Source organism: Ideonella sp., assembly GCF_041918995.1.
Taxonomy (GTDB): Bacteria; Pseudomonadota; Gammaproteobacteria; order Burkholderiales; family Burkholderiaceae_C; genus Ideonella.
This window is the reverse complement of the sequence record NZ_JAYRUN010000003.1, coordinates 111587-168411: the sequence shown is the minus strand read 5'-3', so window position 1 is coordinate 168411 and position 56825 is coordinate 111587. Positions and strand designations below refer to the sequence as shown.

General features: G+C 70.4%; 51 protein-coding genes (2 of these 51 running past the window's edge). 24 read left to right on the top strand and 27 right to left on the bottom strand.

What is annotated here, in order from left to right; all coding sequences use genetic code 11:
- Positions 1-1454: the final stretch of a transcription-repair coupling factor gene (mfd, locus tag ACE3UN_RS03855; RefSeq protein ID WP_374673592.1), read on the top strand. The gene continues 1996 nt to the left of window position 1, outside the view; the window shows 1454 of its 3450 coding nt (coding positions 1997-3450); the start codon falls outside the window, past its left edge; it ends in the stop codon at positions 1452-1454.
- A gap of 140 nt (positions 1455-1594) precedes the next feature.
- Positions 1595-2371 (top strand): hemerythrin domain-containing protein, encoded by a 777-nt coding sequence (locus ACE3UN_RS03850; RefSeq protein ID WP_374673591.1) that lies wholly within the window; start codon positions 1595-1597, stop codon positions 2369-2371.
- A gap of 27 nt (positions 2372-2398) precedes the next feature.
- Here ACE3UN_RS03850 and ACE3UN_RS03845 read toward each other — a convergent pair whose 3' ends face one another.
- Complete coding sequence (locus ACE3UN_RS03845) at positions 2399-3751, bottom strand: GAF domain-containing protein (protein ID WP_374673590.1); 1353 nt, start codon at positions 3749-3751, stop codon at positions 2399-2401.
- Complete coding sequence (locus ACE3UN_RS03840) at positions 3742-4260, bottom strand: pyridoxamine 5'-phosphate oxidase family protein (RefSeq protein WP_374673589.1); 519 nt, start codon at positions 4258-4260, stop codon at positions 3742-3744. The genes ACE3UN_RS03845 and ACE3UN_RS03840 overlap by 10 nt, the downstream gene beginning before the upstream one ends.
- A 154-nt stretch (positions 4261-4414) precedes the next feature.
- Here ACE3UN_RS03840 and serB point away from each other — a divergent pair, with 154 nt between their 5' ends.
- From serB to ACE3UN_RS03810, 6 genes are all read left to right on the top strand, one after another.
- Complete coding sequence (gene serB, locus ACE3UN_RS03835) at positions 4415-5128, top strand: phosphoserine phosphatase SerB (RefSeq protein ID WP_374673588.1); 714 nt, start codon at positions 4415-4417, stop codon at positions 5126-5128.
- A gap of 126 nt (positions 5129-5254) precedes the next feature.
- A complete protein-coding gene (locus ACE3UN_RS03830; protein ID WP_374673587.1) occupies positions 5255-6421 on the top strand; it encodes a sensor histidine kinase in 1167 nt (388 codons plus the stop codon).
- Between the two features lie 7 nt (positions 6422-6428).
- Positions 6429-7565, top strand: coding sequence for a histidine kinase (locus ACE3UN_RS03825; RefSeq protein WP_374673586.1), 1137 nt, complete (start codon positions 6429-6431; stop codon positions 7563-7565).
- Positions 7562-8329: a LytR/AlgR family response regulator transcription factor gene (locus tag ACE3UN_RS03820; protein ID WP_374673585.1), complete on the top strand. Its 768-nt coding sequence runs from the start codon at positions 7562-7564 to the stop codon at positions 8327-8329. Before ACE3UN_RS03825 ends, ACE3UN_RS03820 begins: the two co-directional genes overlap by 4 nt.
- A 195-nt stretch (positions 8330-8524) precedes the next feature.
- Complete coding sequence (locus tag ACE3UN_RS03815) at positions 8525-9502, top strand: hypothetical protein (RefSeq protein WP_374673584.1); 978 nt, start codon at positions 8525-8527, stop codon at positions 9500-9502.
- On the top strand, positions 9499-10449 hold the full coding sequence (locus ACE3UN_RS03810; RefSeq protein WP_374673583.1) for a hypothetical protein: 951 nt from the start codon (positions 9499-9501) through the stop codon (positions 10447-10449). The genes ACE3UN_RS03815 and ACE3UN_RS03810 overlap by 4 nt, the downstream gene beginning before the upstream one ends.
- A 36-nt stretch (positions 10450-10485) precedes the next feature.
- On the opposite strand, the gene hrpA is transcribed toward ACE3UN_RS03810, so the two are convergent.
- Positions 10486-14472: an ATP-dependent RNA helicase HrpA gene (gene hrpA, locus ACE3UN_RS03805; protein WP_374673582.1), complete on the bottom strand. Its 3987-nt coding sequence runs from the start codon at positions 14470-14472 to the stop codon at positions 10486-10488.
- 26 nt (positions 14473-14498) lie between these two features.
- Between hrpA and argA the strand changes: the two genes are divergently transcribed.
- From argA to hemH, 8 genes are all read left to right on the top strand, one after another.
- Entirely contained in the window at positions 14499-15839 is a 1341-nt protein-coding gene (gene argA / locus ACE3UN_RS03800) for an amino-acid N-acetyltransferase (RefSeq protein ID WP_374673581.1), read from the top strand.
- A 46-nt stretch (positions 15840-15885) separates the two neighbouring features.
- Positions 15886-16161, top strand: coding sequence for an oxidative damage protection protein (locus ACE3UN_RS03795; RefSeq protein WP_374673580.1), 276 nt, complete (start codon positions 15886-15888; stop codon positions 16159-16161).
- Between the two features lie 138 nt (positions 16162-16299).
- The gene (locus ACE3UN_RS03790; protein WP_374673688.1) at positions 16300-17343 is read left to right on the top strand and encodes an extracellular solute-binding protein; all 1044 of its coding nucleotides are present in this window, start codon (positions 16300-16302) and stop codon (positions 17341-17343) included.
- Positions 17344-17435: 92 nt separating this feature from the next.
- The gene (locus ACE3UN_RS03785; RefSeq protein ID WP_374673579.1) at positions 17436-17741 is read left to right on the top strand and encodes an H-NS family nucleoid-associated regulatory protein; all 306 of its coding nucleotides are present in this window, start codon (positions 17436-17438) and stop codon (positions 17739-17741) included.
- A gap of 138 nt (positions 17742-17879) precedes the next feature.
- Positions 17880-19823 carry a DNA primase gene (dnaG, locus tag ACE3UN_RS03780; protein WP_374673578.1) on the top strand — a complete coding sequence of 648 codons (1944 nt, stop codon included), beginning with the start codon at positions 17880-17882 and terminating at the stop codon, positions 19821-19823.
- A gap of 330 nt (positions 19824-20153) precedes the next feature.
- Positions 20154-22394: an RNA polymerase sigma factor RpoD gene (gene rpoD, locus ACE3UN_RS03775; protein WP_374673577.1), complete on the top strand. Its 2241-nt coding sequence runs from the start codon at positions 20154-20156 to the stop codon at positions 22392-22394.
- Positions 22395-22491: 97 nt separating this feature from the next.
- Positions 22492-23448: an adenylate/guanylate cyclase domain-containing protein gene (locus tag ACE3UN_RS03770; RefSeq protein ID WP_374673576.1), complete on the top strand. Its 957-nt coding sequence runs from the start codon at positions 22492-22494 to the stop codon at positions 23446-23448.
- 5 nt (positions 23449-23453) lie between these two features.
- Positions 23454-24551, top strand: a complete 1098-nt coding sequence (gene hemH, locus ACE3UN_RS03765) for a ferrochelatase (RefSeq protein ID WP_374673575.1) — start codon at positions 23454-23456, stop codon at positions 24549-24551.
- Positions 24552-24591: 40 nt separating this feature from the next.
- Here the strand turns inward: hemH and ACE3UN_RS03760 are convergent, their stop codons facing one another.
- The 4 genes from ACE3UN_RS03760 to ACE3UN_RS03745 are packed head-to-tail and all read right to left on the bottom strand — an operon-like array spanning position 24592 to position 28550.
- A complete protein-coding gene (locus tag ACE3UN_RS03760; protein WP_374673574.1) occupies positions 24592-26103 on the bottom strand; it encodes a tripartite tricarboxylate transporter permease in 1512 nt (503 codons plus the stop codon).
- On the bottom strand, positions 26103-26603 hold the full coding sequence (locus ACE3UN_RS03755; RefSeq protein WP_374673573.1) for a tripartite tricarboxylate transporter TctB family protein: 501 nt from the start codon (positions 26601-26603) through the stop codon (positions 26103-26105). The genes ACE3UN_RS03760 and ACE3UN_RS03755 overlap by 1 nt, the downstream gene beginning before the upstream one ends.
- Positions 26604-26625: 22 nt before the next feature.
- The gene (locus ACE3UN_RS03750) at positions 26626-27588 is read right to left on the bottom strand and encodes a tripartite tricarboxylate transporter substrate binding protein (RefSeq protein ID WP_374673572.1); all 963 of its coding nucleotides are present in this window, start codon (positions 27586-27588) and stop codon (positions 26626-26628) included.
- A gap of 32 nt (positions 27589-27620) precedes the next feature.
- Entirely contained in the window at positions 27621-28550 is a 930-nt protein-coding gene (locus tag ACE3UN_RS03745; RefSeq protein ID WP_374673571.1) for a porin, read from the bottom strand.
- 121 nt (positions 28551-28671) lie between these two features.
- On the opposite strand from ACE3UN_RS03745, the gene ACE3UN_RS03740 reads away from it, so the two are divergent.
- From ACE3UN_RS03740 to ACE3UN_RS03710, 7 genes are all read left to right on the top strand, one after another.
- Positions 28672-29373 carry a response regulator transcription factor gene (locus ACE3UN_RS03740; protein WP_374673570.1) on the top strand — a complete coding sequence of 234 codons (702 nt, stop codon included), beginning with the start codon at positions 28672-28674 and terminating at the stop codon, positions 29371-29373.
- Positions 29370-30821: a sensor histidine kinase gene (locus ACE3UN_RS03735; RefSeq protein ID WP_374673569.1), complete on the top strand. Its 1452-nt coding sequence runs from the start codon at positions 29370-29372 to the stop codon at positions 30819-30821. The genes ACE3UN_RS03740 and ACE3UN_RS03735 overlap by 4 nt, the downstream gene beginning before the upstream one ends.
- A gap of 11 nt (positions 30822-30832) precedes the next feature.
- Positions 30833-31252, top strand: coding sequence for an RNA-binding S4 domain-containing protein (locus ACE3UN_RS03730; protein ID WP_374673687.1), 420 nt, complete (start codon positions 30833-30835; stop codon positions 31250-31252).
- An 81-nt stretch (positions 31253-31333) separates the two neighbouring features.
- Positions 31334-31867 (top strand): nucleotide exchange factor GrpE, encoded by a 534-nt coding sequence (grpE, locus tag ACE3UN_RS03725; protein ID WP_374673568.1) that lies wholly within the window; start codon positions 31334-31336, stop codon positions 31865-31867.
- Between the two features lie 97 nt (positions 31868-31964).
- The gene (dnaK, locus tag ACE3UN_RS03720; RefSeq protein ID WP_374673567.1) at positions 31965-33908 is read left to right on the top strand and encodes a molecular chaperone DnaK; all 1944 of its coding nucleotides are present in this window, start codon (positions 31965-31967) and stop codon (positions 33906-33908) included.
- 108 nt (positions 33909-34016) lie between these two features.
- The gene (gene dnaJ, locus ACE3UN_RS03715) at positions 34017-35180 is read left to right on the top strand and encodes a molecular chaperone DnaJ (RefSeq protein ID WP_374673566.1); all 1164 of its coding nucleotides are present in this window, start codon (positions 34017-34019) and stop codon (positions 35178-35180) included.
- Positions 35181-35207: 27 nt separating this feature from the next.
- Positions 35208-36923 carry a response regulator gene (locus tag ACE3UN_RS03710; protein ID WP_374673565.1) on the top strand — a complete coding sequence of 572 codons (1716 nt, stop codon included), beginning with the start codon at positions 35208-35210 and terminating at the stop codon, positions 36921-36923.
- Here the strand turns inward: ACE3UN_RS03710 and ACE3UN_RS03705 are convergent.
- The 7 genes from ACE3UN_RS03705 to ppsA all read right to left on the bottom strand — a co-directional run bounded on the left by ACE3UN_RS03705 (position 36920) and on the right by ppsA (position 43661).
- Positions 36920-38032 (bottom strand): PA0069 family radical SAM protein, encoded by a 1113-nt coding sequence (locus ACE3UN_RS03705; RefSeq protein ID WP_374673564.1) that lies wholly within the window; start codon positions 38030-38032, stop codon positions 36920-36922. The two genes, ACE3UN_RS03710 and ACE3UN_RS03705, sit on opposite strands and share 4 nt — an antisense overlap.
- A 77-nt stretch (positions 38033-38109) precedes the next feature.
- Entirely contained in the window at positions 38110-39525 is a 1416-nt protein-coding gene (gene dnaB / locus ACE3UN_RS03700; protein WP_374673563.1) for a replicative DNA helicase, read from the bottom strand.
- A 112-nt stretch (positions 39526-39637) separates the two neighbouring features.
- Positions 39638-40090 (bottom strand): 50S ribosomal protein L9, encoded by a 453-nt coding sequence (gene rplI / locus ACE3UN_RS03695; RefSeq protein ID WP_374673562.1) that lies wholly within the window; start codon positions 40088-40090, stop codon positions 39638-39640.
- Between the two features lie 15 nt (positions 40091-40105).
- Positions 40106-40390 (bottom strand): 30S ribosomal protein S18, encoded by a 285-nt coding sequence (rpsR, locus tag ACE3UN_RS03690; RefSeq protein WP_374673561.1) that lies wholly within the window; start codon positions 40388-40390, stop codon positions 40106-40108.
- Between the two features lie 30 nt (positions 40391-40420).
- The gene (gene priB, locus ACE3UN_RS03685; protein ID WP_374673560.1) at positions 40421-40729 is read right to left on the bottom strand and encodes a primosomal replication protein N; all 309 of its coding nucleotides are present in this window, start codon (positions 40727-40729) and stop codon (positions 40421-40423) included.
- Between the two features lie 37 nt (positions 40730-40766).
- A complete protein-coding gene (rpsF, locus tag ACE3UN_RS03680; protein WP_374673559.1) occupies positions 40767-41129 on the bottom strand; it encodes a 30S ribosomal protein S6 in 363 nt (120 codons plus the stop codon).
- Between the two features lie 132 nt (positions 41130-41261).
- Complete coding sequence (gene ppsA / locus ACE3UN_RS03675) at positions 41262-43661, bottom strand: phosphoenolpyruvate synthase (protein ID WP_374673558.1); 2400 nt, start codon at positions 43659-43661, stop codon at positions 41262-41264.
- Positions 43662-43887: 226 nt separating this feature from the next.
- Between ppsA and ACE3UN_RS03670 the strand changes: the two genes are divergently transcribed.
- Positions 43888-44712 (top strand): pyruvate, water dikinase regulatory protein, encoded by an 825-nt coding sequence (locus ACE3UN_RS03670; RefSeq protein ID WP_374673557.1) that lies wholly within the window; start codon positions 43888-43890, stop codon positions 44710-44712.
- Here the strand turns inward: ACE3UN_RS03670 and ACE3UN_RS03665 are convergent.
- The 13 genes from ACE3UN_RS03665 to frr all read right to left on the bottom strand — a co-directional run.
- On the bottom strand, positions 44706-45521 hold the full coding sequence (locus ACE3UN_RS03665; RefSeq protein WP_374673556.1) for a TrmH family RNA methyltransferase: 816 nt from the start codon (positions 45519-45521) through the stop codon (positions 44706-44708). The two genes, ACE3UN_RS03670 and ACE3UN_RS03665, sit on opposite strands and share 7 nt — an antisense overlap.
- On the bottom strand, positions 45518-46147 hold the full coding sequence (gene rnhB / locus ACE3UN_RS03660; protein WP_374673555.1) for a ribonuclease HII: 630 nt from the start codon (positions 46145-46147) through the stop codon (positions 45518-45520). Before rnhB ends, ACE3UN_RS03665 begins: the two co-directional genes overlap by 4 nt.
- Positions 46119-47267: a lipid-A-disaccharide synthase gene (gene lpxB / locus ACE3UN_RS03655; RefSeq protein WP_374673554.1), complete on the bottom strand. Its 1149-nt coding sequence runs from the start codon at positions 47265-47267 to the stop codon at positions 46119-46121. Before lpxB ends, rnhB begins: the two co-directional genes overlap by 29 nt.
- An 11-nt stretch (positions 47268-47278) precedes the next feature.
- Positions 47279-48067, bottom strand: a complete 789-nt coding sequence (lpxA, locus tag ACE3UN_RS03650; RefSeq protein ID WP_374673553.1) for an acyl-ACP--UDP-N-acetylglucosamine O-acyltransferase — start codon at positions 48065-48067, stop codon at positions 47279-47281.
- Positions 48068-48090: 23 nt separating this feature from the next.
- Positions 48091-48546, bottom strand: a complete 456-nt coding sequence (gene fabZ / locus ACE3UN_RS03645; protein ID WP_374673552.1) for a 3-hydroxyacyl-ACP dehydratase FabZ — start codon at positions 48544-48546, stop codon at positions 48091-48093.
- Complete coding sequence (gene lpxD / locus ACE3UN_RS03640; protein WP_374673551.1) at positions 48543-49580, bottom strand: UDP-3-O-(3-hydroxymyristoyl)glucosamine N-acyltransferase; 1038 nt, start codon at positions 49578-49580, stop codon at positions 48543-48545. Before lpxD ends, fabZ begins: the two co-directional genes overlap by 4 nt.
- Positions 49577-50083 (bottom strand): OmpH family outer membrane protein, encoded by a 507-nt coding sequence (locus ACE3UN_RS03635; protein ID WP_374673686.1) that lies wholly within the window; start codon positions 50081-50083, stop codon positions 49577-49579. The genes lpxD and ACE3UN_RS03635 overlap by 4 nt, the downstream gene beginning before the upstream one ends.
- 2 nt (positions 50084-50085) lie before the next feature.
- On the bottom strand, positions 50086-52380 hold the full coding sequence (bamA, locus tag ACE3UN_RS03630; RefSeq protein WP_374673550.1) for an outer membrane protein assembly factor BamA: 2295 nt from the start codon (positions 52378-52380) through the stop codon (positions 50086-50088).
- Positions 52381-52442: 62 nt separating this feature from the next.
- Positions 52443-53810, bottom strand: a complete 1368-nt coding sequence (gene rseP / locus ACE3UN_RS03625) for an RIP metalloprotease RseP (RefSeq protein WP_374673549.1) — start codon at positions 53808-53810, stop codon at positions 52443-52445.
- A 10-nt stretch (positions 53811-53820) separates the two neighbouring features.
- The gene (gene ispC, locus ACE3UN_RS03620; RefSeq protein ID WP_374673548.1) at positions 53821-55005 is read right to left on the bottom strand and encodes a 1-deoxy-D-xylulose-5-phosphate reductoisomerase; all 1185 of its coding nucleotides are present in this window, start codon (positions 55003-55005) and stop codon (positions 53821-53823) included.
- Positions 55006-55054: 49 nt separating this feature from the next.
- Positions 55055-55891 carry a phosphatidate cytidylyltransferase gene (locus tag ACE3UN_RS03615; protein WP_374673547.1) on the bottom strand — a complete coding sequence of 279 codons (837 nt, stop codon included), beginning with the start codon at positions 55889-55891 and terminating at the stop codon, positions 55055-55057.
- Positions 55892-55898: 7 nt separating this feature from the next.
- Positions 55899-56663 carry a polyprenyl diphosphate synthase gene (uppS, locus tag ACE3UN_RS03610; protein WP_374673546.1) on the bottom strand — a complete coding sequence of 255 codons (765 nt, stop codon included), beginning with the start codon at positions 56661-56663 and terminating at the stop codon, positions 55899-55901.
- Between the two features lie 5 nt (positions 56664-56668).
- On the bottom strand, positions 56669-56825 hold the 3' portion of the coding sequence (gene frr, locus ACE3UN_RS03605) for a ribosome recycling factor (RefSeq protein WP_374673545.1). The gene runs 404 nt beyond the window's last position; only the last 157 of its 561 coding nucleotides appear in the window; the start codon falls outside the window, past its right edge; the stop codon is at positions 56669-56671.

Here is a 56825-nt window from a genome sequence, read left to right as displayed (position 1 = left end):
CCATCGCCGACCGCTTCGGCAAGTGGCCGGTGAAGGTGGCCGAGCTCTCCCGCTTTCGCACCGCCAAGGAGGTGCAGGCGGCGCTGGACGGCATCGCGGCCGGCACGGTGGACATCGTGGTGGGCACGCACAAGCTGCTGTCCAAGGACGTGAAGTTCAAGCGCCTGGGCCTGCTCATCATCGACGAGGAGCACCGCTTCGGCGTGCGCCACAAGGAGGCCATCAAGGCCATGCGCGCCGAGGTGGACGTGCTGACCCTCACCGCCACGCCCATTCCGCGCACGCTGGGCATGGCGCTGGAAGGCCTGCGCGACCTGTCGGTCATCGCCACCGCGCCGCAGCGCCGCCTGGCGATCAAGACCTTCGTGCGCAACGAGGGCACGGGCGTGATCCGCGAGGCGGTGCTGCGCGAGCTCAAGCGCGGCGGCCAGGTCTACTTCCTGCACAACGAGGTGGAGACCATCGAGAACCGCCGCCAGAAACTGCAGGAGCTGCTGCCCGAGGCGCGCATCGTGGTGGCCCACGGCCAGATGCCCGAGCGCGAGCTGGAGCGCGTGATGCGCGACTTCGTGGCCCAGCGCCACAACGTGCTGCTGTGCTCGACCATCATCGAGACCGGCATCGACGTGCCCAGCGCCAACACCATCATCATGAGCCGGGCCGACAAGTTCGGCCTCGCGCAGCTGCACCAGCTGCGCGGCCGCGTGGGGCGCAGCCACCACCAGGCCTATGCCTACCTGCTGGTGCCGGACGTGGAGGGCCTCACCAAGCAGGCCGCGCAGCGCCTGCAGGCCATCCAGGACATGGAGGAGCTGGGCTCGGGCTTCTACCTGGCCATGCACGACCTGGAGATCCGCGGCGCCGGCGAGGTGCTGGGCGACAACCAGAGCGGCAACATGATGGAGGTGGGCTTCCAGCTCTACAACGACATGCTCAGCGAGGCCGTGCGCGCGCTGAAGAACGGCCAGGAGCCCGACCTGCTCTCGCCCACCAGCGGCATCTTCGGCGGCACCACCGAGATCAACCTGCACGCCCCGGCCCTGCTGCCCGACAGCTACTGCGGCGACGTGCACATGCGGCTGTCGTTCTACAAGCGCCTGGCCTCGGCCGAGAAGCTCGACCACCTGGACGCCCTGCTGGAGGAGGTGACCGACCGCTTCGGCAAGCTGCCGGCCCAGGGCCAGACGCTGTTCGACACCCACCGCCTGCGCATCCTGGCCAAGCCCTACGGCGTGCAGAAGGTGGACGCCGGCCCGCGCCTGATGAGCATCACCTTCCGGCCCAACCCGCCGATCGACGCGATGCGCATCATCGAGCTGGTGCAGAAGAACCGGCACATCAAGCTGGCGGGCAACGACAAGCTGCGCATCGAGCGCGAGATCGCCGAGCCGCGCGAGCGGGCGCAGTTCATCCGCGACACGCTGCGGGCGTTGGGGCAGCCAGTGGCGGCCTGAGCCCGCCCCCCCAGTTCAAGCGGGGTGAAGAAAACGGGAAGATGGCTGGAGGGAAAAGTGAAGAGCGCCCGCCGCGGCGGCTTCCTACAGTGGCGGCACGCCGGTGCATCGCGCCGGCCCGCCACCCCACAGGATTGCCCATGCAGCACATGCCCTTCGCTCCCGCCACGCCCTCCACCTCCACCTCCACCTCCACCTCCACCTCCACCTCCACCTCCACCTCCACCCCCACCCCCACCCCGGCCGCCGGGCGCCACGACCTCTACCAGGCCATCCATAAGGCGCTGCGCCGCCTGTACGCGGACACGCTGGTGCGGCTGGGGCAGGCGGACCCCGACGACGACGCCGCCCTGGCCCCCATGCTGGCCCAGGTGCGCATGCTGTGCGAGATCTGCGAGGTGCACTACGCCGACGAGGACCGCTTCCTGCACCCGGCACTCGAGCGGGTCGAACCGGGCTGCACCACGGCCATCGCCGCCGAGCACAAGGCGCACCGCGCCACCCTGGACGCCGTGCGCGAGCGCGCCGCCGTGGTCGAGGCCAGCCGCGGCGCCACCCGCCGCCAGGCCCTGAACCGCCTGTACCAGGACGTGGCCGTGCTGATGGCCGAAGACCTCATCCACATGCGCGTGGAGGACGAGGACTTCAACGCCGTGCTCTGGCGGCACCACGACGACGCCGCGCTGCAGGCCCTGGAGGGCGCCCTGGTCGCCACCATTCCGCCCGCTGTGATGATGGCGACGCTGCCGTGGATGATCGGGGCACTCAACGCACCGGAGCGGGCCGCCTTCCTCGGCGGCGCGCGCCAGGGCATGCCGCCGCCGGTGTTCGAGGCCGTCGTGGCCATCGCGCGGCAGGAGCTGCCGCCGGCCGAATGGCTCAAGCTGGCCGCCGCGCTGCAACTGCCGCCGCAGTGAGCGCCAGGCCGCCGGGGCGGTGCCGCCTCAGGCCTGCTGCGCCAGGCTCAGCGGCCGCAGCACGCACAGGCGGAAGCGCCCGCGCCCCGTGCGCACCAGCCGCAGACCGTCGCAGCGCTCTTCCAGCCGGCGCGTGAGCATCAGCAGCCGGGCCTCCAGGTTGTCGCCCACCTCGGGCAGGCGCAGGCTGGGCGCCAGGCGCAGCTCGCGGTTCGAGAACTCGGTGCGGCCTTCCTGCACGTGCGTCTGCAGCAGCAGCCACAGGATGGCCCCGGCCAGGCCGCGGATCAGGTACTGGTCGTCGAGGAAGACGCTGCCGTCGGCCGCGAAGTGGCGCACGCGCAGCGGCTCACCCAGCGGTTCGTGCCGCAGCGGGGGCCCGGCCGCCGCCACGGCGGGCTCGGCGGCTTCGGGCTCGTCCGCGCGCGACTGCAGGTGGCGCTGCAAGGCGCCCACGTGCGCGGCCAGCGCCAGCAGCGCGTCCTCGTCGTCGCTGGTGAAGCGCTGGTCCTGCGTGCTCTCGACGAACAGCACGCCCAGCAGCTCCCCGCCGTCGCAGATGGGTACCGCGAGCTGGCTGTGCGGCTGGGCCAGGCCCGGCCAGGGGATCTCACCTTCCAGCGGCTGCCCGCCTTCACGCACCAGCGCCTCGCGGATGGTCTGGTTGTAGGCGCGGTCCTGGGTGAGGTGGCCGATGCGGATGGGCGTGCGGGCGCGCGCCGCCACACCGATCACCCCCTGGCCCATGGGAATCTCGGCGCCCACGCCGGACGCGCCGTAGCCCCGGCTGGCCACGGTGGCCAGGCACTGGCGCTCGCCCTCGTGCATCAGCACCATGGCATGGTCGATGGCGAACTCGTGCCGCAGGGCGTCGAGCAGCCCGTCGAACAGCGCGTCGAGCGTCTGCAGGGGCATCAGCGCCTGCAGGGTGCGGCGCAGCGCGGCCAGGCGGTTCAGGCCGGGCGGCGGCTCGGGCAGCGTCGGGGCGCCCACCTGCTCGACCACGAGCACCTCGTACACGTCCGAGCCGCGCAGGCGAAAGACCTCCGCCATGCCGACATGGGACGCCACGCCCGCCAGCTTGGCCTTCATGCGCTCGAACAACGGGCCCTCGGATTCCGTGCGCAGGTAGCGGGCCCGCAACCGGTACATCGCCGCGGTGACCGGGTGCACCACCAGCAGCTCCACCAGCGGATTGGCCAGCACGTTGCGACGCGTCTTGTTGAAGAACTGGAACGACAGCGCCACGTGGCGTGCGTCCACGTACTCCACCTGCGACAGGTAGGCGACGTTGGGCTCGCCCTCGGCGCTGGCCGTGGCCATCACGCCGGGGATGCCGCCCTCCAGGCAGGGCCGCACGCTGTCCACCGTCAGGCGCATGCCGGCGCTCCGTCCAGCCGCGTGCCGGCGCGCGGGCCGGGCGTCTGCTCCCAGGCCTGCGTGGGCGTGAAGCGCACCGCCCACACACGCGCGGCCTGGGCGCTCTTGAGCGCGCGCGCCAGGTCGCGGCTGAAGCCGATGCCCTCGAGCTCGTCGGCGAAGTGCTCCACCCCACCCGCCACGCGGGCGAGCTCGTCGGGGGAGGCGGGCTCAACGCACGCATCGCGCCCCTTGAGCTGCACCGACGCATGGGTGGACGGCTCGCTCAGTACCACCGCCACCCAGCCACGCCGTCGCAGGTCCTCGATCACCGGCTCCTGGCCGCGCTCCGGCACGAAGACCGACATGCGACCGGCCGCGGCGTCCCAGCCGAAGCCCACCGCCCGGATGAGGTGCGGCTGCCGGTCCGCACTGCAGCTGCCGACGATCACGGAGACCGGTCGTGCCATCAGCGCGAGGATGGTGTCCCCCAGGATGACCGGCCGCGCCGGCGATGCGTGTTCTGTCATGTGCCCCTCCACGGGCCGCCTGGCACGTGCGCCGCGCCTGGCCGGGCGCAAGGGTGCCCCAGATCCGGCCGCACGCCAAGGGCCACGCGGGCCCGTAAGATCCGCAGCCTCGTTCCCGCCGCCCTGCCGGCGCCTCACCCGCCCGACCCACCCGATGCCTGCCACCGAAATCGCCCCCGGCCTGATCGCCCGGGGCTTCACCCCGCCGCTGCGCCTGGCCGACTACCGCCTGGCCGCCTTCGACATGGATTCCACGCTGATCAACCTGGAGTGCGTGGATGAGATCGCCTCGGCCGTGGGCAAGAAGGCCGAGGTGGCCGCCATCACCGAGGCCGCCATGCGCGGCGAGATCGCCGACTACAAGGAAAGCCTGCGCCAGCGCGTGGCGCTGCTGCGCGGCGTGCCCGTGTCGGCCATGCAGGCCATCTACGACGAGCGGCTGCAGCTCAACCCGGGCGTGGCCACGTTCGTGGCCGCCTGCCAGGCGGCGGGCCTGAAGACGCTGCTGGTGTCGGGCGGCTTCACCTTCTTCACCGACCGGGTGCGCGACCGGCTGAAGATCGACTTCGCCCGCTCCAACGTGCTGGAAGTCGAGCAGGGCCACCTGACCGGCCGCATGGTGGACCAGCCCTGGGGCGACATCGTGGACGGCGAGGAGAAGCGGCGCACCCTGCTGGCCACCTGCGAACAGATCGGCATCCCGCCGTCGCAGGCGATAGCGGTGGGCGACGGCGCCAACGACCTGCCCATGATGCGGGCCGCCGGCCTGTCCATCGCCTTCCATGCCAAGCCCGCGGTGCGCGAGCAGGCCATGCTGTCCATCGAATCCGGCGGCATGGACCGCGCGCTCGAGGTGCTGCGCGCCTGACTGGCCCGCCGGGGGCGGCCCGGTGCCCAGCCGGTGCCGCGCGCCCCAGGGCGGTTTCGCACCCCGCAGGGGCCGATTCGTCGCCCCCCCTCAGCCCGGGCGCCCGGAGCCGCCCACAATGGCGCCATGCCTGACGATCCCCTGCCCGTGCACCCCGGCGTCTCGGACCGCTGGGCCGCCTTCCGGCGGGTGGTGCGTCTGCCCACGGTGGCGGCGGTGTTCTGGTTCGCGCTCGTGTTCGCGCTGTCGCGGGTGGTGTCCTGGAAGGCGTCTGCAGCCGATCTCACCGGGTGGCTGAACCTGCTGGCGGTGTTCACCCGGCAATCGTTCATCAGTGCCCTGAGCATCCTGCTCTACGCGGGCCTGGCGGAAGCGCTGCTGGCCGGCGGCACGCGCAGCCTGCGCGCCGCCTGGGCCTGGCGCGTCCTGGCCGTGGTGGCTGGCAGCATGGTGGGGGGCGTGCTGCGCTACGTCGTCACCTATGCGCCGTCGTTCCATTCCCCGTTCTCATGGTCGTGGTTCGCCTACACCAGCGGCCTGTGGACGCTGCTGGGGGTGTGCGGCTACGCCCTGCTGCACCTGCTGCGCGCGGAGCGGGCCGGCCGCGAGCAGCTGGCCTGGGCGCGCCAGGCGCGCGAGGTGCTGGCCGCCCAGCAGATGGAGGCCGAGCTGTCCGCCCTGCAGGCGCAGATCGAGCCGCACTTCCTCTTCAACACGCTGGCCAATGTCAAGCGGCTGTACGACGTGGCGCCCGACCGGGGGCGGGACATGCTGGGCAGCCTGATCGCCTACCTGCAGACCGCGCTGCCCGGCATGCGCAGCCAGCGCGCCTGCCTGGGCGACGAGCTGGAGCGCGTGCGGCACTACCTGGCCATCCTCCACATGCGCATGGGCGACCGGCTGCATTTCGACATCGACGCCCCGGCCGAGCTGATGTCCGCCGAGATGCCTCCGATGGTCATCGCCACCCTGGTGGAGAACGCCATCCAGCACGGCCTCTCGCCCCTGCCCGAGGGCGGCCGCCTGCGCGTCACGGTGCGCCTGGCGGAGGACGGCCGACTGACCGTGGCGGTGCGCGACGACGGCCGCGGCTTCGTGGGCGCTGGCGGCAGCGGCGTGGGACTGGCCAACACCCGGGCGCGCCTGCAGGCGCTGTACGGGGCCAACGCGGCGCTCTCCCTGGAGGCGGCCGAGCCGCGCGGCGTGGTGGCGCGGCTGGTGCTGCCGTGCCGCCAGCTCGGCGGGGGCGAGCCGGCGCGACCGCCGGCCGCGCGCGACTGGCAGGCGGCCTGAGACCGGCATGACGGCGACGATTCCGGTGCTGCCCACGCGCACGCCCCTGGCCCGGCGGCTGACCGGCCTGCTCTGGCACGTGGGGCGGGCCTGGCGGTCGGTGCGTCCGGCGGAGGCCGGCGGCTTCCTCGTGCTCGGGCTGCTGTTCGGCATGGTGGACCTCACCGCCCTGGCCGACGCGCGGTCCTTCGACCAGCCGTGGCCGCTGTTCTGGCGCCTGCTGCTCACGCCGGTGGTGTGCACCGCCGTGCTGCTGCTCGTGTGGCTGCCGGCCGACCGCAGCGACCCCGCCAGCCCCTGGCGGCCCTGGCGCCTGGCCCTGGCCGCCGTGCTGGGCAGCCTGCTCACCGTGCCCACGCTGTGGGCGGTGTCCGACTCGCTGCATTGGCCGGGCGCGGAGGCCTTCTGCGCGCCCAAGTGCGACCCGCCACTGCCCACCTGGCAGCGCTTCGCCGGCGATTTCCTGGCCACGCTGCTGCCCGGTGCGCTGCTCGTGGCCCTTGTGGAGATGCTGCGCCGGCGCTGGCGTGCCGATGCCCAGTTGCAGGCGGTGCTGGACGAGCAGGCCGCCCTCGGCCGCCAGGCCATGGCCGCCCGCCTGGCGGCCATGCAGGCCCAGGTCGAGCCCACCTTCCTGTTCGAGGTGCTGGTGGATGTGCAGCACCAGTACGCCCGCGGCACGTCGGACGCCGCCGCCGCGCAGCTGGAGCGGCTGATCCACCACCTGCGGGTGGCCCTGCCCCGGCTGCGCGAGCACAACGCCACCACGCTGGACGCCGAGGCGGCCCTGCTGGGCAGCTACCTGGCGCTGCGCGAGGGCCTGGCGCGCCAGCCGGTGGCCTTCGTCGACGACCTGCCGCCGGCCCTGCGTGCCGCACGCCTGCCCGCCATGCTGCTGCTGCCGCTGCTGCAGCGCGCGCTGCGCGCCGTGTCCGGCCCGCCGCCGGCCGTGGCCCTGGCGGCGCACCGCACCCCCACCCGGCTGGTGGTGCGCCTGGCCGTCCATGCCGACGGGCTGTGCGGCGACGGCGACGAGCTGGCAGCCGAGCGCGAACGCCTGCGCGTGCTGGCGGGCGACGGCGCCCGCCTGGCCTGCACCAGCGGCGACGGCCGCACCGATTTCACGCTGGAGATCCCTGCATGAAGCACAGCGCCCACCCCACCGCCCTGGTGGCCGAGGACGAGGCCGCCCTGCGCGGCGAGCTCATCGAGCACATCGGCCGGCTGTGGCCCGAGCTCACCATCGTGGGCGAGGCGTCCGACGGCATCCAGGCCCTGCGGCTGCTGGACGAACTGCGCCCTGACGTGCTCTTCCTCGACATCCAGATGCCCGGCGCCACCGGCCTGGAGGTGGCGCGCCAGGCCAGCGGCCGCTCGCGCGTGGTGTTCGTCACGGCCTACGACGAGCATGCCGTGGCGGCCTTCGACCATGGCGCCGTCGACTACCTGCTCAAGCCGCTGCAGCCGGCCCGGCTGTTCACCGCCATCGGCCGCCTGAAGGAGCGCCTGGGCGACACGCCCTCGGACATCGGGGCCGTGCTGGACCGCCTGGCCGCCCTGCCCGCGGGCGCGCCCAGCCGCCCGCACCTGCGCTGGATCAACGCCTCCGTGGGGCAGACCCTCAAGCTCATCACGGTGGACGAGGTGGTGTACTTCGCGGCCGACAACAAGTACACCCGCGTGGCCACGCGCGACGGCGAAGCGCTCATCCGCAAGCCGTTGAAGGAGCTGGTCGAGGAACTCGATCCCCAGCAGTTCTGGCAGATCCACCGCTCCACCCTGGTCAATGCCACGGCCATCGCGGGCGCCACCCGCGACTTCCGCGGCCGCCTGCAGCTCAAGCTCAAGGACCGCAGCGACACCCTGCTCGTCGCGGAGAGCTACGCACACCTGTTCAAGCAGATGTAATGGTCTGAAAGACGGCGGGAGAAGGCCGGCCTTCTCCCCCGTTCGGCTCCTCACACGGCCCCGCGCCCGGACGATCAGTCGCCCATCTCGCGACTGACCGCGCCCGGATGCGCACCGGACCGACGGCCACGCGACGGACGACCGCGCCAGCGCGTGTCGGGCCCGCCGGGCCCGTCGCTGGCCACGAGGACCACCATGCACACCCTTCATTCGCTGCTGCGTGCGGCGACGGCCACGCTCGCCCTGGCGTTCCCCCTGCTGGCACCGATGGCGGCCAACGCCGCGGCCGGCACGCTGTCCACCGAGGCCATCGAGGCCGCCGGTACGCCCCCCGGCTACAACGCCACCTGCCGCTGCTACCGCAACGTGCCGTACGGCTCCGTGAGCTGGTTCGAGCCCACCACCCGCAAGTTCGCCCGGCAGGAGATGGACATCTGGATGCCCGATGCCGCCCTGCATCCGGGCCTGCGTCCGGTCGTGTACTACGGCCATGCCAACGCGGCCACGCACACGATCGCCTTCGACAAGGCCGTCGATTCCATGTACAGCCGCTTCGTCAAGCCGCTCACCGACGCGGGCTACATCGTGGTGTCCTACGAGTTCCGCCACCCGGTCGTGAACTACGTGTCCGGCATGAAGGCGCCTCGCCTGGACATCCAGAAGGCGATCAACTACTTCGTCGCCAACCACGGCGCGGCGCTCAAGGCGGACCCGACCAACACCTTCATCACGGGCCGCTCGCGTGGCGGTGGCCTGGGCCTGCTGACGGCCCTGACCGGCAAGTTCAGCGGCGGCACCACCGTGCGCGCCGTGCGCACCTTCCAGGCACAGACCACGTTCGACTGCCAGGAAAGCGCCCGCACCTTCGTGATCGAGTCCGACCGCGACGCCTTCCTGGCCGAGTGCACGGCCGTGCCGGGCGCGGGGTCCGCGCTGCAGTCCGTGACGGCCGCCGCGCCGCCGGTGTACGTGGGCTACGACCGCCCGTTCCGCCACCAGCTGGTGCCGGCCTCGGAAGTGGACGTGCACCACCCGGACTTCGGCCTGGCGCTGTGCGAGCGCTACAGCGCCACCGAGGCCGCCGCCCAGTGCGTGCCCGCCGAGGCGGTGCCGGCGCTCGACGAGTGGAAGGGCGTGGTCGACTACTTCAACGCCTACCGGGTGGCGCGATGAGGCCACGTTCGGCGGCCGATGCGCTGCGTTGGGCAGCGGCCCTGGCCCTGGCCACCTCGGCGGCCTGGTCGGTGTCGCCGGCCCGGGCGGCCAGCAGCCCCCCGGGCTATGACCCCGCCTGCCACTGCCACCGTGACGTGCCCTACGGCACGGTGACCTGGCTGGAGCCCACGACAGGGCAGATGGCGCGGCAGGTGATGGACATCTTCCTGCCCACGCCCGGCGCCTCGGGGCCGCACCCCGTCGTCTTCTACGGCCACCCCAACGGCGTGGACCATGTCATCGACGCGGACGGCCGGCCCGGTTCACGCTGGAGCCAGCTGGTGCAGCCGCTGGTGGACCGCGGCTACATCGTCGTCTCCTACGAGTTCCGCCATCCGGTCGTCAACTACACCGCCGGCCAGCCGGCACCGGGGCAGGACATCCGGCGCGCCATCGACAGCTTCGCCGCACGCTGGGCCGAGCCGCTCGGCGCGGATGTGCGCAACAGCTTCATCACCGGCCGCTCGCGCGGCGCCGGGCTGGGCCTGTTGACGGCCCTGCGCGGCGGCTTCCGACACGGCACGCGGGTGCGCGGCGTGTGGGCCTTCGAGGCGCAGACCACCTTCGAGTGCGAGGAGGCGGCCAATGCCCTGGTGATTCCCGCCGAGCGCCCCGCCTTCCTGGCCGAGTGCACCGCCGTCCCGGCGCCGGGGTCGTCGCTGCAGGCGGTGTCGAGCGAGTCGCCACCGGCCATGGTGTCGTACGACCGGCCGTTCCGGGGCGAGCTGGTGCCGGCCGCCGAGGTCGACGTCCACTTCCCCGATTTCGGCCTGCTGCTGTGCCAGCGCTATGCCGCACAGGGCGTGGGCCGGCGCTGCGACGCCCGCGCCTCGGTGGACAAGGACGCCGCCTGGCTGGGCCTGGCCGACCGGCTGGATGCCTGGCGGGCCCCGGCGCGGCGCTGACGCGGGCCGCGGTCGCCGGCACTGGGAGACGGCCGATCAGCTGCTCAGCTGGGCCCAGACCTTCTCGAGCCGCTTGACGGACACCGGCTGCGGCGTGCGCAGCTCCTGCGCGAACAGGCTGATGCGCAGTTCCTCCAGCAGCCAGCGGAACTCCTGCGTGCGGGCATCGGCCTGGCCCTTGAGCTCCGCCACCCGGCGCTGCCAGCGCTGCTCCAGCGGCCTCAGCTCGGCCAGGCGTTGCAGGTCGCGGGCGGGATCGGCTCGCCATTTGTCCAGCCGCATGACGATGCCCTTCAGGTAGCGCGGCAGGTGCTGCAGCGCCGCCCACGGCGTCTGGGCCACGAATCGCTTGGACACCAGGCGCTGCAGCTGCGTCTGGATGTCGTCGGCCACCTCCTTCGGCGGCCGGCTGTCCTTGAGCTTGCGCAGGGCCGCGGCGTACTCGGCGAGCACCACGCCGGCCTGCCGGGCCACTTCCTGCGCGATCAGGTTGAGCCGGGTGCGGCCCTCCTCGATGCGCCGCTGGAACGCCGCCGCGTCCTGCGGCAGCGGGTCGGCCAGGAAGGCGCGGTCCAGGGCGACGTCGACGATCTGGTCGCGCAGTTCCTCCTGCGTGCCCAGCGGCATGTACTGCACCGCCATCTTCTGCAGGTCGGGGATGTTCTTCTCCAGGTACTTCAGCGGCTCCTTGATCTGCAGCGCCACCAGGCGGCGCAGGCCGGTGCGGTGCTGTGCGGCCGCCAGCTCGGGCTCGTCGAAGACCTCGATCTCCACATGCGCGCCCTTGTCGATCAGGGCCGGGAAGCCGATCAGCGTCTGGCCCTTCTGGCGGATCTCCATCAGCTCCGGCAGCTCGCCGAAAGTCCAGGCGGTGTGGCGGGCAGGCGCCGTGTCCGCCGGGGGCGGCACCGGGGCCTTGACCACCGCCTGCACGCCGCGCGAGGCAGCGCCGGAACCGGCCGCCGCCCGCGCGGGTGCCGGTGCGGGCGCGGGGGCCGGCGCCACCACCTTGAGCGCGGCCAGCGCCTGGAAGGCGGAGCGCGCCTGGCCGCCCCACTCGGCCTTCAGGGTGGCCAGCTGCCGCCCCATGCCGAGCTGGCGACCGTGCTCGTCCACCACCCGGAAGTTCATGAACAGGTGGGGCGCGAGCTGCTCCAGCTTGAAATCGTTGCGTTGCACGGCCAGCTGGGTGCGCTCGCGCACGGCCTTGAGCAGGGCGTCGAGCAGCGCGCCTTGCGCGAACGACGTGGTGGCGCAGAACTCCGCCACGAACTCCGGCAGCGGCACCAGGCGCGAGCGCGGCCGCTGGTGCAGGCTCTTCACCAGCGCCAGCACCTTGGCCTCGAGCATGCCGGGCACCAGCCACTCGCAGCGTTCCTCGCTCACCTGGTTCAGCGCGTACAACGGCACCGTCACGGTGACGCCGTCCTTGGCGTCGCCCGGCTCGTGCAGGTAGGCGGCGGCGCAATCGACGCCGCCCAGGCGGATGGTCTTGGGGAAGGCGCTCGTCGTGATGCCGGCCGCCTCGTGGCGCATCAGCTCCTCGCGGCTGACCATGAGCAGCCTGGGATCCGACTTCGCCGCCTCGCGGTACCAGCGTTCGAAGCTGGCGCCACTGACGACGTCGGCCGGCAGCTGCTGGTCGTACCAGGCGAAGATCAGCTCGTCGTCCACCAGCACGTCCTGGCGCCGCGCCTTGTGCTCGAGCTCCTGCACCTGCGCCACCATGCGCCGGTTGTGCGCCAGGAAGGGCAGCTTCGTGTCCCACTCGCCGGCCACCAGGGCCTCGCGGATGAAGATCTCGCGCGCGGCGGCCCGGTCCACGTTGCCGTAGTTCACGCGCCGGTTGCTGTAGACGACGATGCCGTACAGCGTGGCACGCTCCAGGGCGATGACCTCGGCGGCCTTCTTCTCCCAGTGCGGCTCCAGCAGCTGGGTCTTGAGCAGGTGGCCGGCGATGGGCGGCAGCCACTGCGGCTCGATGGCCGCGATGCCGCGGCCGAACAGTCGCGTGGTGTCCACCAGCTCGGCGGCGACGATCCAGCGGCCCGGCTTCTTGGACAGGTGGGCGCCGGGGTGGCGCCAGAACTTGATGCCGCGCGCACCGAGGTACCAGTCGTCGTCATCGGCCTTCAGGCCGATGTTGCCCAGCAGGCCGGCCAGCATGGACTGGTGGACCTGCTCGTAGGTGGCCGGCGTGCCGTTCAGGCGCCAGCCGTGCTCGGCCACCACCGTGTGCAGCTGGGTGTGGATGTCGCGCCATTCGCGCACCCGCCGGGGGCTGACGAACTGGTCGCGCAGGCGCTGTTCCTGCTGGCGGTGGCTGAGCTTGTGGCTGTCGGTCTGCTGGGTCTTCTGCCCGGCATGGCCATGCACGCCACGGCCCTCCTCGATCCACTTCCACAGCTTCAGGTAGCCCATGAACTCCGACCTCTCGTCGTCGAAGAGCTTGTGCTTCTGGTCGGCCGCCTGCTGGTGCTCGAGCGGGCGGTCGCGCACGTCCTGCACGCTCAGGGCGCTGGCGATCACCAGCACCTCGCTGAGCGCCTGGCGGTCGCGCGCGGCCAGGATCATGCGGCCCACCCGCGGGTCCAGGGGCAGTCGCGAGAGCTCGCGGCCGATGGGCGTGAGCTCGTTGGCCTCGTCCACCGCGCCCAGCTCGGCGAGCAGCGCGTAGCCGTCGGCGATGGCCTTGCGCGGCGGCGGCTCGAGGAAGGGGAAATCCTCCACCGTGCCCAGGTGCAGCGCCTTCATCCGCAGGATCACGCCCGCCAGCGAGGAGCGCAGGATCTCCGGGTCGGTGAAACGCGGGCGGCCGGCGAAATCCTTCTCGTCGTACAGGCGGATGCAGATGCCGTTGGCCACACGCCCGCAGCGCCCGGCGCGCTGGTTGGCCGCGGCCTGGGAGACCGGCTCGATCTGCAGCTGCTCGACCTTGTTGCGGTAGCTGTAGCGCTTGACGCGCGCCAGGCCGGTGTCGACGACGTAGCGGATGCCCGGCACCGTGAGCGAGGTCTCGGCCACGTTGGTGGCCAGCACGATGCGCTGGCCCTGGCCGGTCTGGAACACCCGGTCCTGCTCGGCCTGCGACAGGCGCGCGAACAGCGGCAGCACCTCGGCATGGCGGTGCAGGGGCTGGTGCGCCAAGTGCTTGCGCAGGTGGTCGGCCGCCTCGCGGATCTCGCGCTCGCCGGGCAGGAACACCAGGATGTCGCCGCGGCCCTCGCGCCAGAGCTCGTCCACCGCGTCCGCGATGGCGTCATGCGTGTCGAACTCCCGGGACTCTTCAAAGGGCCGCCAACGCTGCTCCACGGGGAACGTGCGCCCGCTCACGTGGATCACCGGCGCCGGCCCCTTCGCCGAGGCGAAGTGCTGGGCAAAGCGCTCGGCGTCGATGGTGGCCGAGGTGACGATCACCTTCAGGTCCGGCCGGCGCGCCAGCACCTCCTTGAGGTAGCCGAGCAGGAAGTCGATGTTCAGCGACCGCTCGTGCGCCTCGTCGATGATGAGGGTGTCGTAGGCCTTGAGCAGCGGGTCGGTCTGCGTCTCGGCCAGCAGGATGCCGTCGGTCATCAGCTTGACCGAGGCGCCCGGCTGCAGCCGGTCCTGGAAGCGCACCTTGTAGCCCACCACGTCGCCCAGCGGGGTGTTCAGTTCCTCGGCGATGCGCTTGGCCACCGAGCTCGCGGCGATGCGCCGGGGCTGGGTGTGCCCGATCAGCCCCGTGCCGCCGGCCCCGCGCCCCCGGCCCAGCTCGAGCGCGATCTTGGGCAGCTGCGTGGTCTTGCCCGAGCCGGTCTCGCCGCTGACGATGACCACCGGATGCTCGCGGATGGCGCGGGCGATCTCCTCGCGCCGGGCGGACACCGGCAGCGATTCGGGGTAGGTGATAGGCGGGACCGGGTTCGGCACCACCGGCGGCCGGGTGGCCGGGCGGGCGTCGGTGCGGTCGGCCGGCGCGGGGCGCTCTCGGCGAGGGGTCGACATGGCAGGGCGCGGATTATCCGCGGCGCGACGGGCCATACCCCCTGCGGCACAATCAGGCCCACATGGACCTGGTCTTTCCCCACACCTTCGTGCCCTGGTTCCGGTCGGTGGCACCGCACATCCACGCCTACCGGGGCAAGACCTTCGTCGTCGGCATGACCGGCGAGCTGGTCGCCGCCGGCAAGCTCAACTTCTTCGCCCAGGACCTGGCGATCCTGCATGCCATGGGCGTGCGGCTGGTGCTGGTGCACGGCTTCCGCCCGCAGGTGAACGAGCAGCTCGCCGCCAAGGGCCACACCGCCCGCTTCTCGCACGGCATGCGCATCACCGACGGCGTGGCGCTCGATTGTGCGCAGGAGGCCGCAGGCCAGCTGCGCTTCGAGATCGAGGCGGCGTTCTCCCAGGGGCTGCCCAATACGCCGATGGCCAACTCCACCGTCCGCGTGGTGTCGGGCAACTTCCTCACCGCCCGCCCCGTGGGCATCGTCGACGGCATCGATTTCCAGCACAGCGGCGTCGTGCGCAAGGTCGACGGCGTGGCCATCCGGCGCATGCTGGACATCGGTGCCCTGGTGCTGCTGTCGCCCTTCGGCTTCTCACCCACCGGTGAGGCGTTCAACCTGTCCATGGAGGACGTGGCCACGCAGACCGCCGTCGCCTTGCAGGCCGACAAGCTGCTGTTCCTCACCGAGGTGCCCGGCATCCACGAGAACCCCGACGACGCCGACTCCCCCATCGACACCGAGCTCTCGCTGGCCGAGGCCGAACGCCTGCTGGCCAGCCGGCCCGCGCCCATGCAGCCCACCGATGTGGGCTTCTACCTGCAGCATTGCGTGCGGGCCTGCCACGGCGGCGTCGAGCGCTCGCACATCCTGCCGTTCGCCGCCGACGGGGCCCTGCTGATGGAGGTGTTCACCCACGACGGCATCGGCACCATGGTGGTCGACGAGAAGCTGGAGAGCCTGCGCGAGGCCACCTCCGACGACGTGGGCGGCATCCTGCAGCTGATCGAGCCCTTCGAGCGCGACGGCACGCTGGTCAAGCGCAGCCGCACGGAGATCGAGCGCGACATCGCCAACTACACGGTCATCGAGCACGACGGCGTGATCTTCGGCTGCGCGGCGCTCTACCCCTACCCCGAGGCACGCACCGGCGAAATGGCCGCGCTCACCGTGTCGCCGCAGGTGCAGGGCCAGGGCGACGGCGACAAGATCCTCAAGCGCGTGGAGCAGCGTGCGCGCATGAAGGGGCTCGAGTCCATCTTCGTGCTCACCACCCGCACCATGCACTGGTTCATCAAGCGCGGCTTCGTCCAGGTCGACCCCGACTGGCTGCCCGAGGCGCGCAAGCGCAAGTACAACTGGGACCGGCGCTCGCAGGTGCTGGTCAAGAAGCTGGGCTGATCCGATCCGCCCTTCCCCCATTTCCCTCAGATTCCACGGAGACCCCATGGCCCGCACCGTCCAATGCATCCACCTGAAGAAGGAAGCCGAAGGGCTGGACTTCGCGCCCTACCCAGGCGAACTCGGCAAGCGCATCTACGACAACGTCAGCAAGGAAGCCTTCGAGCTGTGGAAACGCCACCAGACCATGCTGGTGAATGAAAACCGCCTGAACCTCGCGGATGCCCGGGCGCGCCAGTACCTGGCGCGGCAGATGGAGCAGTTCTTCTTCGGTGGCGGCGTCGACCAGCCCACCGGCTACGTCCCGCCCAGCGGCGCCTGAGCCACGCGCCCGCACCGCGCGGGCCCCGCACCCAAGCCCCCGCCGCGGCCCCCCGCGCGGGGGCTTTCGCAATTGGGAAGCATTCTCACTCCGAATACAATCCGCCGCGTTGATCCCCTGCGAAACGGAGTGACCCGCATGCGTTCCATCCGCCGTGCCCTGCCGGCCCTCGTGGCCCTGGCCGCCGTCCTGGCCCCCGCCGCCCACGCCCAGGAGTCCGTGCTGAATCTGTATTCCGCCCGGCACTACCAGACCGACGAGGCCCTCTACGACAATTTCACCAAGGCCACCGGCATCAAGATCCGCCGCGTGGACGCCGATGACGCGGGCATCCTGGCCCGCCTGAAGAGCGAAGGCAGCGCCAGCCCGGCCGACGTGATTCTGCTGGTCGACGCGGCCCGCCTGTGGCGCGCGGAAGTCGACGGCCTGTTCCAGCCGGTGCGCAGCAAGACGCTCGACAGCCGGATTCCCGCGCAGCTGCGGGGCAAGGACGGCGGCGACGGCTCGCAGTGGTTCGGGTTTTCCACCCGTGCGCGCATGGTGGTTTACGCCAAGGACAGCGTGGCCCGCGACGACGTGGATACCTACGAGGAACTGGCCGACCCGAAGAACCGCGGCAAACTCTGCACCCGCTCTGGCTCCCACCCCTATAACCTGTCGCTTTTCGGCGCCATGATGGAGCACCTCGGGCCGCAGAAGACCGAGGATTGGCTCAAGGGCCTGGTGGCCAACATGGCGCGCCCGCCCAAGGGCGGCGACACCGACCAGATCAAGGCGGTGGCCAGCGGTGAATGCGGCATCGCGATCACCAACAGCTACTACCTCGCCCGCCTCATGCGCTCCGACAAGCCGGAAGACAAGGCCGTGGTGGCGCGCATCGGCGCCGTGATGCCCAACCAGGCCAGCACCGGCACGCACATGAATATCGCCGGCGGCGCCGTGGCGCGCCATGCGAAGAACCGCGATGCCGCCATCCGCTTCCTCGAATACCTCGCCAGCGATGCCGCCCAGGGGTATTTCGCGAACGGAAACAACGAGTGGCCTGCCGTGGCGGCCGTGCGCCCGGCGAACCCGGCCCTCGAGCAACTGGGCAAGTTCAAGACCGAAACCGTGCCGATTTCCGTCATCGGCATGAACCAGGTGAAGGTGCAGCAGATGCTGGACCGGGTCGGCTATAAATGACTTCGCCTTGCCAGCCGGCCCTGCGCGGGATCCTGCAGTTTCCCGGGGTATCATGCACACGCCCTTATCCGTGTGACCCGAGGAGTATCCGCATGGAATCCATCCAGGACCTGCTGGCCCAGAAAGCCGAGCTCGAGAAGAAGATTGCCGAAGCGCAGCGCAGCGCCCGCGCCGACGCCATCGCCAAGGTGAAGGCCCTGATGGCCGAATACGGCCTCACGGCGGCCGACCTGGCCGGCCGCGGCCCGGTCGCCCCCAAGCCGGACGGCGTCAAGAAGGTGGCCGCCAAGTACCGCGACCCCGCCACGGGCCAGACCTGGACGGGCCGCGGCCTGAAGCCCAAGTGGCTGCAGGCGGCGCTCGGCGCCGGCAAGTCACTCGACGACTTCACGATCTGATCGTCGGCCGGCCCGGCCACCGCCGGGCGTGTGCGAAGATCCTTTTCCCGCATCGGGGCAGCCATGGCTGCCCCGATGCGTTTGCGCGGGCGCCTCGGCCCGCGCCCCGCCGCCCTTGGCCGAACCCGCCCCGTCACCGTGATCCCCTCCGGCTTCATCCAGGACCTGCTCGCCCGCACCGACGTTGTCGGCGTGGTGGGACGCCACGTGGAGCTGAAGAAGGCGGGCATCAACTACAAGGGGCTGTGCCCGTTCCACGGCGAGAAGACGCCCAGCTTCATCGTCAGCCCCTCACGGCAGACCTACCACTGCTTCGGCTGCGGCGCGCACGGTGACGCCCTGCGCTTCCTGACCGAGCACCATGGGCTGAGCTTCATCGAGGCCGTCAAGGACCTCGCCCAGGAGGCGGGGATGGCCGTGCCGGAGGACGACACGACCCCCCAGCAGCGCGCCCAGGCGGCCGAAAGGCGCGAGCAGCAGCTGGGCCTGATCGACGTGCTCGAGCGCGCCGCCGAGCACTACCGCCGCCAGCTCAAGGCGAGCCCGCGCGCCGTCGCCTACCTCAAGGGCCGCGGGCTCACCGGCGAGATCGCCGCCCGCTTCGGCCTGGGCTATGCGCCCGAGGGCTGGCGCACGCTGGCCGGTGTCTTCCCCCGCTATGACGAGCCGGCCCTGGCCGAGGCGGGGCTCGTCATCGTGCAGGGGGCGGACGAGGGGCGCAGCGAAGCCGACCAGAAGCGCTACGACCGCTTCCGCGACCGCATCATGTTCCCCATCCGCAACGTCAAGGGCGAGACCATCGCCTTCGGCGGTCGCGTGCTGGACCACGGCGAACCGAAATACCTGAACTCACCCGAGACGCCGGTGTTCGTCAAGGGGCGCGAGCTCTACGGCCTGTTCGAGGCGCGCACGGGCCTGCGAGCCAAGGGCTACGCGCTGGTCACCGAGGGCTACATGGACGTGGTGGCGCTGGCGCAGCTGGGCTTTCCCAATGCGGTGGCCACGCTGGGCACCGCCTGCACGGCGGACCACGTGCACAAGCTGCTGCGCTTCACCGAGCAGGTGGTGTTCAGCTTCGACGGCGACGCGGCCGGGCGGCGGGCCGCCGGCCGCGCGCTGGAAGCCGCCCTGCCCCACGCCGGCGACACGCGCAGCTTCCGCTTCCTGTTCCTGCCGGCCGAACACGACCCGGACAGCTACATCCGCGCCTTCGGTGCCGACGCCTTCGAGGCCCAGGTGCGCAATGCCGTGCCGCTGTCGCGGCAGCTGCTCGAACACGCCGCCGCCGACTGCGACCTGGCCACGGCCGAGGGCCGCGCGCGCATGCTGTCGCAGGCGCGGCCGCTGTGGCAGGCGCTGCCCGAAGGCGCCCTGCGGGTGCAGCTGCTGGGCGAGCTGGCGCTGCGCGGCGGGCTTCCGGCCGAGGAGCTGGCACGGCTGTGGCAGCTGGCCGGCCATGGGCACCGGGGGTCGGCCGGTGCCCCCACCGACGCAAGCGACCCGGCCGACCAGGGCAACGGTCCGGCGGGCGACGGCCGCGGCCACGGGCGCCGCCCGGACGGGCGCGGCGACTGGCGTGGCAAGGGGCGCTGGCGCGCCCGCGGCGACACCGACGACGGCCTGCCGCGCCCGGCCGGCCGTCGGCTGCCGCCCAAGCGACCCGAGGACCGGGTGGTGCAGATGCTGTTCGGCCAGCCGGCGTGGTGGCACGACCTGCCGGCCGACGAACATGACCTGCTGCACCAGCTGCCCGCGCCCCACGGCGCACTCATCGCCTGGCTCGAACGCGACCTGGCCGAGCACGGGCCGCGCGCCTGGGCGGTGGTGCGCGAGGCACTGGCCGAGGACGCGCAGCTGGACGACGAGGCACGCGCGCTCGCCGATGGCGACGCCGACCCCGGCGCCACGCCGGCCGACCTGCGCCGCGCCATGGACACGCTGCTGGTGCGCGAGCTGGGCCTGCGTCTGCAGGCGCTGGCGGCCGAATCGGCCCACCGGCGCGACGCGCTGCTGGAGTACCGCGCCCTGGAGCCGCGCTGGCGCGAGGCCAAGGAACGCCTGGGCACGGCGCCGCCGGAGTGAGCACCACCCCTGCGCGACCAGGGGATTGACGGTATAATCCACGCTTTCTGCGGCAAGAGTGACAGCAGCTCCTCGCGACACCGGCCCCCCGCGACACGGGGTACACACAGGCCACCGCCCCGCCAGGCTGCATCTCCCGACGTTCACGCCAGCTTGCCCGCCTCAACCCGCGCCGCCGTCCGTCCTCGGCGGCCGGTGGGTGTTCCGTTTGCCCGGATCCCTCGTCCCGTCGCGCCTGCGTCGCCTCGTGCGTGCGCGGCCGCCGTGCGTGGGAGCCTTGCGGAACCCGTGGGCCCATCGAAGGATCACCCTCTCAACGAGACACTCTGCATGACCGCGAAGAAGACCGCCGCCACTGCCAAGCCCGCCGCCAAGACCACCCCCAAGGGCGCCGCCGCGACCGAGGAGCCGACCAAGAAGGCCGCTACGGCCGCCAAGGGCAAGGCCGCGCCGGCCAAGGCAGAGGACGACGGCAAGGCCAAGCGCGGTCGCAAGCCCAAGGCGGAGACCACGTCGAAGAAGGCCGAGAAGTCCGCCGAGATCGACGAGGAGCTGGGTGACATCGAGGCCGAGCTGGAAGTCGAGGCCGAGGTCGAGGCGGAGGCCGACGTCGTCGAGGTGGAGGACGCTGGCGAGGACAAGCCCAAGGCCAAGCCGCTGCGCATGAAGGTCAGCCGCGCCAAGGAGCGCGCGCTGATGCGCGAGTTCGGCCTGGACGAGACGGCGCTCACCGAGGAAGAGGTCGCCAAGCGCCGTCAGGAGCTCAAGACGCTCATCAAGATGGGCAAGACGCGGGGCTACCTGACGCACCAGGAGATCAACGATCACCTGCCCGAGAAGCTGGTCAACGAGGAGATCCTCGAGGCCATCATCTCCATGCTCAACGACATGGGCATCGCGGTGTACGAGCAGGCGCCCGACGCCGCCACGCTGCTGATCGCCGGCGGCGCCACCTCCACCGCCACCGAGGAAGAGGCTGAAGAGGCCGCCGAGGCCGCCCTGTCGACGGTCGATTCCGAGTTCGGCCGCACCACCGACCCGGTGCGCATGTACATGCGCGAGATGGGCTCCGTGGAGCTGCTCACCCGCGAGGGTGAGATCGAGATCGCCAAGCGCATCGAAGGTGGCCTGCAGGCGATGATGCTCGCCATCTCGGCATCGCCGACGACCATCGCCGAGATCCTCGCGATGGCCGACCGCATCGCCGCGGGCGAGATGCAGATCTCCGAGGTGGTGGACGGCTTCGTGGCCGAGGACGAGGCCGACGACTACGTGGCCGAGGAAGACTTCGACGAGTTCGACGAGGAAGACGACGACGACGGCAATGGCGGCTCGAAGGCGCTGACCAAGAAGCTCGAGGAGCTGAAGAACGCGGCGCTGGCCAAGTTCACCGAGCTGCGCACGCACTTCGACAAGATGCGCCGTGCCTTCGAGAAGGAAGGCTACCAGTCGGCCTCGTACAACAAGGCGCAGCAGGCCATCAGCGACGACCTGATGACCATCCGTTTCACGGTCAAGACCATCGAGAAGCTGTGCGACATCCTGCGCTCGCAGGTCGACGACATCCGCCGCTACGAGCGCGAGATCCGCAAGATCGTGGTCGACAAGTGCGGCATGCCGCAGGAACACTTCATCAAGACCTTCCCGCCCAATGCGCTCAACCTCAAGTGGAGCGAGAAGGAAGCCGCGTCGGGCAAGCCGTACAGCGCCATCATGCTGCGCAACCTGCCGGCCATCCAGGAGCTGCAGCAGAAGCTGTTCGACCTGCAGGCTCGCGCCGTGGTGCCCATCGATGACCTGAAGGAGATCAACCGGCGCATGAACGAGGGCGAGAAGGCCTCGCGCGACGCCAAGAAGGAGATGATCGAGGCCAACCTGCGCCTGGTGATCTCCATCGCCAAGAAGTACACCAACCGCGGCCTGCAGTTCCTGGACCTCATCCAGGAAGGCAACATCGGCCTGATGAAGGCGGTGGACAAGTTCGAGTACCGCCGCGGCTACAAGTTCTCGACCTACGCCACCTGGTGGATCCGCCAGGCGATCACGCGCTCCATCGCCGACCAGGCTCGCACCATCCGCATCCCGGTTCACATGATCGAGACGATCAACAAGATGAACCGCCTGTCGCGCCAGCACCTGCAGGAGTTCGGCTTCGAGCCGGACGCCCCCACGCTGGCCGAGAAGATGGAGATGCCGGAAGACAAGATCCGCAAGATCATGAAGATCGCCAAGGAGCCGATCTCCATGGAAACCCCGATCGGCGACGACGACGACTCGCACCTGGGCGACTTCATCGAGGACACCAACAACACCGCGCCCATCGAGGCGGCCATGCAGGCCGGCCTGCGCGACGTGGTGAAGGACATCCTCGACAGCCTGACCCCGCGCGAGGCCAAGGTGCTGCGCATGCGCTTCGGCATCGAGATGTCCACCGACCACACGCTCGAGGAAGTGGGCAAGCAGTTCGACGTCACGCGCGAGCGCATCCGCCAGATCGAGGCCAAGGCCATCCGCAAGCTGAAGCACCCGAGCCGCTCGGACAAGCTGCGCACCTACCTCGACAACATCTGACCTGCCGGGCACCTTCGGGTGCCCCACCGGTGCCACCGCCCCTTGCCGGCCGCTCGCAGCGGCCGGCTTCCTGTGGGCGCGCTACACTGACCGACGCATGGCCACGATCAAGCGCCGCACCGTCCTGTTCGCGGATCTGCGCGGCAGCACGGCGCTCTACGAAACGCTCGGCAACGCCCAGGCCACCGCGGTCGTCACCCAGACGATCAACGCGCTGGCCCAGAAGGTGCCCGCCATGGGCGGCCAGCTCATCAAGACGCTCGGTGACGGCCTGATGGCCGTGTTCTCCGTGCCCTCCATGGCCGTGGCCTGCGCCATGCAGATGCACGACCACCTCGAGAGCACCGCGGCCGCCCCGCACGCGGCTCCCGCGGTGGCGCGCCTGAGGCTGCAGATCGCCCTGGCACTCGGCGAGGTGGTCGAGGTCAACGGCGACTGCTTCGGCGACGCCGTGAACGTCGCGGCCCGCCTGCTCGACCACGCCGGCGACAACGAGACGCTGCTCACCAGCGAGGTGTTCGAGGAACTCGCCCCCGAGGCGCAGGCCAACTACCGCTCGCTGGACCGCATGCGCCTGCGCGGCCGCGCCGAGCCGGTGGAGGTGCACATGCTGCCGCCGCGGGGGGGCGACAACGCCGCCACGCTGATGGAGACGCGCATCGACCTGGCCGAGCCCGAGGGGCTGCAGCTCGTCTGGCACGACAGCCTGTACCGCTTCACCCGCCATGACCTGCCGCTGCTCATCGGCCGGGGGTCGACCTGCGGTCTGCTCATCGACGAGGCGCGCGTCTCGCGCACCCATGCCCGCATCGACTGGATGGGCGGCGGCCTGCAGGTCACCGACCTCAGCATCAACGGCACCTACGTGCGCTTCTCCGGCGACGACGAGGTGATCAGCCTGCGTCGCGGCGCCTGCACGCTGCACGGCAGCGGCGAGATCGGTCTCGGCGGTTCGCCCAACGAGGTCGGCGTGCCGGTGCTGCAGTTCAGCATCATGTCCAGCCTGGACGACACCCTGCCGATGCGGCTGACCCCGCCCGCCGGCCCCCACTGAGCCCCATGGCCGCCCCGCTGCCCTCCCCTGCCTTCCGCCATGGCGAGCCGCCCTCCCCCGTGGGTGTGCTGCTGGCCAACCTCGGCACGCCCGATGCGCCCACGCCCGCGGCGCTGCGGCGCTACCTGGCCGAGTTCCTGAGTGACCCGCGCGTGGTGGAGATCCCGCGCCTGGCCTGGTGGCCCATCCTGCACGGCATCATCCTGCGCACCCGGCCCGCCAAGTCGGCCGCCAAGTACGCCAGCGTGTGGATGGCCGACGGTTCGCCCCTGCTGGTCTGGACGCAGCGCCAGGCCGCCGACCTGCAGGCCCGCCTCGGCGCCGCCGGCCATGCCGTGCAGGTGCGGCCCGCCATGCGCTACGGCAACCCCTCCATCGCCTCGGCGATGGAGGCCTTCGCGGCAGAAGGTGTGCGCCGGGTGCTGGTGCTGCCGGCCTATCCGCAGTACTCGGGCGCCACCACGGCGAGCGTGTTCGACGCCGTCACGGCCTGGGGCCGCCGCACGCGCTGGGTGCCCGAGCTGCGCTTCGTGCACCAGTACCACGACGACCCCGCCCACATCGCCGCGCTGGCGGCCAGCGTGCGTGCCCACTGGGCGCGCGCCGGTCGCGGCGAGGTGCTGGTGATGAGCTTCCACGGCATGCCCGAACGCACCTTGCACCTGGGCGACCCCTACCACTGCCAGTGCCAGAAGACCGCCCGGCTGCTGGCCGAGGCGCTGGGCCTCACCGCCGGCCAGTGGCGCATCACCTTCCAGAGCCGCTTCGGGCGCGCCAAGTGGCTGGGGCCCGCCACCAACGAGACCCTCGTCGGCCTGGCGCAGGCAGGCACGCGCCGGGTCGACGTGGTCTGCCCGGGCTTCTCGGCCGACTGCCTGGAGACCCTGGAGGAGATCGCGCAGGAGGGCCGCGAGGAGTTCCTGCACGCGGGCGGCGAGGCCTATGCCTACATCCCCTGCCTGAACGACGACCCGGCCGGGATGGCCGCGCTGGCGGCCCTCACGGCTCAGCACCTCGCCGGCTGGCTGCCCGTGGCACCGGATGCCCCGGCGGAACGGGCGGCGGCGCGGCAGCGCGCCCTCGCGCTGGGCGCGGCCGACTGAGGCGGGCAGCCGGCGGCGGGAAGCCGCCATGCCCGCTCGCTCAGACGCGCACGACGGCGTCCGGCTCCGTCGGTGGGCGCAGCCAGCGCACCAGCCGCGGCAGCACCAGCACCGCCACGACGACGACCAGCAGCACCAGCGACATCGGCCGCTGGATGAACACCGTCCACTGCCCCTCGCCGATGGCCAGCGCGTTGCGCATCTGGGCCTCGGCGAGCGGCCCGAGGATCATGCCGACGATCACCGGCGCGGTCGGGAAGTCGTGGCGCCGCATCAGCACACCCAGCACGCCGATGGCGTAGAGCAGCAACAGGTCCAGCGCCGACTGGCGCATGCCATAGACGCCCACGGTGGCGAACACCAGGATGCCCGCGTACAGCGGCGGCTTGGGCAGCTTGAGCAGCTTGACCCACAGGCCCACCAGCGGCAGGTTCAGCACCAGGAGCATCACGTTGCCGATGTACAGCGACGCGATGAGCGCCCACACCAGGCCGGCATTGGTGTCGAACAGCTGAGGCCCGGGCTGGATGCCGTAGTTCTGGAAGGCGCCCAGCAGGATGGCGGTGGTGTTCGAAGTGGGAATGCCCAGCGTGAGCAGCGGCATCAGCGTGGCGGTGATGGCCGCGTTGTTGGCCGCCTCGGGGCCGGCCACCCCCTCGATGGCGCCCGTGGTGCCGAACTCCTCCTTGTGCGGCGAGAGCTTCTTCTCGGTGGCGTAGCTGAGGAAGGTGGGAATCTCGCTGCCGCCCGCCGGCAGTGCGCCGAAGGGCATGCCGATCGCGCTGGCGCGCAGCCAGGCGGGCCACGAGCGCCTCCAGTCCTGCCGGCTCATGTGCACGCGGCTCATGGGGTGCTGCGCCTCCACGACCCGGCCCTCGTAGAGCACGTGGTACAGGGCCTCGCCCACCGCGAACAGGCCCACCGCCACCAGCACCACCTCCAGGCCATCCATGAGTTCGGGCACGCCGCCTGTCAGGCGCGGGGCGCCCGAGATCTGGTCCAGCCCCACGAGGCCGAAGGCCAGCCCCACGGCCAGGGCCGTCACCCCACGCAGCATGCTCTTGCCGAGCACCGCAGACACCGTGGTGAACGCCAGCACCATGAGCATGAAGTACTCCGGCGGCCCCAGCCGCACCGCATGCTCGGCCACCCAGGGCGCGAAGAAGGTGACCACCAGCGTGGCCAGCGTGCCGGCGACGAAGGAGCCCACGGCCGCCGTGGCGAGCGCGGCGCCCGCGCGGCCGCTCTTGGCCATGCGGTTGCCCTCCATCGCGGTCACCATCGCCCCCGACTCACCCGGCGTGTTCAGCAGGATGGACGTGGTCGAGCCGCCGTACATGGCGCCGTAGTAGATGCCCGCGAAGAAGATCATCGACGCGGTGGGCTCCACCTTCAGCGTGATGGGCAGCAGCATCGCCACCGCGGTGGCCGGGCCGATGCCCGGCAACACCCCCACGGCCGTGCCGATCAGGCAGCCCAGCAGGGCCCACAGCAGGTTGACCGGGGTGGCCGCCGTGGCAAAGCCAGCGGCCAGCAGGTCGAGGGTTTCCATCACAGCCATCCTGTCGAAGTGATCGCCGGCAGCGCGATGCCCAGCCCCTGGCCGAACATCCAGAACACCGGCGCCGAGATGGCCAGCCCGAGGGCCAGGTCGGCCGCCAGCTGGCGCACGCGCAGGCCCCGCGCACCGCGCGACCAGCGCAGGCCGCGCACCGCCAGCACGAAGCACAGCGCGCAGCCCAGCACGAAGCCGATGCGGGTGATCAGCAGCGCGTTCACGCACAGGCCCGCGCTCACCCAGGCGAAGCCGACCCAGTCGCCGCGGTCCGCGCCGGGCGGCTGCTCCATGTCGCGCCAGCCGCCGGTGAAGGCCTCACGCAGCTGGCCCAGCCCGCACAGCGCCAGCAGCCCACCCACCACGAGGGGCACGAAGTTGGGGCCGACGCCGGCATAACCGGCATCGGACGACATCTGCAGGGCGGCCAGCACCACGCCGCCGCCGGTCAGCAGCACCCCGGCGGCGATCGCCGACTGTCGGGCCTGGGCATTCATGGCATCTCCCGATGAAGCGGCGTCAGACCATGCCGGCCTTGGCCATGATGGCGCGCAGGCTGGCGAACTCGTCGTCGACGAACTTCTCGAACGCCTCGCCGGCCAGGAAGGCCGGGGTCCAGCCGTTCTTCTCCAGCGCCTCGGCCCAGGCCCTGGAGCGCGTGGCGCGCACCACCATGTCGGTGATGGCCTTGCGTTGCTCGGGGGTGATACCGCCGGGGGCGTAGACGCCGCGCCAGTTGCCGATCACCACCGGGATGCCCTGCTCCTTCAGCGTCGGCACGTCGATGCCCTTGATGCGCGTGTCGGCCGTGATGCCGATCGCGCGCATCTTGCCGGCCTGGATGTAGGGCTGGAACTCGCTGAAGCCGCTGCCCCCGATGCTGACGTTGCCGCCGAGGATGGCAGCGATCGCCTCGCCGCCGCCGCGGAACGGCACGTAGTTCACCTTGGCCGCGTCCACGCCCACCGCCCGGGCGATCATCGCCGCGGCGATGTGCTCGGTGGCGCCGCGCGAGCCGCCGCCCCACTTCACGCTGCCCGGGTCGCGCTTCATCTGCTCGACCACGTCGTTCATGGTCTTGAAGGGCGAGTCGGCCGGCAGCACGAACACGTTGTACTCGCTGGTCAGCCGCGCGATGGGCGTGGCCTGCGACAAGCTGACCGGCGGCTTGCCGGTGATGATGCCGCCGAGCATGACGGCGCCCATCACGAGCAGCGCGTTCGGGTCACCCTTGTTGGCGTTGACGAACTGCGCCAGGCCCAGGGCGCCGGCCGCGCCACCCTTGTTCTCGTAGGCCACGGTGGCGGCCGCCCCCGCGTCCTGCAAGGCCTTGCCGAACGCCCGTCCGGTGAGATCCCAGCCACCGCCCGGGTTGGCGGGGATCATCATCTTCAGGTTGGCCCCGCTGGCCAGCGCGTGCAGCGGCAGGCCGGAGGCGGCGGCCAATGCGGCCAGGCTCTTGAGGAAGTGGTCTCGGCGCATGTGTGTCTCCTTGGTGGCGCGGGGTCGGGCGCTCAGAACGTGTGGATGATGCCCAGGTCGTAGCCGGTGCGGCGAGTGGCCGCCTCGGCGTCGTGGCCGATGTCGGCGTACAGCGTGGTGCGCTTGGACAGCGCGTGGTGGTAGCCCAGGCCGAGCTTGCGCGCGTAGGTCTCGTCGTCACGCTCCTGCTGGCCGTAGGCGGCCTTCACCACGCCGCTGCCCACCGTCCAGTTCAGGCCCAGCATCCAGCCGGTCGCGTCGGCGCCGGCCGCGGTGGTGCCGGACGAGTAGCCCACCGTCAGCGCCGCAGGGCCGACGGTGTAGCCCGCGCCCACGTTCCACTGCTTGTCTTCGGCGCCGCTGGGGTCTTCCACGCCGGCGGCCACGAACCATGGGCCCTGCCGGTACAGGGCCGCGGCCGACACGTGCTTGTCCGGCGCCGAGCCGTCGGCCGGGGCCTCGGCCACCGACGCCGCGGCACTGAAGCCGTTGGCACTGATGTCGTAGCGCACCGAGTTGTCCACGCGCACCTTGGTGATGCCGCCCACACGCATGCTCACGTCACGCAGCTGGGCCACGGTGTCGCCGCCGAAGGGATCGATCTGGTTCTGCACCAGCGAGAAGGCGGCCGAGTACTGGCGGCCCAGCGCGAAACGGCCCCAGGGCGTGTCCAGGCCGACGTGCGAGATGCCCTTCCAGAACTGCGCGCCGTCCTGGCCGCCGGTGTCGCCGAAGAAGCGGTGCTCGATCTGGAAGAAGGCCTTCAGGCCACCGCCCAGGTCCTCGGTGCCGCGGAAGCCGAGCCGGCTGTCGCCGCCGGTGGCGACCTCGCGGTCCTCGCTGCCGATGGCCTGGCGCAGGCCCACGTCCAGCTTGCCGTAGACGGTGACGGTGGACTGCGCGGACGCCGTGGCGGCGCACAGGGTGGCGGCGATGGCGGCCGCGGAACGCAGGAATCTCATGGGCTTGTCTCCTCTCGATGGCCACAGTGGCCAAGGCGATGCTCGACAGCGAGGCTGTCAAACCGCTGTCGCTGCCGGCGGGGTAAACCCGCAGCCCCCGGTGCGCATAATCGGCAGCCCCATGAAGGTGCTACTCGTCGAAGACCAGGCCGCCCTGCAGCTGACCTTGCAGCGCAGCTTCGAGCGCAGGGGCATGCGCATCGTCGCCTGCGGGGACGGTGACCGCGCCCTGGACCGCTGGCGCGCCAGCGCGCCCGACGTGGTGGTGCTGGACCTCAGCCTGCCCGGGCGCGACGGGCTCGAGGTGCTGGCCCAGGCGCGCGCTGAAGGCCTGGACACGCCGGTGCTGATCCTCACCGCGCGCGGCACGGTGGGCGACCGGGTGCTGGGCCTGAACACCGGCGCGGACGACTACCTGCCCAAGCCCTTCGACCTGGACGAGCTGGAGGCCCGCATCCGGGCGCTGGTCCGCCGTCGGCGGGGCGCCGACCTGCCCACGCCGGGCTACTGCGGCCTGCAGGTCGACCCCGACAGCCTGGCCGTCTACCACCAGGGGCGCCCGCTGGACCTGACGCTGCGCGAGGCCTCGCTGCTGCAGGCGCTGCTGGCCAGCCCGGGCCGCGCGGTGGCCAAGGCACGGCTCACCGAGATCGTCTTTCGCGACGACGCGGAGGTGCAGCCGGATGCGATCGAGGTGGTGGCCTACCGCCTGCGCAAGAAGCTGGCCGCCACCGACGTGCGGCTGGTCACGCTGCGCGGCCTGGGCTACCTGGTCGACCGGGCGGCGTCCGCCCCCTCGGCCCCCCCGGGCGAGACGCCTTGAACGCCCGGCGTGCGTCGTCGCTGCGCTGGCAGCTGCTGGTGGGCGTGCTGGTGCCGGTGCTGGCCTTCGTCGCGCTCACGGCCGTGGCTGCCCACCGGTCGGCGCTGGCCGCGGCGAACACGGCGTACGACCGCACCCTGCTCGCCTCGGCCAAGACCATCGGCGAGCAGCTGCGCGTGCAGGGCGAGGGTGCCGCCGTGCGGGTGACGGCCGACCTGCCCTACAGCGCCCTGGAGGCCTTCGAGGCCGACATGCGCAGCCGCATGTACTACCGCATCCTGGGGTTCCAGGGCGAGACGGTGTCCGGCTTCGACGACCTGCCTGGCCCGCGCCCCCCGGGCGCCGGGCGCAACCCCTACGCCGCGCTGGTGCACTTCTACGACGACGAGTTCCGCGGCCAGCCGGTGCGCATGGCCGTGCTGCTGCAGCCGGTGTCGGGCCCCGCGGGCCTGGGCATGGCCACCATCCAGGTGGCGGAGACCTTCGAACTGCGCCGCCGCATGGCCGACGAACTGCTGGCGCAGACGCTGGTGCGCCAGGCCCTGCAGATCCTGCTCATTGCCGCGGTGGTGGTGTGGGTGGTGCAGCGTGCGACCCGCCCGGTGCGTGCGCTCGGCGCCTTGCTGGCCGCCCGGCCGGCGGGCGACCTCTCCCCCCTGCCCACGGGCCAGGCACCGCGCGAGCTGCTGCCGCTGATCGACGCCACCAACAGCGTGATGTCGCGCCTGGCCCGGCTGCTGGAGCACCAGAAGCGCTTCGTGCGTGATGCGTCGCACCAGCTGCGCACGCCGTTGGCGGTGCTGAAGGCGCAGCTGCAGTCCGCCGCGCGGGGCGACGTGGCGCCCTCGCAGGCGCTGGTCGAGGTGGCCGAGACCGTCGATCGGGCGACCCTGCTCGCCAACCAGTTGCTGGCGCTGGCCAAGGTGGAGCAGATCCGCGAGCAAGCCGACGCGCCGGTGACCGACTGGGCCGACGCCGTGCGCCAGGTGGCGCTCGATCTCTCGCCGCTGATCGTCGCGCGGCAGCTGGACTTCGACCTCGCCCTGCAGCCGGCCCGCGTGCGCGCCCACGAGTGGGCGCTGCGCGAGCTGTCGCGCAACCTCATCCACAACGCCGTCCAGCATGGGCCGCCCGGGGGCCGCCTGCACATCCGCCTGCAGACCGACCGCCACCACGCCGCGTTGACCGTGTCCGACAGCGGCCCCGGCCTGGACGCCGAGGCGCGCGCGCGCCTGTTCCAGGCCTTCGCCGCCCGCGGCCCGGCGGCCGCCAGCGGGCTCGGGCTCGCCATCTGCCAGGGAATCGTGACGGGCCTGGGCGGCCAGCTCAGCCTGGACAACCGCGAGCTGCAGGGCCGGGTGATCGGCCTGGATGCCACCGCGCGGCTGCCCCTGGAGCCCGCGCCGCCGCCCGCCCCCGACCCCGCTGAAGGACAATCGCCCCCGTGAAGGAACTGCCACTGAGCACCACGCCGGTGCGCCTGGACAAATGGCTCTGGGCCGCCCGGTTCTACAAGACCCGCGCGCTGGCCGTGGAGGCCATCGGGAAGAACCGGGTCGATGTGAACGACCAGCCGGCCAAGCCCTCGCGCGACGTCCGCGTGGGCGACCGGCTGACCCTGCGTGAGCCCGGCCTGCCGGCGCGCACCGTGCGGGTGCTGGGCCTGAGCGAAGTGCGCGGCCCGGCGCCCATGGCCCAGCAGCTGTACGAGGAGACGCCAGAGAGCCTGGCCGCCCGGGAGGCCGCCCGCGAGGCCCGGCGCCAGGGGGTGGAGCCCGCAGCGACCATCGAGCACGGCCGCCCCACCAAGCGCGACCGCCGCCACCTGGCCGACTGGCAGCGCTGGAGCGCCACGCTCGACGACGGCGGCGGCCGCTGAGGGCCCCTTGAAGCCTGCCGGATCGCCCCCATGTGCGGGCGGATTCCGGCTTTCGTCCCTGCATTCGGACCGATTTCCACCATGCAAACCAACGACAACCCCACCGATCCGACCCCTGACCAGGCCGCCCCCGCCGCAGCGCCCGAGGCGGCCAGCGCCTCCCCCGAGGCCCAGCTCGCCAGCCTGCAGGCCCAGCTGGGCGAGGCCCAGGACGCCTTCCTGCGCGCCAAGGCCGAGACGGAGAACGTGCGCCGCCGCGCCGAGGAAGAGGTGAGCAAGGCGCGCAAGTTCTCGGTGGAGTCCTTCGCCGAGGGGCTGCTGCCCGTCAAGGACAGCCTGGAGGCCGCCATCGCCATGCCTGACGCGCCGGTGGAGAAGGTGCTCGAAGGGGTGCACGCCACCCTGCGCCAGCTGCAGCAGGCGCTGGAGCGCAACAAGGTGGTCGAGATCAACCCGCCTGCGGGCACGAAGTTCGACCCCCACCACCATCAGGCGATCAGCATGGTGCCGGCCTCGCAGGACGCCAACACCGTGGTGGCGGTGCTGCAGAAGGGCTACCTGATCGCCGAGCGCGTGCTGCGCCCGGCGCTGGTCACCGTGGCCGCACCGAAGTGAAGCCCCGGTCGCCAGCCGGGTCTTGAAGCCAGCCCGGCCGGCCGCACATCACAGAACAACGGACATCCCCCGAATTTCACAGAACCAGGAGCACCTCATGGGCAAGATCATCGGCATCGACCTCGGCACCACCAACTCGTGCGTGGCCGTGATGGAAGGCAACACCACCCGCGTCATCGAGAACTCCGAAGGCGCGCGCACCACCCCGTCCATCATCGCCTACCAGGAAGACGGCGAGATCCTCGTGGGCGCCTCGGCCAAGCGCCAGGCGGTGACCAACCCGAAGAACACCCTGTACGCGGTGAAGCGCCTGATCGGCCGCAAGTTCACCGAGAAGGAAGTGCAGAAGGACATCGACCTGATGCCCTACGCCATCACCGCCGCCGACAACGGCGACGCCTGGGTGGAGGTGCGCGGCAAGAAGCTCGCGCCGCCGCAGGTCAGCGCCGAGGTGCTGCGCAAGATGAAGAAGACCGCCGAGGACTACCTCGGTGAGGAAGTGACCGAGGCGGTGATCACCGTGCCGGCCTACTTCAACGACAGCCAGCGCCAGGCCACCAAGGACGCCGGCCGCATCGCCGGCCTGGACGTCAAGCGCATCATCAACGAGCCGACCGCCGCGGCCCTGGCCTTCGGCCTGGACAAGCACGGCAAGGGTGACCGCAAGATCGCCGTGTTCGACCTCGGCGGCGGCACGTTCGACATCTCGATCATCGAGATCGCCGACGTGGACGGCGAGAAGCAGTTCGAGGTGCTGTCGACCAACGGCGACACCTTCCTGGGCGGCGAGGACTTCGACCAGCGCATCATCGACTACATCGTCACCGAGTTCCGCAAGGAACAGGGCGTGGACCTGACCAAGGATGTGCTGGCCCTGCAGCGCCTGAAGGAAGCCGCGGAAAAGGCCAAGATCGAGCTGTCCAACAGCACCCAGACCGACGTCAACCTGCCGTACATCACGGCCGACGCCTCCGGGCCGAAGCACCTGAACATCAAGCTCACCCGCGCCAAGCTGGAGAGCCTGGTGGACGAGCTGATCGAGCGCACCATGGAACCGTGCCGCATCGCCATCAAGGACGCCGGCGTCAAGGTCAGCGAGATCGACGACGTCATCCTGGTGGGCGGCATGAGCCGCATGCCCAAGGTGCAGGAGAAGGTCAAGGAGTTCTTCGGCAAGGAGCCGCGCAAGGACGTGAACCCGGACGAGGCCGTCGCCGTGGGCGCGGCCATCCAGGGCCAGGTGCTGGGCGGCGAGCGCAAGGACGTGCTGCTGCTGGACGTCACCCCGCTGTCGCTCGGCATCGAGACGCTCGGCGGCGTGATGACCAAGATGATCAAGAAGAACACGACCATCCCGACCAAGTTCTCGCAGACCTTCTCCACGGCCGACGACAACCAGCCGGCGGTGACCATCAAGGTCTACCAGGGTGAGCGCGAGATGGCCTCGGGCAACAAGAGCCTGGGCGAGTTCAACCTGGAAGGCATCCCGCCGGCGCCGCGCGGCCTGCCGCAGATCGAGGTGACCTTCGACATCGACGCCAACGGCATCCTGCACGTGAGCGCCAAGGACAAGGGCACGGGCAAGGAGAACAAGATCACCATCAAGGCGAACTCCGGCCTGTCCGAGGAAGAGATCCAGAAGATGGTGAAGGACGCCGAGCTGAACGCCGCCGAAGACGCCAAGAAGCTGGAGCTGGTGCAGGCCCGCAACCAGGCCGACGCGATGGTCCACTCGGTCAAGAAGAGCCTGGCCGAGCATGGCGACAAGCTCGACGCCGGCGAGAAGGAGAAGATCGAGGCCGCCCTGAAGGACGCCGAGGAAGCGCTCAAGGGCGACGACAAGGCGGCCATCGAGGCCAAGACCGAGGCGCTGATGACCGCCAGCCAGAAGCTGGGCGAGAAGATGTACGCCGAGCAGCAGGCCGCAGCCGGTACTGCCGGCGCCGCCCCGGGCGGTGCCGACGAGCAGCCGCAGGCCCAGGCCAAGCCGGCGGACGACGACAACGTGGTCGACGCGGAGTTCAAGGAAGTCAAGAAGTGATAAGCCGTCACGCCGCGGCGTGACGTCCTATCTCGCCGCGTTCGAACGTCAGGCCGGCGGCCTGACGCTCAACGCGGCGGTTTCGTTTGAGCACTGCGAGCAGCTGACATGGCAAAGCGCGATTACTACGACGTTCTGGGGGTGGCGAAGAACGCCTCCGACGACGACATCAAGAAGGCCTACCGCAAGCTGGCCATGAAGTACCACCCTGACCGCAACCAGGGGGACGGGGCCAAGGCGGCCGAAGAGCAGTTCAAGGAGGCCAAGGAGGCCTACGAGATGCTCTCGGATGCGCAGAAGCGCGCCGCCTACGACCAGTACGGCCATGCCGGGGTGGACCCCAACGCGGGTGGTTTCCGCGGGGGCCCGGGGCAGGAAGGGTTCGGCGGCTTCGCCGAGGCCTTCGGCGACATCTTCGGCGACATCTTCGGCAACGGCCAGGGCGGCCAGGGCGGGGGCCGGCGCGGCGGTGGGGGCGGCCAGCGCGTCTACCGTGGCAACGACCTGAGCTACGCCATGGAGATCACGCTGGAGGAAGCGGCGCTCGGCAAGGACACCCAGATCCGCATCCCCAGCTGGGAGCACTGCGAGGCCTGCAGCGGCACCGGCGCCAAACCCGGCACCAAGGCCAAGACCTGCCACACCTGCAACGGCAGCGGCACGGTGCAGATGCGCCAGGGCTTCTTTGCCATCCAGCAGACCTGCCCGCACTGCCACGGCACCGGCAAGATCATCCCGGAGCCCTGCACGGTGTGCGATGGCGCGGGCAAGGTGAAGAAGCAGAAGACGCTGGAGGTGAAGATCCCCGCCGGCATCAACGAGGGCATGCGCATACGGTCGGCCGGCAACGGCGAGCCCGGCACGAACGGCGGCCCCGCGGGCGACCTGTACATCGAGATCCGCATCAAGCCGCACGAGATCTTCGAACGCGACGGCGACGACCTGCACTGCACCGTGCCGGTCGGGCTCGTCACGGCCGCGCTGGGCGGCAGCGTCGAGGTGCCCACGCTCACCAGCAAGGTGGAGATCGAGCTGCCCGAGGGCACGCAGCACGGCAAGACGTTCCGGCTGCGCGGCAAGGGCATCAAGGGCATCCGCTCCAGCTACCCGGGCGACCTGTACTGCCACGTCACGGTGGAGACGCCGGTGAAGCTGACCGAGCACCAGCGCAAGCTGCTCAAGGAACTGGACGACTCCCTGCGCAAGGGAGGCGAGCGCCACTCGCCCAATGCCAAGAGCTGGACCGACCGGGTCAAGGACCTGTTCAAGTAAACGGTCAAGGGGCCGATAAGGCCAGACATGACCTTCGCCGACCACGACTTCTCCCCGTGCAAGGCGCTGATCATCGACGGCCACCCGACGTCGCGCAGCATCCTTTCGGCCCAGCTGCGCGACCTCGGGGTCGGCACCGTCATCCAGTGCGGCCGCATCGCGGACGCCCGGCGGCATCTGGAGGCCCGCGAATTCGACCTGGTCCTGTGCGAGCAGCACTTCCAGGACGACAAGGCCTCCGGCCAGTCGTTGCTGGATGACCTGCGGCGCGCGCAGCTGCTGCCGTTCTCCACCGTCTTCGTGATGGTGACCGGCGAGGCCAGCTACACCGCCGTGGCCGAAGCCGCCGAGTCGGCGCTGGACAGCTACCTGCTGAAGCCCTTCGCCGCGTCCTCGCTGGCCGAGCGGCTGGTGCAGTCGCGCAAGCGCAAGCGGGTGCTGCGGGAGATCTTCTCGGCCATCGAGGCCGGCGACTTCGACCAGGCCGCCCGGCTGTGCCTCGTGCGATTCCAGGCGCGCGCACCCTACTGGCTGTACGCCGCCCGCATCGGCGCGGAGCTGCTGCTGCGGATCGGCCAGCACGATGCCGCCCAGAAGCTGTTTCAAGCCGTCATCGACGCGCAGGCCCTGCCCTGGGCCCGGCTGGGCATCGCCCGGTCACAGCTCGAAGGCGGGCGCCTGCAACAGGCGCGTCGCACGCTCGAGGTGCTGATCTCCGACGACCCCAGCCACGCCGACGCCTACGACGTGATGGGCCGCGTGCACGTGGAACAGGGCTCGCTGGCCGAGGCGCTGGACACCTACCGCATGGCCACCCAGCTGACGCCCGGCTCCATCGAGCGGCTGCAGCGCCAGGGCATGCTGGCCTTCTACCTGGGGGAGCACGCCGAGGCGCGGCGCGCCCTGGAGCGGGCAGCCAGCATCGGCATCACGTCCAAGATGTTCGACCTGCAGTCCATGGTGCTGCTGGCCTTCTCGCGCTTTCGCGACCGCGACGGCAAGGGCCTGCAGCGCTGCCTGGACAGCGTGCGCCACGTCCACGAGCGCAACACCGCGAGCACGCGGCTGCGCCGCTTCGTCTGGCTGATCGAGGCCCTGAGCCTCATGCAGAACCGCCAGGTCGGGCGCGTGGTGGAGTCGCTGCGCCAGATGGCCGGCGAGCTCAAGTCCCCCGGTTTCGACATCGAGTCGGCGCTCAATTTCCTCACCTTGCTGTCCGAGCTCGCCGCCGCCGAGCTGCAGCTGGAGGAGGCGACCCACTGGGTGGACACGGTGGCCATGCGCTTCTGCGTCTCGCGCAGCCTGTCCGAGCTGCTCAGCCGGGCTGCGAGCGTCCACCCGCCGTACGCGGAGCAGGTGCGCGGCGCGCACGCCAAGGTGACGGCGCTGGCGGAGGCCGCCATGAACCACAGCCTGAACGGCGAGCCGCGCGCCGCCGTCAAGGCCTTGCTCACCCACGGCGGCAAGACGCAGAACACCAAGCTCATCGACATGGCGCGCATGGTGCTGCAGCGCCATGCCGAGAAGATCCCCGACGCGCCGGAGCTGCAGTCGCTGGCCGACGAGCTCTACGGTCGTTTTGCATCGGCTGCGGCTCCCTCGCTCAGCGGCGCCAGCGGCACACGCCAATCGGGCGGACTGGCGCTGCGTGCGCAGGCGGCCGGCGCGGCGGAGAGTGCCACCCCCTCAGCAGCGACCGAGGCCCCTGCCCTGGCCACCGCCGTGGCGGCACCGACCACCTAGAACAGGCTCTGCTGCACGGGCAGCGGGTCGCCGGGACGCTCGAAGCGCGTCAGGTCGAGCTCCACCCGCTCGCGGTTCAGCCCCAGGCGCGCGCAGGCCTTCTCGAACCGCTGCCGCAGCAGCTGCGCCCAGACGCCCTCGCCCGTCATTCGGTGGCCGAAGCGGGCGTCGTTGTCGCGGCCGCCGCGCATGTCGCGCAGGCGCGCCATCACGCGGGCCGCCCGATCTGGGAAGTGCGCCTGCAACCACTGCTGGAACAGCGGGTTCACCTCCCACGGCAGCCGCAGCACGATGCTGAACGCGCTGCGCGCGCCCGCCTGGGCCGAGGCTTCCAGAATGCGCTCGATCTCGGGCTCGTTGATGAAGGGGATCACCGGCGAGACGCTGACGCCGACCGGCACGCCTGCGTCCGCCAGCCGCTGCACGGTCTGCAGTCGGCGCTGAGGAGAGGCCGCGCGCGGTTCCAGGATGCGAGCCAGCGCCGGATCCAGCGTGGTGATCGAGACATATGCCGCCGCCAGGCGCTGCGCCGCCATGGGCGCGATGAGGTCCAGGTCGCGCTCGATGCCGCCTGACTTGGTGATCACCGAGAACGGATGCTTGAACTCCTGCAACACCTCGATGACGCGGCGCGTGATGCCCAGGCGCCGTTCCACCGGCTGGTAGGCGTCGGTGGCGGAGCCCAGGTTGAGCAGCACGGGCTCATAGCCAGGGGCCATCAGCGCGGCGCGCAGCCGCTCGGCCGCATTCACCTTGGCGACGATCCGGGTCTCGAAATCCAGCCCGGGGGAAAGGTTCAGGTAGCTGTGCGTGGGCCGGGCAAAGCAGTAGATGCAACCGTGCTCGCAGCCGCGGTACGGGTTGATCGACAGGTCGAAGGGGATGTCGGGTGATTCGTTGCCGGTGAGGATGCTCTTCACCCGCTGCTCGATCACCTCGGTGGCGGGAGGCAGCACATCGGCCGAGGCCTCCTGCGCCAGAGACCCCCAACCGTCGTCGAAACCCTCGCGGCGCTGGGCGGCGAAGCGGTGCTGGATGGCCCAGCCGGTGCCACGGCCCTTGGGCGCATGCAGATGGACCGGTTGGGCAGAAGGGGGCAGCGCAGGCATACTGTGAATATATACAGTATTGTTCCGCCCGCCCAGTGGGGCCCGCCGACGCCCCTTCACCGGGGGCGGTCACGGGGTCAGTATTCCTGACCGTAGGCGTCCGGCGCCATGTTGTCGAACTTGGTCAGCGGCTTCAGGAAGGTGAGCTTGACCGTGCCGACCGGGCCATTACGCTGCTTGCCGATGATGATCTCGGCGACGCCCGGCTCCTTGGACTCCTTGTTGTAGTAGTCGTCGCGGTAGATGAACATGATCACGTCCGCGTCCTGCTCGATGGCGCCCGATTCGCGCAGGTCGCTCATCATGGGCCGCTTGTCCGTGCGCGTCTCCACCGAGCGGTTGAGCTGCGACAGCGCGATCACCGGGCAATGCAGCTCCTTGGCCAGCGCCTTGAGGCCGCGCGAGATCTCGCTGATCTCGGTGGCCCGGTTCTCGCCGCTGGAGCTGCCCGTGCCGCTCATCAGCTGGAGGTAGTCGATGACGATCAGCCCCAGCTTGCCGCACTGGCGCGCCTGCCGGCGCGCCCGGGCGCGCAGCTCGGCCGGGTTCAGCGCCGGCGTCTCGTCGATGAAGATGGACGCCTTGGACAGCTTGTCCACCGCCTCGGTGAGGCGGCCCCAGTCGTCGTCGCGCAGCCGGCCGGTGCGCAGGCCGGACTGGTCGATGCGGCCCAGCGAGCCCACCATCCGCAGGGCCAGCTGCGACGCACCCATTTCCATGGAGAACACGACCACGGGCAGGCCCTCCTGCACGGCGACGTTCTCCGCGATGTTCAGCGCGAAGGCGGTCTTGCCCATGGACGGGCGGGCCGCCAGGATGATGAGGTCCCCGCCTTGGAGGCCGGCGGTCATCCGGTCCATGTCGAAGAAGCCGGTGCGCACGCCGGTGACTTCCTCGGCCCCGTTCTCGGCCAGCTCCGTCACCCGGTCGATCAGCTGCATCACCAGGGTGTCCATGCTCTGGAAACCCTGCTTGGTGCGCTGACCTTCCTCACCGATCTTGAAGATCTTGCCCTCGGCCTCGTCCAGGATCTGCGAGACCTGCCGGCCCTGCGGATTGAAGGCCTGGGTGGCGATCTCGTCGCTGGCCGCGATGAGCTTGCGCAGCACCGCGCGCTCGCGGACGATCTCGGCATAGCGCCGCAGGTTGGCTGCACTCGGCACGCTCTGCGCCAGCGCGTTCAGGTACGCCAGACCGCCGCACTCCTCCGCCTTGCCCAGCGACTGCAGCTGCTCGAAGACGGTGATCACGTCCGCCGGCTTGGACGCGCTGATGAGGCCGCCCACCGCGGCGAAGATCAGGCGATGCTCGTAGCGGTAGAAATCGCTCTCGCTGAGCACGTCGGCCGCCCGGTCCCAGGCGCCGTTGTCCAGCAGCAGGCCGCCCAGCACGCTCTGCTCGGCCTCGATGGAATGCGGCGGCACGCGCAGCCGTGCCACCTCGTCGTCGCGCGGCTCGGAGCGGGGATCGGGGGCGTCAAAGACCGTGGGCATGTGGACAAGCCTGTGGATCAGATGGGGTCACGCGGTGGACAACGTCGGCCCCAGAAACGACAAGGGCCGGCGATTCACGCCGGCCCCTGCTGGGTGCGAAGACCGTGAATGATCAGTCGGTTTCGCCGACGACCTTCACCGTGATTTCCACGACCACGTCGGTGTGCGCCGCGACGCTCACCGGGAACTCGCCGACCGCCTTCAGCGGGCCGTGCGGCATGCGCACCTGGGCCTTGGCGATCTGGAAGCCGGACTTGCCGAGGGCGTCGGCGACGTCGTGGTTGGTGACCGAGCCGAACAGGCGGCCGTCAACGCCCGCCTTCTGGGCGATCGTCACGGTGATGCCAGCCAGCTTCTCGCCCATGGCCTGGGCGGCCGACAGCTTGTCGGCAGCGATCTTCTCGAGCTCGGCACGGCGGGCCTCGAATTCCTTGATCGCCGTTTCCGTGGCGCGGCGGGCGCGCTTGGTCGGGATCAGGAAGTTGCGGGCGTAGCCGTCCTTTACCTTGACGATGTCGCCGAGGTTACCGAGGTTGGCCACCTTGTCCAGGAGGATGACTTGCATGAGACGGTGCTCCTCTTAGACCTTGTGTTGATCGGAGTACGGCAGCATCGCCAGGAAGCGCGAGCGCTTGATGGCGGTGGTCAGCTGACGCTGGAAGAAGGCGCGCGTGCCGGTCAGGCGGGCCGGCGTGATCTTGCCGTTCTCACCGACGAAATCGCGCAGCAGGTCGATGTCCTTGTAGTCGATGGACTCGACGCCGGCGACGGTGAAGCGGCAGAACTTCTTGCGGCGGAACAGCAGCGACTGCTGGTTGCGCTTGGGACGGCGGTCCTTGGAAAAGCGTGACTTGGGCGGGGGCATGATGACCTCTGAAAGTTGTCTATCCGGTGTTCAAACAGGTGCGGCGGGGTCGTCCGGGGTGTGCACGTCGGTGAGGTGGAACACGAGGCCGCGGCCGTTGCGCGAGGCCGCCAGGAAGCCGGCAAACTGGGCCGGGGATCCGAGCGTCAGCGCGCCGAGCGGCCGGGTGATCGCGCCGATCGCCACCGCCTTGAGTTGCATCGCCACCTGGCGAGGCTGGCCGTCTTCCGACACCTGGGACCGGTGGTCGAGCACCAGGTCCAGGGCCGGCAGGCCGGCAGGCGTGTAGCGCAGCGCGCCGCGTTCCACCACCTGGGCCGCCAGAACCAGCCGGTTCATGGCGTCAGCCGGGCAGCGGGCGACGACCCGACGGGCTTCAGGCAGCGGTCTCCTGGGCGGCCTTGCGGGCCTCTTCCTTCTCGACCGAGCGCATCATCACCGACGGCGCGGTCTCGGCCTTGTCGACCTTGACGGTCAGGTGGCGCAGCACGGCATCGTTGAAGCGGAAGCCGGTCTCGAGCTCGGTCAGCACGTCCTTCGAGCACTCGATGTTCAGGCACAGGTAGTGCGCCTTGGCGAGCTTCTGGATCATGTAGGCCAGCTGGCGGCGGCCCCAGTCCTCGACGCGATGCACCTTGCCACCGCCATTGGTGACCAGGGTCTTGTAGCGCTCCAGCATGGCCGGAACCTGTTCGCTTTGATCCGGATGGATCAGCAGAACGATCTCATAGTGACGCATGAACACTCCTTGTGGGTTCCTCAAGGGCTGAGGGAAGCCGCCCCGCGCGTCGGTGCAGGTGCGGCAAGGGGAAAGCCAAACATTATGGCACACCCGGCCCGGGGCGGGGTGTGCCGGGGTTGCGGTGCGCCTTCAGCGCACCGCGGCCAGGCGCTGCCAGGTCTCGATCACCGAATCCGGGTTCAGCGAGATGGACACGATGCCCTCCTGGGCCAGCCAGTCGGCGAAGTCGGGGTGGTCGCTCGGCCCCTGGCCACAGATGCCCACATACTTGCCCGTGGCGCGGCACGCCGCAATGGCGCGCGAGATCAGCGCCTTGACCGCCGGATCGCGTTCGTCGAAGTCGTCGGCGAGCTGCTCCAGCCCGGAGTCGCGGTCCAGGCCCAGCGTGAGCTGGGTCAGGTCGTTCGACCCGATCGACATGCCGTCGAAGTGCTCCAGGAAGGCCTCGGCCAGGATCGCGTTGCTGGGCACCTCGCACATCATGATCAGGCGCAGGCCGTTCTGGCCGCGCTTGAGGCCGCGCTCCCCCAGCATCTGGTTGACCCGCTCGGCCTGGCGCACGGTGCGCACGAACGGCACCATGATCTCCACGTTGGTCAGGCCCATCTCGTTGCGCACGCGCTTGAGCGCCTCGCACTCCATGCCGAAGGCATCGCTGAACTCGCCGCTGATGTAGCGCGAGGCCCCGCGGAAGCCCAGCATCGGGTTCTCTTCGTCCGGCTCGTAGCGCGAGCCGCCGATGAGCTTCTTGTACTCGTTGGACTTGAAGTCCGACAGGCGCACGATGACCGGCTTGGGCCAGAAGGCGGCGGCGATCGTGGCCACCCCTTCGGCCAGCTTGTCCACGTAGAAGGCCCGCGGGCTGGCGTGGCCTCGGGCCACGGATTCCACCGCCTTCTTCAGGTCGGGGTCGACGTTGGGGTAGTCGAGGATCGCCTTCGGGTGCACCCCGATGTTGTTGTTGATGATGAACTCCAGTCGGGCCAGCCCGACGCCGGAGTTGGGCACCTGCGAGAAGTTGAACGCCAGCTGCGGGTTGCCCACGTTCATCATGATCTTCACCGGGCAGTACGGCAGCTCGCCGCGGCTCACCTCGGTGACTTCGGTCTCCAGCAGGCCGTCGTAGACATGCCCGGTGTCGCCCTCGGAGCAGGCCACGGTGACCAGTGCGCCGTCGGTCAGCTTCTCGGTCGCGTCCCCGCAGCCCACCACCGCCGGGATGCCCAGTTCGCGGGCGATGATGGCGGCGTGGCACGTACGGCCGCCGCGGTTCGTGACGATGGCGCTGGCACGCTTCATCACCGGCTCCCAGTTCGGGTCGGTCATGTCGGTGACCAGCACGTCACCCGGCTGGACGCGGTCCATCTCGGCGATCGAGTGCACGAGGCGCACGGGCCCCGTCCCGATCTTCTGGCCGATGGCACGGCCTTCGGCCAGCACCGTGGAGTGGCCCTTGAGCTTGTAGCGGTGCTCCACCTGGCCCTCGGCCTGGCTGCGCACCGTCTCGGGCCGTGCCTGCAGGATGTAGAGCTTGCCGTCCGCGCCGTCCCTGCCCCACTCGATGTCCATCGGGCGGCCATAGTGCTTCTCGATCACCATCGCGTAGCGGGCGAGTTCCACCACGTCGTCGTCGGTGAGCGAGTAGCGGTTGCGCTGCTCCGGCGGCGTGTCGACGGTCTTCACCAGCTTGCCGCTGAGGGCCTTCTCCTCGGCCGAGGCGAATTCCATGCGGATCAGCTTGGAGCCCAGGCTGCGGCGGATCACGGGGAAGTTGCCCGCCTCCAGCGCCGGCTTGTGCACGTAGAACTCGTCGGGGTTCACCGCGCCCTGCACGACCGTCTCGCCCAGGCCGTAGCTGGAGGTGATGAACACCACGTCCTTGAAGCCGGACTCGGTGTCGATGGTGAACATGACCCCGGCCGAGCCGATGTCCGAGCGCACCATGCGCTGCACGCCGGCCGACAGCGCCACGTCGGCGTGGGCGAAGCCCTTGTGCACGCGGTAGCTGATGGCGCGGTCGTTGTAGAGGGAGGCGAACACCTCCTTCATCTTGTGCAGCACATCGTCGATGCCATGCACGTTGAGGAAGGTCTCCTGCTGGCCCGCGAACGAGGCGTCCGGGAGGTCCTCGGCCGTGGCCGACGAGCGCACCGCCCAGGTGGCGTCCGGCGCATCACCGGCCACACGGGCGTACTCGGCGCGCACGGCCTGCTCGAGCGCGGGCGGGAACGGCGCCTCGGTCACCCACTGCCGGATCTCGTTGCCTGCTTCGGCCAGGGCCCGCACGTCGTCCGTGTCCAGCGCGGCGAGGCGCTGGTTGATGCGGTCGGTGAGCCCACCGTGGGCGAGAAACTCGCGGAAGGCATGCGCCGTGGTGGCGAAGCCGCCGGGCACGCGAACGCCCGAGGCGGCGAGCTGGCTGATCATTTCGCCGAGGCTGGCGTTCTTGCCGCCGACCACCTCGACATCCGACATTCTCAGCTGCTCGAACGGGGCGACCAGGGCGGCCGCCAGGGGGCTGGATGACATGGGAAAGCTCCTTGATGACAAAAAACCTGGCGCCATGCCACCCAATGGCTCACACCGGCGGACCACGCTGCAGCGCGTTGGCGTTGTTCTTCGAGGCTGCAGGGTCGCATGCGCGGCAAGCCGCCCGGCCACAGGGCCGGGCCAAGGAGCACGTCAATGGGGGCGAATTCTACGGAGGGATTGCCTATCATCGCTGAAACCCGGCTGAAACCACCGCGAGTCCTGCATGCCCAACCGCACCGTCTTCTTCGTCTCCGATGGCACCGGCATCACCGCCGAGACTTTCGGCAACTCCATCCTGGCCCAGTTCTCGGCCAGGCCCCGCCACATCCGTCGCCCGTTCATCGATTCGGCCGACAAGGCCGACAAGGTCGTGTCGGAGATCAACTCGATCGCCGACGCCGAGGGCCGGCGGCCTATCGTGTTCATCACCCTGGCCAACGAGGACATCCGACGCATCCTCACCGGCGACGGTTGCAGGGGCATGGTGATGGACATGTTCGCCGCGTTCGTCGAGCCCCTGGAGCGCGAGTTCGGCATCAAGTCGAACCACCGGGTTGGGCGCTTCTCCGATGCGGCGAAGAGCCAGGAGTACAACGACCGCATCGAGGCGATCAACTTCTCGCTGGCCCACGACGACGGCCAGTCGGCCAAGAACCTCGAGGCGGCCGACGTGATCCTGGTGGGGGTGAGCCGCAGCGGCAAGACGCCCACGTCGCTCTACCTCGCCATGCAGCACGGCATCAAGGCGGCCAACTACCCGCTCATCCCCGAGGACTTCGAGCGCGGCCACCTGCCCACCTCGCTGGCGCCGCACAAGCGCAAGTGCTTCGGGCTGACGATCGACCCGGACCGGCTGGCGCAGATCCGGCACGAGCGGCGCCCGGACAGCAAGTACGCATCCATCGAGAACTGCCGCTACGAGGTGCACGCGGCCGAGCAGATGATGAAGCGAAGCGACATCTCCTGGCTGAGCTCGACGCACAAGTCCATCGAGGAGATCGCCACCACCATCCTGCGGGACATCCGCCCCGACCGGCTGATCTACTGAGCCGCCTGGCCCGGTGCAGCGCCCAGCGCCAGCCCGGCAAACAGGCACACCGCCGCGGCCGCCGCCACATTGAGGGACTCCTCGCCCCCCGGCTGAGGAATGCGCACCGCATGGGCGCACCGCGCCATCAGGGCCGGCGACACGCCCTGCCCCTCGTGGCCGAGCACCCAGGCGCAGGGCCGCGGCAGCGGCGACTCGCCCAGGAGGAGGCCGCCATGCGGACTGGTGGCCAGCAGCGGCACCTGCAGGACATCGAGCGCGTCGGCGTCCACGGCCTCGATGAGGCGCAGGGCGAAGTGCGCCCCCATGCCGGCACGCAGCACCTTGGCCGACCACAGCGCCGCCGTGCCCTTGAGGGCGATGACCTGGGGCACACCGAAGGCGGCCGCGCTGCGCAGGATGCTGCCGACGTTGCCCGCGTCCTGCAACCGGTCCAGCACCACCGCGCCGGCTGCCGGGTCGACGGGCGGCGCGGGGGGGCGCTCGATGAGTGCGCCCAGCCGGCCGGGAGAATCCAAGCCGCTGACACTGGCGAAGAGCGCATCCGGCACCTGCACGGCGCGCCGTGCACGCGTGGCCCAGCCCTGCCACGGCGCCAGTCGGTCCTGCCAGGCGCCCTGGCTGACGACCAGCGTGTCCAGGGCGACGCCACGGGCCAGCGCCGCACCGACCAGGTGGTCCCCTTCCAGCCACACGGCCCCCTGCCGGCGGTAGGCACCGGGGTCGGCCGTGAGGCGGCGGATGCGCTGCAGCAGCGGGTTGTCGCGCGCAGTGAGAAGCTCGGGAACCGGCCCGGCGGCGGCGCTCATTCGACGCACTCCCCCAGCGCCAGGCGCACGGGCGCGAAGCTGCGGCGGTGGACCGGGGACGCACCGTGCGTGCGCAGCGCCAGCAGGTGGTCGGGGGTGGGATAGCCCTTGTGGGCCGCAAAGCCGTACTGCGGATGCGCCGTGTGGAGCTCGGCGCACAGCCGGTCGCGATGCACCTTGGCCAGGATGGAGGCGGCCGAAATGGCCTGCACGCGCGCGTCGCCCTGGACGATGGCTTCCGCCGGCACGCGCAGCACCGGAAGCCGGTTGCCATCGACCAGCACCTTGCCCGGCGGCAGCCGCAGCCCCTCCACGGCGCGGCGCATGGCCAGCAGGGTGGCCTGCAGGATGTTCAGCGTGTCGATCTCGTCCACGGTGGCCTCGGCGATGCTGCAGCAGAGCGCCTTGGCACGGATCTCGTCATAGAGCGCCTCGCGTCGCTTCTCGCTGAGCACCTTGGAGTCCTTCAGCCCGCGGATTGGCTTGAGGTCATCGAGGATGACGGCCGCTGCCACCACGGGGCCGGCGAGCGGCCCGCGGCCGGCCTCGTCCACGCCGGCGACCAGGCCGGGCGTGTCGAAGACCAGGCGGATCTGCTCAGGCACCGAGGACTTGCGCGATCGCATCGCCCGCCTTCCGCGCCGTGTCCTGACGCAGGCTCAGATGGATGTCGGTCAGGCGGCGCCCCAGCGCCTCGCGCCGGGACGCATCGTCCAGCCAGGCCAGCGCCTCACGGGCCAGCGCCTCGGGCGTGGCCGCATCCTGCATCAGCTCCGGCACGATGAACTCACGCGACAGGATGTTGGGCAGGCCGAACCACGGCTGGTAGGCACGACGCCGCATGTACAGCCAGTTGAGCCAATGGAGCCGGTAGGTGATGACCATGGGCCGCTTGAACAGCGCCGCCTCCAGCGTGGCCGTGCCGCTCGCGATCAGGGTCACGTCGCAGGCGGCGAGCACCTCATGCGAGCGTCCATCGACGAGCTGCACGCCGACCCCGGCAGCATGCGCCGCCACCAGCGGCTCCACCAGGGGGCCCAAGCCGGGTGCCACGGGCAGCACGAAGCGCAGCCCGGGGCGCTGCCGCGCCATGCGTGTGGCTGCCTGCAGCATGGACGGCGCGATGTGCCGGATCTCGCTGCGGCGGCTGCCCGGCAGAAGCGCCACCACCGTGTCGCCAGCGGATAGGCCCAGGGCGGCGCGGGCCGGGGCCCGCGGCGGGTCGAGAGGAATGGTGTCGGCCAGCGGATGGCCGACGAAGCTGGCCGACACGCCGTGCGACGCCAGCAACGCAGGCTCGAAGGGGAACAGGCACAGCACGTGGTCCGCGGCTGCGGCGAGCTTCTTGACGCGCTCACCCCGCCACGCCCAGATGGACGGGCACACGAAGTGGACGGTGCGGATGCCGCCTGCCCGCAGCGCCGTCTCCAGCCCGAAATTGAAGTCCGGCGCGTCCACGCCGATGAACACGTCCGGCCGCTCGTCCAGCAGGCGGTCGCGCAAGGCGTTGCGGATCCCGACCAGCTCACGGTAGTGGCGCAGCGCGTCCACATAGCCGAAGACGGAGAGTTTCTCGCTCGGCCACCAGGCCTCGAAGCCTTCGGCAGCCATGCGGGGGCCACCGATGCCCACGGAGCGTGCGCCGGGCCACCGTTCGCGCAGGCCGCGCAGCAGCAGGCTGGCCAGCAGGTCGCCCGAGGCTTCGCCGGCCACCAGGGCCAGTTGCGGCGCGGTGGTCGTTGCCACGTCCACCTCCCTCAGCGGACGATGCCGCGCTGGGCGCTGGCCAGGAAGGCCAGCAAGGTGTCGATGTCGGCATCGCCACCCGGCACGCTGCCCCGCAGGGCGCCGATGGCGGCCACGGCGGCCTCGAGCGTGAGTCCGTCGCGGTACAGCAGCTTGTGCATCCGGCGGATCAGCGCCAGGCGTTCAGGCGTGAACCCACGTCGCTTCAGTCCGGTGAGGTTCACCGCGCGCAGGGCCAGTGGATGCCCATCGGCCGTCATGAACGGCGGCACATCCTGCGCCACATGGGCCTGGAACCCGATCATCGCGTGGGCACCGATGTGCACGAACTGGTGCACGCCGGACAGGCCGCCGATCACGGCCCAGTCCCCCACGCGCACGTGCCCCGCCAGCGTCGCGTTGTTGGCCAGCACGGTGTGGTCGCCCAGGACCACGTCGTGTGCCACATGCACGTACGCCATGATCCAGTTGTCCGACCCGATCCGCGTGACGCCCTCCTCCTTCATGGTGCCAAGGTTGAGCGTGCAGAACTCGCGGATGGTGTTGCGGTCGCCGATCACCAGCTGCGTGGGTTCGCCACCGTAGCTCATGTCCTGCGACACCGCACCGATGGAGGCGAACTGGAAGATGCGGTTGTCGCGGCCGATGGTCGTGCGGCCCTCGATGACCGTGTGCGGCCCCACGGTGGTGCCCGCACCGATGCGCACCTGCGGGCCGATGACCGCATACGGGCCGATGGTGACCTGCGCGTCGATCTCGGCCGCGGGGTCGACGATGGCGGTCGGGTGGATCTGGGCCATGGGAAGTTGACGGGCGACCCTGGTCAGCCGTTGGCGCCCACCTTGCGCATGGTGCACATGAGCTCGGCCTCGGCAGCCATCTCGCCGTTCACGGTGGCGCGCGCCTTGTACTTGTGGATCCCGGCGCGCACGCGGTCGATGCTGGCCTCGATCATGAGCTGGTCACCCGGCTCCACCGGCCGCTTGAAGCGGGCGGCGTCGATGCCGGCGAAGTACACCACGGTGTCGTCGCCCGGGTCGATCTCGGCCGAGGCGAACGACAGCAATGCCGCCGACTGGGCCATGGCCTCGAGGATGAGCACGCCGGGCATGACGGGCCGATGGGGGAAGTGGCCATTGAAGAACGGCTCGTTGATCGTCACGTTCTTCACCGCGAGGATGCGCACGTTCTTCTCCAGCTCGACCACCCGGTCGACCAGCAGCATCGGGTAGCGGTGCGGCAGCCGCCGGAGGATCTGGTGGATGTCCATCACTGTCATGTTGAGCTCTTCTTCTCCAGCGCACGCAAACGGTGCCGCAGTTGGTGCAACTGACGCAGCGTCGCCGCGTTCTTCTCCCAGTTGCCATTTTCGTCGATCGGGAACACGCCGCTGTACTGTCCCGGCTTCGTGATGGAACTCATCACCACACTGGCCGCCGAAATATGGACGTGGTCGCCAATTTCCAGGTGGCCGAGGATCATGGCCGCACCGCCGAAGGTGCAGTGCCGGCCGATGCGTGCACTGCCCGCCACGCCCACGCAACCGGCCATGGCCGTGTGGGCGCCGATGCGCACGTTGTGGGCGATCTGAATGAGGTTGTCCAGCTTGACGCCGTCTTCGATCACCGTGTCGTCGAGCGCGCCGCGGTCGACACAGGTGTTGGCTCCGATCTCGACGTCGTCGCCGATCCAGACGGCGCCCAGCTGCTCGATCTTCTCCCACCGGCCCTGGTGCGGAGCGAACCCGAAGCCGTCGGCGCCGATGACACAGCCGCTGTGCAGCACGGCACGGGCACCCACCCGGCACCCGCGACCCAGGGTGGCACGCGCATGCACGCACGACGCCTCACCGAGCTGCACCCCTTCGCCCACGATGGCGTGGGCAGCCACGCGCACCTGGGCGGCCAGCACTGCACCCGCTTCGACCACCGCAAACGGGCCGATGCTCACGCCAGGGGCCATGCGCACACCTGGCGCCACGTAGGCCGACGGATGCACGCCCGCCGGCTCGGGCGGCCGCTCGCGGGCCACCCACCACCGGGTGAGCGCCGCATAGGCACGGTAAGGGTCGGCGACGACCAGCGCGGTGTGGCCACGGACCACCACCTGGTCGGCATCGTCGGCACGCACGATCACCGTGCCCGCTGCGCTGGATTGAAGCAATGGACGCAGTCGAGGCTGGGCGAGAAAACTCACCGTATCGCCATCGGCGTGTTCGAGCGCGCCGATGCGTACCACCGCACGGCCTGCGTCGCCGCGCACTTCGCCGCCAATGGCGGCGGCGATGTCGGCCGCCGTCAGGCCGCCATTCACTTGGCGGCGTTGAGCGCGTCGATCACCTTCTTGGTGATGTCGACGCGGGGCCCGGCGAACACGACCTCCTGCAGGATGAGGTCGTACTTCTCCTGCTCGAAGATCTGCTTGATCACCCGGTTGGCGCGCTCGACCACCGCGGCCAGCTCTTCGCTCTTGCGCTGGTTGAGGTCCTCCAGCAGCTCGCGGCGCTTGCGCTGGAAATCGCGGTCCTGGTCGGCCAGGTCGCGCTGGCGGCGGCTGCGTTCCGCCTCGGCCAGCGTCGGGCCTTCCTTCTCCAGCTTCTCCATGGCCGCACGAAGGCGGGAGCCCTGATCGGCCAGTTCGGTCTCGCGCTTCTTGAACTCGGCTTCCAGCTTGGCCTGGGCGGCGCGGGCTGGCGCAGCCTCGCGCAGCACGCGCTCGCTGTTCACGTAGCCGATCTTCAGCTCCTGGGCGCTCAGGCCGGCAGCCGAGAGACTGAGGACCGCCGCGGCGAGGAAGGAGGTGCTAAGCGACTTCATCATCAAAAGGCCGTTCCGATCTGAAACTGGAAGCGCTGGATTTTATCGCCGCTGAAGGAGCGCAAGGGCGTGCCGTAGCTCAGCTTCAGCGGGCCGACGGGCGAGATCCAGCTCAGGCCGATGCCCGCCGACGCCCGCAGGTCTTCGAGCGTGCCCGCCTGGCCGCGCTCGCGGTCACGCTCATTGCGCGTGTAGTTGTTCTGGTTGAAATCCCGCCAGACATTGCCGGCGTCGGCGAACGCGAAGATGCGCAGCGATTTGTCGTTGCCGGAGCCGGGCACCGGGAAGTAGAGCTCGGAGTTGAGATTCAGCTTCTTGGAGCCGCCATCGTACGCGCCGGTGATGTCCACACCCCCGAACGAGCCTTGCTCGAACACCCGCACCGAACCCAGGCCGCCCCCGTAGAAGTTCTTGAACAGCGGATAGGGCTTGCCGCCCAGACCGTAGCCCAGGCCCACTTCACCGTTGATGCCCAGCGTGAGCTTGTTGGTGACGCTGAAGTACTGCTGGTACTGGGCGTTCAGGCGCGCGTAGTGCACGTCGCCCGCCACGCTGAAGTCGAGGTTGATGCGCTGGTAGCGCCCCTTGGTCGGCACCAGCACGTTGTCGCGCTCCTCGCGTGCCCAGCCCACGGTCAATGGCACGCTGATCGCATGGTTGCCGAAGGTCTCCACGAACGTGAAGTAGCTGTTGGGCACGCCGATCGTGCTGCCGATGATCGTCTGCTCGATGCCGACGCCAAAGAACACCGTGTCGTACTCGGTGAACGGCACACCGAAGCGGACAGACATGCCGGGCGTGGCCAGCTGGTACGACTCGGCCAGGCTGTTCAGGGGCTTGGACGTACGGTAGTACACGTCCACCGCGCGCGAGACGCCGTCGTCCGTGAAGTAGGGGTCGACCGTGCTCACCACCAGGTTGCGGCTGAGGCGGCTGGTGTTGACTTCCAGGCCGAGGTAGTTGCCGGTGCCGAAGACGTTTTCCTTGCGGATGGCGCCCGAGAAGGACAGGCCCGCCGAGGAGTAGCCCGCCGCCAGCTGCAGGCTGCCGGTCTGCTTTTCCTTCACGGTCAGCAGCAGGTCCACCTGGTCGGGTGAACCGGGCACCTCCTGGGTGTCCACGGTCACTTCGTCGAAGAAGCCGAGACGCTCCACGCGGTCACGGGAGAGCTTGATCTTGGCGCTGTCGTACCAGGCGGATTCGAACTGGCGGAACTCGCGCCGGATGACCTCGTCGCGGGTCACCGTGTTGCCGGCAATGTTGACGCGCCGCACGTTCACGCGCTGCCCCGGCTGGCCCTGCAGCACCACCACGACCTGCCCGTTCCTGCGGTCGATCTCCGTGCGCGGCTCCACCCGGGCGAACGCATAGCCGTAGGCGCCGTACAGGTCGGAGAAGGCGCGCGCGGTCGCCGTCACGTCGTCTCCACGGTAGGGCTCACCGGGGCGGATGCGCACCCGCTGCCTGAAGTCCTCTTCGCGGCCGAGAAACTGACCCTCGAGGCGCACCGCGGTGACCGTGAAGGGCTGGCCTTCGTCGATCACCACGTTGATCGAGATCTCCTGCTTGTCGGGCGAGATGGTGACCTGGGTCGACTTGACGTCGAACTCGAGGTAGCCGCGGTTCAGGTAATGCGCCCGGATCCGCTCCAGGTCGGCATTCAGCTTCGCGCGTGCATAGCGGTCGGACTTCGTGTACCAGGTCAGCCAGCCGCCCGTCGTCAGGTCCATCATGTCCAGCAGGCTGGACTCGCTGAATGCCTTGGCGCCCTCGATGCGGATCTCGCGGATCCTGGCCACCTCACCCTCGGAGACAGTGAAGGTGATGTTGACGCGATTGCGTTCGATGGGGGTGGCCGTGGTGACGACCTCCGCGCCGTACAGGCTGCGCGTGAGGTACTGCCGCTTGATCTCCTGCTCGGCGCGGTCGATGACCGCCTTGTCGTACGGCTGGCCCTCGGAGATGCCGTTGTCCTTCAGCGCCTTGGCCAGCGTGTCCTTGTCGAACTCGCGCAGGCCGATGAAGTTCACCGAGGCGATGAGGGCCCGCTCCTCGACCACGACCACGACGACCCGGTTCGCGATGTCGATGCGCACGTCCTTGAACAGGCCCGTGGCGAACAGCGCCCGCAGTGCCGCGGCACCCTTGTCGTCGTTGTACTCGTCGCCCACGCGAAACGGCAAGGCAGCAAAGACGCTGCCCGGGTCTCCGCGCTGCAGGCCTTCGATGCGGATGTCACCGATGGTGAACGGCTCGACGGCGTGCGCCGAGGTGGCGGCCATCGCGGCGACGGCCATGGCCACACAGGCAACGGCCGGACGCAACGAGGTCAAGGCATGGGAAACAGGCATCGGGAGTGTCACTGCAGGCCCAGGAGACGGGCCACATCGTTGGAGAGGGCGATGGTCATCATCAGCAGGAGGAGGAAGGCCCCGCCGCGCTGCAGCCATTTGTGCCACAGATCCGAGACCGGACGACCGGTCACGCCCTCGAAAAGATAATACATCAGGTGTCCGCCATCGAGCATCGGCAGCGGCAGCAGGTTCAGGACACCCAGGCTGACGCTGACCATGGCAAGGAAGGCCAGGTAGTAGGACGGGCCGCGCTGGATCGCCTGGCCGGCATAGTCACCGATCGTCAAGGGGCCGCTCAAGTTCCGCAGCGAGGCTTCGCCCGTCACCATGCGACCGAGCATGCGCACGCTCAGCGTGGCCATCTCGACGGTGCGTTGGGCACCGCGCGTGAGCGCCGCCAGCGGGTCGAGCTGCACGGTCACCATGCGAGCGCCGCCGCCCACGGGTGCATCGATGCGCCCCATTCGCCGACCCGCGTCGTGCACCAGACGCGGCTGCACGGCGAGCTCGAGACGCGAACCGCCGCGCTCCACCACCCAGTGCATCGGGCCGGCCGAGGCATCGGCATAGCCGCGTACGCGCTCCAGCAGGGCGACGGTGTCCGCCACGGGCTGGCCGTCGATGGAGAGCACCTCGTCGCCCTCTCGCAGCCCCGCGCGGGCCGCCGGGCCGTCCGCCGCCGGCTCACCGATGACGGGCGGCATGAAGGCCGGTCCCAGACCGATGCGCCGCACCACTGCGTCGTCGACCTCGCCGGCCTCCAGCGTGGACAAGGCGAGCACTGCCTCGTGCCGATGCACCCCCGAGCCTTCGCTCAGGCGCAGGCGCAGGTCCTCGCCGTCGAGCACGGCCTGGGTCACGATCCAGCGTAGCTCGGTGAGCGAGGCGATGTCGCGCCATTCGTCCGACCCCGGCACGGACACCGCCTCCACCCAGTCGCCGGGGCGCAGACCGGCCGCCGCCGCGAGCGTGCCGGGCGCCGGCGACGACAACACCGGGGCGGGCTCCTGCGTGCCCACCAGGTGGGCGGCCGCGTAGAGGACCACCGCCAGCAGCAGGTTCACCGAGGGGCCGGCTGCGACGATGGCGGCCCGCCGCCAGACCGGCTGGGTGTCGAAGGCCTGCGACTGCTCGTGCGGAGGCACCGGGGCCTCACGCTGGTCGAGCATGCGCACATAGCCGCCCAGCGGCACCGCCGACAGGGTGAACTCGGTGTGCGCGTGGCTGCGCTGACGACGCCAGAGCACAGGGCCGAATCCGACCGAGAACCGCAGCACGCGCACGCCACACCATCGGGCGACGCGGTAGTGGCCGTACTCGTGCACCACGATCAGCACGCCGAGCGTGAGCAGAAAGCCCAGCACGGTGAACATGCGCTGCCCCTCAGGCCGCCAGGCCGGCGATCACCGCCCGCGCCTGCACGCGGGCGCGATGGTCCAGCTCCAGCAGCGCCTCCACCGGCGCATCCACGCCCACCTGCGGCGCCACCGCATGCAAGGTCTCGGCATTCACGCGGTGGATGTGGTCGAACCGGATGCGGCGGTCGAGGAAGGCGGCCACCGCCTCTTCGTTGGCCGCATTGAGCACCGCCGTGCTGCCATGCGGGCCACGCAGCGCGTCCCAGGCGAGGAACAGCCCGGGGAAGCGGTCCGGCCGGGGCTCCTCGAAAGTCAGGGCACCCAGGCGAAGGAAGTCGAGCCTCTCCGCACCCGAGGCGATGCGCTCGGGAAAGGACAGGCCGTAGGCGATGGGCACCCGCATGTCGGGCGTGCCCAGCTGCGCCAGCACGGACTGGTCCCGGCACACCACCATCGAGTGGATGATGCTCTGGGGGTGGATGACCACCTGGATCTGCTCGGGCGCCAGGTCGAACAGCCATCGCGCCTCGATGATCTCCAGCGCCTTGTTCATCATGGTCGCGGAGTCCACGGAGATCTTGCGCCCCATCACCCAGTTGGGGTGCGCACACGCCTGGTCCGGCGTCACGTCGCCAAGGGTCGCGGGATCCCGCTGACGGAACGGCCCCCCGGACGCCGTCAGTACGATGTGGTCGATGCGCTGCGACCAGGTGGCGCGGTCCTCGGGCAGGCACTGGAAGATGGCGGAGTGCTCGCTGTCGATGGGCAGCAGGGTGGCCCCGCCCTCCACCACGGCGGACATCAACTGCGCACCGCCCACCACCAGCGCTTCCTTGTTGGCCAGCAGCAGGCGCTTGCCGGCCCTGGCCGCCGCCAGACAGGGACCGAGCCCTGCCGCGCCGACGATGGCCGCCATGACCGTGTCCACCTCGGGGTGGGCAGCGAGCTGCACCAGCGCGTCGTCCCCGTCCAGCACCTCGGTGCGGCTGCCCGCCGCCCGCAGGCGTTCGGCGAGCAGCTGGCTGGCCGTGGCATCGGCCATGGCCGCGAAACGCGGGCGCCACCGAAGGCATTGCGCCAGCATCTCGTCGACGCGCTGGTGGCCGGTCAGTGCCACCACCTCGTAGCGGTCGGGGTGGCGTGCCGCCACGTCGAGGGTGTTGCCGCCGATGGACCCGGTGGAGCCGAGAATGCAGAGACGCTGTCGCATCGAGAAGGGCTTCAAGTAATGAGGGCGGACGCCAGCGAGCGCACGGGCGTCAGCCGGACGCCAGCGCCATCACGGCGGGCAGCACCGGTAGCAGCGCGTCCACCCGGTCCAGCACGCCACCGTGTCCCGGCAGCAGTCGGCTGGAATCCTTCGCACCCACCGCCCGCTTGGCCAGCGATTCCAGCAGGTCACCCATGACGCTGAGGCCGCACAGCAGCACCACGGCGGCCGCGAGGCCCAACGGCCCGACGGTGGCCAGGAGCCGGGAAAACACGCTGGGGCCGAGCATCGGCCAGCTCGCCTCGGCGGCCAGCCAGGCTGCCGCCAGGAGACCCACGCCCACCATGCCGGACCACACGCCCTCCCAGCTCTTGCCGGGGCTGATGGACGGCGCGAGCTTGCGTCGCCCGAACTGACGGCCGCCGAAGTAGGCCGCGATGTCGGCCGCCCAAACGACACACAGGGCCGACAGGACGAAGCCGACGCCGCGCTGCTTGGCCGCTGCCAGCGCCAGCCACGCCACGCACAGGATGAGCCAGCCCAGGGCCAGTCGCATGCCTTGAGGCAGATGCGGCCACGCTGCAGGGCCGCCGCGCAGCGCCACCCCGCCGCCCAGCACCCACGCCAGGACCGCGGACCACCACAGCCACATGGGCGCAGCGTCGGCCCAGCCCGCCCACCAGCCGGCACCGCAGGTCACCGCGACCGCACCGCCGAGCAGCAGCGCCCGGCCGCCGCCCCAACCGTTCAGGCGTGCCCACTCCCAGCCCGCGGCAGCCAGCATCACCAGCGTCAAGACGGCGAAGGGCAGCACATGGTCGGCCAGCAGGGCCGGCAGCAGGACCGCCACCAGGAGCACCGCCGTCAGGACGCGCTGCAGCAGCATGGCGGTGTCAGGCCGACGCCGGCTGGGACGACGCCGGCGCGGCGGCGGGCACGGCCCCGAAACGCCGCTCGCGTGACGCATAGGCGGCGAACGCCTTGTCCAGCTCGGCGGCGTCGAAATCGGGCCAGAGGCAGTCGGTGAAATAGAGCTCAGCGTAGGCGATCTGCCAAAGCAGGAAGTTGCTCACCCGCACCTCGCCGCCGGTCCGGATGAACAGGTCAGGGTCCGGTGCATAGGCCAGCGCCATGTGGCGGCTCAGCACGCCTTCGGTGAGCTGGTCGGCCGTCACGCCGTCGGCGATCGCACGCTTGCATGCCTGGACGATGTCCCACCGTCCACCATAGTTGAACGCGACGGTGACGGTCAGACCGGTGTTGTCGCGGGTGCACTCCTCCGCCTCGTTCCAGGCCTGCCGCACGCGGTCGGAGACCGCCGAACGGTCGCCGGCGACGCGGATGCGCACGCCGTTGCCGGCCAGCCGGGCCAGGTACTTGGAGACGCCCACGAGCACCAGGTTCATGAGGCCGGAGACTTCCTCGTCCGGCCGCTTCCAGTTCTCGGAGGAGAAGGCGTAGATGGTGAGGAACTCCACCCCGCGACGCGTGCACTCGTCGATGACGCGCACCACCGTCTCCATGCCGTACTTGTGGCCGAAGATCCGCGGCATGAACCGCCGACGTGCCCAGCGTCCGTTGCCGTCCATCACGATGGCCACGTGACGCGGGACGCCTGCGGCGCTCGCGGGCGGCAGGGCGGTGGAATCGGCGGCCATGGTCTTCAGACCGCGAGGATGTCGGCTTCCTTGGCCTGCACCAGCTTGTCAATCTCGGCGACGGTGCGGTCCGTCAGCTTCTGGACGTCGTCCTGCGCACGACGCTCGTCGTCCTCGGAGACTTCCTTGTCCTTCAGCAGCTTCTTCAGGTGCTCGTTCGCG

Coding starts and splice junctions, on each gene's coding strand:
- ACE3UN_RS03850 (WP_374673591.1), top strand. CDS start 1,595: ATGCAGCACATGCCCTTCGCTCCCGCCACGCCCTCCACCTCCACCTCC.
- ACE3UN_RS03845 (WP_374673590.1), bottom strand. CDS start 3,751: ATGCGCCTGACGGTGGACAGCGTGCGGCCCTGCCTGGAGGGCGGCATC.
- ACE3UN_RS03840 (WP_374673589.1), bottom strand. CDS start 4,260: ATGACAGAACACGCATCGCCGGCGCGGCCGGTCATCCTGGGGGACACC.
- serB (WP_374673588.1), top strand. CDS start 4,415: ATGCCTGCCACCGAAATCGCCCCCGGCCTGATCGCCCGGGGCTTCACC.
- ACE3UN_RS03830 (WP_374673587.1), top strand. CDS start 5,255: ATGCCTGACGATCCCCTGCCCGTGCACCCCGGCGTCTCGGACCGCTGG.
- ACE3UN_RS03825 (WP_374673586.1), top strand. CDS start 6,429: ATGACGGCGACGATTCCGGTGCTGCCCACGCGCACGCCCCTGGCCCGG.
- ACE3UN_RS03820 (WP_374673585.1), top strand. CDS start 7,562: ATGAAGCACAGCGCCCACCCCACCGCCCTGGTGGCCGAGGACGAGGCC.
- ACE3UN_RS03815 (WP_374673584.1), top strand. CDS start 8,525: ATGCACACCCTTCATTCGCTGCTGCGTGCGGCGACGGCCACGCTCGCC.
- ACE3UN_RS03810 (WP_374673583.1), top strand. CDS start 9,499: ATGAGGCCACGTTCGGCGGCCGATGCGCTGCGTTGGGCAGCGGCCCTG.
- hrpA (WP_374673582.1), bottom strand. CDS start 14,472: ATGGCCCGTCGCGCCGCGGATAATCCGCGCCCTGCCATGTCGACCCCT.
- argA (WP_374673581.1), top strand. CDS start 14,499: ATGGACCTGGTCTTTCCCCACACCTTCGTGCCCTGGTTCCGGTCGGTG.
- ACE3UN_RS03795 (WP_374673580.1), top strand. CDS start 15,886: ATGGCCCGCACCGTCCAATGCATCCACCTGAAGAAGGAAGCCGAAGGG.
- ACE3UN_RS03790 (WP_374673688.1), top strand. CDS start 16,300: ATGCGTTCCATCCGCCGTGCCCTGCCGGCCCTCGTGGCCCTGGCCGCC.
- ACE3UN_RS03785 (WP_374673579.1), top strand. CDS start 17,436: ATGGAATCCATCCAGGACCTGCTGGCCCAGAAAGCCGAGCTCGAGAAG.
- rpoD (WP_374673577.1), top strand. CDS start 20,154: ATGACCGCGAAGAAGACCGCCGCCACTGCCAAGCCCGCCGCCAAGACC.
- ACE3UN_RS03770 (WP_374673576.1), top strand. CDS start 22,492: ATGGCCACGATCAAGCGCCGCACCGTCCTGTTCGCGGATCTGCGCGGC.
- hemH (WP_374673575.1), top strand. CDS start 23,454: ATGGCCGCCCCGCTGCCCTCCCCTGCCTTCCGCCATGGCGAGCCGCCC.
- ACE3UN_RS03760 (WP_374673574.1), bottom strand. CDS start 26,103: ATGGAAACCCTCGACCTGCTGGCCGCTGGCTTTGCCACGGCGGCCACC.
- ACE3UN_RS03755 (WP_374673573.1), bottom strand. CDS start 26,603: ATGAATGCCCAGGCCCGACAGTCGGCGATCGCCGCCGGGGTGCTGCTG.
- ACE3UN_RS03750 (WP_374673572.1), bottom strand. CDS start 27,588: ATGCGCCGAGACCACTTCCTCAAGAGCCTGGCCGCATTGGCCGCCGCC.
- ACE3UN_RS03745 (WP_374673571.1), bottom strand. CDS start 28,550: ATGAGATTCCTGCGTTCCGCGGCCGCCATCGCCGCCACCCTGTGCGCC.
- ACE3UN_RS03740 (WP_374673570.1), top strand. CDS start 28,672: ATGAAGGTGCTACTCGTCGAAGACCAGGCCGCCCTGCAGCTGACCTTG.
- grpE (WP_374673568.1), top strand. CDS start 31,334: ATGCAAACCAACGACAACCCCACCGATCCGACCCCTGACCAGGCCGCC.
- dnaK (WP_374673567.1), top strand. CDS start 31,965: ATGGGCAAGATCATCGGCATCGACCTCGGCACCACCAACTCGTGCGTG.
- dnaJ (WP_374673566.1), top strand. CDS start 34,017: ATGGCAAAGCGCGATTACTACGACGTTCTGGGGGTGGCGAAGAACGCC.
- ACE3UN_RS03710 (WP_374673565.1), top strand. CDS start 35,208: ATGACCTTCGCCGACCACGACTTCTCCCCGTGCAAGGCGCTGATCATC.
- ACE3UN_RS03705 (WP_374673564.1), bottom strand. CDS start 38,032: ATGCCTGCGCTGCCCCCTTCTGCCCAACCGGTCCATCTGCATGCGCCC.
- dnaB (WP_374673563.1), bottom strand. CDS start 39,525: ATGCCCACGGTCTTTGACGCCCCCGATCCCCGCTCCGAGCCGCGCGAC.
- rplI (WP_374673562.1), bottom strand. CDS start 40,090: ATGCAAGTCATCCTCCTGGACAAGGTGGCCAACCTCGGTAACCTCGGC.
- rpsR (WP_374673561.1), bottom strand. CDS start 40,390: ATGCCCCCGCCCAAGTCACGCTTTTCCAAGGACCGCCGTCCCAAGCGC.
- priB (WP_374673560.1), bottom strand. CDS start 40,729: ATGAACCGGCTGGTTCTGGCGGCCCAGGTGGTGGAACGCGGCGCGCTG.
- rpsF (WP_374673559.1), bottom strand. CDS start 41,129: ATGCGTCACTATGAGATCGTTCTGCTGATCCATCCGGATCAAAGCGAA.
- ppsA (WP_374673558.1), bottom strand. CDS start 43,661: ATGTCATCCAGCCCCCTGGCGGCCGCCCTGGTCGCCCCGTTCGAGCAG.
- ACE3UN_RS03670 (WP_374673557.1), top strand. CDS start 43,888: ATGCCCAACCGCACCGTCTTCTTCGTCTCCGATGGCACCGGCATCACC.
- ACE3UN_RS03665 (WP_374673556.1), bottom strand. CDS start 45,521: ATGAGCGCCGCCGCCGGGCCGGTTCCCGAGCTTCTCACTGCGCGCGAC.
- rnhB (WP_374673555.1), bottom strand. CDS start 46,147: ATGCGATCGCGCAAGTCCTCGGTGCCTGAGCAGATCCGCCTGGTCTTC.
- lpxA (WP_374673553.1), bottom strand. CDS start 48,067: ATGGCCCAGATCCACCCGACCGCCATCGTCGACCCCGCGGCCGAGATC.
- fabZ (WP_374673552.1), bottom strand. CDS start 48,546: ATGACAGTGATGGACATCCACCAGATCCTCCGGCGGCTGCCGCACCGC.
- ACE3UN_RS03635 (WP_374673686.1), bottom strand. CDS start 50,083: ATGAAGTCGCTTAGCACCTCCTTCCTCGCCGCGGCGGTCCTCAGTCTC.
- bamA (WP_374673550.1), bottom strand. CDS start 52,380: ATGGCCGTCGCCGCGATGGCCGCCACCTCGGCGCACGCCGTCGAGCCG.
- rseP (WP_374673549.1), bottom strand. CDS start 53,810: ATGTTCACCGTGCTGGGCTTTCTGCTCACGCTCGGCGTGCTGATCGTG.
- ispC (WP_374673548.1), bottom strand. CDS start 55,005: ATGCGACAGCGTCTCTGCATTCTCGGCTCCACCGGGTCCATCGGCGGC.
- ACE3UN_RS03615 (WP_374673547.1), bottom strand. CDS start 55,891: ATGCTGCTGCAGCGCGTCCTGACGGCGGTGCTCCTGGTGGCGGTCCTG.
- uppS (WP_374673546.1), bottom strand. CDS start 56,663: ATGGCCGCCGATTCCACCGCCCTGCCGCCCGCGAGCGCCGCAGGCGTC.